Genomic DNA, 48,066 nt, shown 5'->3' on the forward strand with positions numbered 1-48,066 from the left:
TGGTGCGTCCGAGTGGACTCGAACCACCGACCCCCACCATGTCAAGGTGGTGCTCTAACCAACTGAGCTACGGACGCATCTTTTCCTGTCTGTCATGGCTGACAGCGGGGACGAATATTAACGAGCTACCCGCGTGCTGGCAAGGGGAAAAACGCAATTTTATTCGGTATTTCACGCGATTGCTGAGGTTGTGCGCAGACAGGCGTTTTTTTCCGCAACCCGCTGCCCGGCCGGGGAGAAAACCGGCCGGGAACGGACTCAGCGGGTAGAACGCTGCAGGATGACGGTGGTCGGCTGTTTCTGCAGCCAGCGCATGCGCAGCGCCATCATGATGGCGGCGAAGGTCAGGCCGATGATAAAGCCGATCCAGAAACCGCTCGGCCCCATCGCCGGCACCACCGCATCGGTCAGCGCCAGCAGATAGCCGCTCGGCAGGCCCAACACCCAGTAAGCGATGAAGGTGATGAAGAAGATCGCGCGAGTATCTTTATAACCGCGCAGCACGCCGCTGCCGATCACCTGGATTGAATCCGAGATTTGATACAGCGCCGCCAGCAGCATCAGCTGCGAGGCCATCGCCACCACCGCCGGGCTGTCGTTGTACAGCAGGGCGATCGGTTCGCGGAAGGTGGCGGTAAACAGCGCAGTGCAGACGGCCATGGTGATGCCGACGCCGATGGCGGAGTATGCGGCGACGCGCGCGCCTTCTACCGACCCTTCTCCCAGACGATAACCGACGCGAATGGTGGCGCCGACGCCCAGCGACAGCGGCAACACGAACATCAGCGCGCTGAAGTTAAGCGCGATCTGGTGGCCGGCGACCGCGACGATCCCGAGCGGCGACACCAGCAACGCCACCACGGCGAACAGGGTGACTTCGAAGAACAGCGCCAGCGCCACCGGCATACCGATGCCGATCAGGCGCTTCAGCGCCGCCCAGTCCGGGCCGCCGAGATCGCCTGTCTGGCGCTTGATGTCGCGCTGCGACGGCGCGCGCTTCACGTACCAGCGCATCATCAGGAACATGATCCAGTAGACGCTGCCGGTGGCGACGCCGCAGCCCACGCCGCCCAGTTCCGGCATGCCGAACTTGCCGTAGATAAAGATGTAGTTGATCGGGATATTCACCAGCAGGCCGAGGAAGCCGATCACCATGCCGGGCTTGGTTTTGGACAGCCCTTCGCACTGGTTGCGCATCACCTGGAAGAACAGATAGCCCGGCGCGCCCCACATGATGGCGTGCAGATAACCGACGGCTTTATCCGCCAGCTGCGGATCGATGTTGTGCATCATGTCGATGACGAATTTGCAGTTATACAGCACGACGATCAACAGTACGGAAACGCCGGAGGCCAGCCAGAAGCCCTGACGCACCTGATGGGCGATGCGATCGCGACGGCCGGCGCCGTTTAACTGGGCGATCACTGGGGTCAGCGCCAGCAGCAGGCCGTGACCGAACAGGATGGCCGGCAGCCAGATAGAGGTGCCGACCGCAACCGCCGCCATATCGGTGGCGCTGTAAGCGCCGGCCATGATGGTATCCACCACGCCCATGGCGGTTTGCGAGATTTGCGCGATGATCACCGGGATAGCGAGAGCCAATAAACTACGCGCTTCAATTAAGTACTTCTGCACGCATACACCTTTCTATTTTATATATGTGGGAGGGAGGGCTGCCGCGAGAGGACAACAATTAAAATAGCGGAATTTTGTCAAAAATATTGTACCTGCTCGGCGTCGTTAAGCAAACGCCGCAGATAAATAGTTATTAAATGCGCAGGGACGCGTTTTTTGCCGTCGCGGATTTGGTTTTCAGCGCCAACTGGGGCAAACTGCCGGAAGCGTTTTAATCTATTGAGTAAGAAGAGGCACATATGTTCACCGGTATCGTACAAGGCACCGCGCCGCTGGTCGCCATTGATGAGAAACCCAATTTCCGCACCCATGTGATCGAGATGCCTGCAGAACTGCTGCCGGGGCTGGAGCTGGGCGCGTCGGTGGCCCATAACGGCTGCTGCCTGACCGTCACCGCGGTGGAAGGCAACCGCGTCAGCTTCGATTTGATCAAGGAAACGTTGCGCCTGACCAACCTCGGTGATCTGGCGTTGGGCGACATCGTCAATATCGAGCGCGCGGCGAAATTCAATGATGAAATTGGCGGTCATTTGATGTCCGGCCATATTATCTGCACGGCGGAAGTGGCCAAAATTTATACCTCGGAAAATAACCGTCAGGTATGGCTGCGCATGCCGAATGCGGAATTGATGAAATATGTGCTGCACAAAGGTTTCATCGGCATCGACGGCATTAGCCTGACCATCGGCGAAGTGGTGAATAACCGTTTCTGCGTGCATCTGATCCCGGAAACCCTGGAGCGCACTACGCTGGGTAAAAAACGCCTGGGCGATAAGGTGAACATCGAGATCGATCCGCAGACGCAGGCGGTAGTGGACACCGTCGAACGCGTGCTGGCCAATCGGGAAGCGACGCTGGCGGCGGCGGTGGCGCCGGCGCACAAAGACTGACAGCGATTCGGGCGTTGCCGCCGGAGTCGAATCATAAGCAGAGAGGAGAAACGCGTGAAGTTTTATGGGAAAACGTTGTTGTTAACCGCGTTGCTGGCGCTGAGCGCCTGCAGCAGTTCACCTGAGCAGGGCGGCGGCGCGCAAGTGGCCGATGCGGACGATACCTGCGGCGCTTCGCAGTATCAAAACTACGTCGGCAAGCCGATGACGTCGCTGGAAGGCGTGCGGATCGAATCCAAGGTGCGCGCCATTCCGTACAACTCTGCCGTCACCATGGATTTCAACCTGCGCCGTCTGAACTTCCTCGGCGATAGCAACGATAAAATCATCCGCGTTTACTGCGGCTAAGCCGCCTGGTTCGAAAGAGCAAAAAAAGCCCCGGCGATGAGGTTGCCGGGGCTTTTTTTATTAGGGGAGCGTTCAGCGTGCGACGCGGATGCCGCCTTCAACGCCTTTCGGGCTGAACACCACCTGCCACAGCTGCAGATCGCGCGCCCGAAACGCGCCGGCGCAGGCGTTCAGGTAATAGCTGAACATCCGCTCGAAGCGCTCGGAATAACGTGGAGCAAGCTGCGGCCACGCCTGCTTGAAGCGCTCGAACCAGGCCATCAGCGTGCGATCGTAGTCGGCGCCGATGTTGTGCCAGTCTTCCATCACGAAATGGCCTTCGCTGGCCTCGGCGATATGCCTCACCGAGGGCAGGCAGCCGTTCGGGAAGATATATTTGTTGATCCACGGATCGACGTTCATGTCGGTCTTGTTGGAACCGATGGTGTGCAGCAGGAACAGGCCGTGCGGCGCCAGATTGCGCTCTACCACGTTGAAATAGGTGCGATAGTTTTTTGGCCCGACGTGCTCGAACATGCCGACCGAGACGATGCGATCGAACTGCTGATGCAGATCGCGGTAATCCTGCAGCAGGATCTGCACGTCCAGCCCGGCGCAGCGTGCCTGAGCCAGCTTCTGCTGCTCGGCGGAAATGGTCACGCCGACCACCGACACGCCGTAATTTTTCGCCGCATAGGCGGAGAGGCCGCCCCAGCCGCAGCCGATGTCCAGCAAGCGCATGCCCGGCTGCAGCTGCAGTTTTTCGCAGATCATCCGCAGTTTCGCTTCTTGCGCTTCCTCCAGCGTGGCGGCGTCTTTCCAGTAGCCGCAGGAGTACTGCATGTAAGGATCGAGCATCAGCGTAAACAGATCGTTGCCAAGATCGTAATGCTCTTTGCCGACGATCCAGGCGCGCTTTTTCGATTGCAGATTGGTCAGGCGCGCCGCGGCGATACGCAGGGTATCTTTCAGGTGGTGGGGGAGCTTCTTCTCCAGCCCGGCGCTGACCACGCGCTGGAAGAATATATCCAGCCGTTCGCACTCCCACCAACCATCCATATAGCTCTCGCCGAGACCCAGGGAGCCTTGCTGCAAAACGCGTTTAAAGAATTCGGGGTTTTTAACCTGAATATCGAAAGGGCGCGATCCGTTAATTTCGATACCGGCCAGACCGAGCATTTCGTGCGCGATACGGTACCACTGGTTATCCTGGATGCTCAGATCTTCTATACACGATGAACTCATAGCTTCTCCATCACCTTCTTCTGACTGATGACCCGTTAGGAAACAGCTTAGACAATTTCTGCGGGTGCATACGTATACCGACGGGAAATAAGCCCGCGGCGTCTGATATCCGACTATGAACAGAGGAAATTTAAAGAAGCGACCCGACGCAAACGGCGCAGGATAAACGCCTCTTCAAAAAAAGAGTGTGACGCAAGACGCGTACACAACAGCTAATTGAGATATAGAGATTATAAGGTGTTACTTTACAAGGTTGTTTTTGAGTATAGGCGCGCCGAGGCATTGACTCAACTGTAAATCGCACTCGGCACGCATATTCTTTAAGTGATTATTTAGCTTGGCAATTATGACGCTGAGTTAGCATGTTCGCGCGGCGTTTCTTGCGGCGCCTTGGCCGCTTTTCCCCGCTGCAGGAAATACCCCAGCGCGGCCAGTATCACCGTGGACACCATCACCGTCACCGTCGCCAACAGCGGCTGCGCAATAAACGTCGATACCAGCATGCTCGCCACGAAACACAGCCCCAGCTGCAGCGTATTTTGCAGCGCGGCGGCTTTGCCGCTGCTGTCCGGGAACGGCATCAGCGCGTTGGCCACCATGATCGGATAGCCGGCGCCGTTGACCAGCGCCATCACGCAGAACGGGATCAGGAGCGTGGTGAGCGTCGGATTGGTCAGGGTTGCCACCAGATACAGGGCCACCATGCTGACAGCATAAGCTACCAGCAGCCACGGCAGCAGGGTTTTGCCATTGATGCGCTTGAGCGCGGCGCGGCACCCGTAACCGCCCAGCAGGAAGGCCAGCGTCTGCGGCACATAGCTCAGGCCGATGTCGCTCGGGCCGTAGCCCATATCACCGAGGATAAACGGCGAGCCGGTCAGCCAGGCGAAGAAACCGGCCGAACAGGCGGCGTACATGGCGACATTGCCGCTGAATACCGGGGATTTCAATAATTGCCAAAAACTGACGCTGCTTTTTGGCGCGTCGACGGCGGGTTTTGGCCTGGCGTTCTCTTTGAGCAGCAGCGTCGGCAACAGCAACAAGGCGGTGATGGCCAGCAGCACGGCGAAGATCGCGCGCCAGCTGGCGTGGTTCAGCAGCCAGGCGCCCAGCAGCGGCGCCAGCGCCGGCGATAGCGCCACCAGCGGCATGATGGTGGCGAATACGCGGTTGGCCTGGCCTTCACGATAGCGGTCGACCACCAGCGCTTGCCAGATGGCGGCGGCGGAACAGACACCTACGGCCTGAATAAAGCGCAGTATCCAGAGCTGCGCGGCATTTTCCACCCACAGCATGCCCAGGCAGCCGAGCGCGAACAGCGTCAGGCCAATCAACAATACCGGTTTGCGTCCCAGACGGTCGGAGAGCGGCCCCCACAGCAGCTGCGCGAAGGCGAAGCCGGCCAAAAAGATGCTCAGGCTGGCGCTGACCGCGCCGGCGGAAATTTGCAGTTCCTCCCGCATGGCGCCGAAGGCGGGCAGGTACATATCGGTCGCCAGATAACCCAGCATGCTCAGGCCGGCGAGGTAGAACATAAAACCAAAGGAATTTCGCATGGTATTTCTCGTTAATATTTTAGTGTCGCAGGTTTTTAGCGCCGGCCAGTGTATCCGGCTGGATCTCTGCTTGTGAAACGGTAATATTTGCAAAGTGCTGTTAAAAAAATTGAAGGCAAAGCGATGTGGTCTGAATATTCTCTCGAGGTCGTTGATGCGGTGGCGCGCACCGGCAGTTTCAGCGCGGCGGCGCAGGAGCTGCACCGGGTGCCGTCGGCGGTAAGTTATACCGTGCGGCAGCTGGAGCAATGGCTGGCGGTGCCGCTGTTTGAGCGGCGTCACCGAGATGTGGAACTGACGCCGGCCGGCGCGCTGTTTATCAAGGATGCGCGAGCTGTTATCAAAAAAATGCTCGACACCCGCCGCCACTGTCAACAGGTGGCCAACGGTTGGCGCGGTCAGCTGAATATCGCGGTAGACATCATCGTCAAACCGCAGCGCAGCCGCCAGCTGGTGCTGGATTTCTACCGCCATTTCCCCGACGTCGAGTTGATGCTGCAACCCGAGGTGTTTAACGGCGTGTGGGATGCGTTGGTGGACGGCAGGGCGGACATGGCGATTGGCGCCACCCGCGCGGTGCCGGTCGGCGGCGGCTTCGCTTTCCGCGACATGGGGGATATGAACTGGCTGTGCGTAGTCAGCCCACAGCACCCGTTGGCGCAGCTGGCAGGGCCGTTGAATGACGATCGGTTGAGGCCGTACCCTGCGCTTTGTCTGGAAGACACCTCGCGCAATCTGCCCAAGCGCGTCACCTGGACGCTGGATAACCAGCGGCGGCTGGTGGTGCCGGACTGGACCTCGGCGCTCGACTGTTTGTGCGCCGGATTGTGCGTCGGCATGATGCCGGCGCATCTGGCGCTGCCGCGGGTGCAGCGCGGTGAGCTGAAGGCGTTGCAGTTGCAGCAGCCGTTTCCCGCCAGCCCCTGCTGCCTGACCTGGCAACAGGATAAACCGTCACCGGCGATGAGCTGGCTGCTGGCGTATTTGGGCGATGGCGAGACGCTGAATCAGGAGTGGCTGAGTGAGGCGGCACCGGAAGCCGCGCCGGCTTCCGGTAGGGAGGACGATCAGCGGCGGTAGTCGATGAACGGACCGTCGGCGACCGAACGGCGTTCGACCAGCTTCGGATGCACTTCGATCACCTGCGATTCTTCGCGCTTGCTGATGATGCGATCCAGCAGCATGGTGAAGGCCATTTCGCCCAGACGCTCTTTCGGCTGATGAATGGTGGTCAGCGCCGGGGTGAAGTAGCGGGCGTTGCGCACGTTGTCGTAGCCGATCACGGAAATATCCTGCGGCACCCGCAGCCCCAGTTCGTCGGCGGCGCAGATGGCGCCCATCGCCATGATGTCGCCGCCGCAGAATACTGCGGTCGGTCGCTGTTTTTGCGACAGAATTTGATGCATCGCCTTGTAACCGGACTCCGGCTCGAAGTCACCTTGGACTATCCACTCTTCGCGAATATCGATATGCGCTTCCTGCAGCGCCTTCATGAAGCCCTGATGCCGACCGCCGCCGGTGTTGCGCGACAGTTGGCCCGGGATAGCGCCGATATCGCGGTGGCCGCGTTCGATCAGATAACGCCCGGCCAGATAGCCGCCCTCGAACGCGTTATCGATGATGGTGTCGGTGAAGTCGCCGCGCGCGGCGCCCCAGTCCATTACCACCATCGGGATGTTGCGGTAGTCTTCCAGCATGCCCAGCAGCTGATCCGGGTATTCGGAACACATGACCAGCAGGCCGTCGACGCGCTTTTGCGCCAGCATCGCCAGGTAGGCGCGCTGTTTGTCCAGATTGTTGTGCGAGTTGCACAGGATCAGGGTATAGCCTTTGCTGTAGCAGCTGTTTTCCACCGCCTCGATCACTTCGGCAAAGTAGGGCGCTTCGCTCGAGGTGGCCAGCAGACCGATAGACTTGGTGTGATTGACTTTCAGGCTGCGCGCCACGGCGCTCGGCGAGTAGTGCAGCTCTTTGATGGCGGCCCACACGGCCGCTTTGGTCTCTTCGGCGACGAAACGAGTCTTATTGATGACGTGCGAAACGGTGGTGGTGGAAACGCCCGCGCGTTTGGCCACATCTTTAATCGTTGCCATGTAAGGAATGACTCCTGAACTCACATGTTTACAGCATGTAAGTGTGATGTTAATCGTTTGCCTGCGTAGATCCTTCTCCAGAGAAGCGAAAACTGAGTTTTTAGTGTTGAAGTCGTCAGCGCTTAATCAGGAGGGGCATGAATGCCGGTACGCAGTTGTGAACTGCGAATTTTGTCGCATATTGAACAAAAGTGGAAGAGGTAATCGAGATTATAAACCGGGAAATGATAACAAGATTTTATCGGCGAACTGTGGGAAAATGATTTGACGTACTAATTGTGCGCCTTTTATCCTTAGGAAAGCCCATTTTAAAGGAGTTGTCATGGATACCGATCTGAAGATGTCGCTGTTCACCACCGTTTGCGCATTGGCGATGATCATCGCTTTCAGCTTTGTCGCCGCGTTGAACTGATTTCCCGCCAGTTTTAAAAAAGGCGCAGCCAAGCTGCGCCTCATCACTTAGGCAAGGCCTGCGCTTACGCCAGGTTTTCCGCCGCGAAGGTCCAGTTGACCAACGCCCAGAAGTTTTCCAGGTATTTTGGACGCGCATTGCGGTAATCGATGTAATACGCGTGTTCCCACACGTCAACGGTCAGCAGCGGTTTGTCTTCGCCGGTCAGCGGGGTTGCCGCGTTGGAAGTGTTGACGATCGCCAGCGCGCCGTCCGGTTTTTTCACCAGCCAGGTCCAGCCGGCACCGAAGTTTTTCACGGCGGCATCGGTGAACTGCTCTTTGAACGCAGCGAAAGAGCCGAAGGATTTGACGATCGCCGCCGCCAGTTCGCCCTGCGGTTCACCGCCGCCCTGTGGCGACAGGCAGTGCCAGTAGAAGGTGTGGTTCCACACCTGCGCGGCATTGTTGAACACGCCGCCGTTAGAGGTATTGATGATCTCTTCGAGCGATTTGCCTTCGAACTCGCTGCCTTTCACCAGGTTGTTCAGGTTAACCACGTAGGTGTTGTGGTGTTTGCCGTAGTGGTATTCCAGGGTCTCGGCGGAGATGTGCGGCTCGAGCGCGTTTTTCTCATACGGTAATGCAGGTAATTCAAACGACATTGCTTCCTCCTTTACAGCGCCATTCAGCTTCTCGCCGGGGCGAACGCCGGATGGGCCGTTTTTTATTGTGGTCATTCAATCTTAACAATTTTCATCATAAAAAACAGGAGGAAAAGCGAGAAATGCGCGTGGGGGAGTGCGATGGGCGATAGCTTGAGCAGGCGGTTGCGGCCGAGGCCGCAACCGCGCAGAGCAGGGAATTAACGGATGGTTTTCGGCGTCACTACGCGGCGAGCGCCGATGTAGTGGTTCTGCCAATAGTCGTTATCAAGCTGGCTGATGCGGATCTCTTCGCCGGTGCGCGGCGACTGGATGAATTTGCCGTTGCCGAGGTAGACGCCGACATGATCCGCCACGCCGCGGTTGTTAATGCGGAAGAACACCAGATCGCCGCTTTCCAGTTCGCTTTTCTTGATCGGCGCCGCGTCGCGCAGGTGATACATTTCGTTGGCGGTGCGCGGCATCTTGATTTTCACCACGTCTTTATAGGCGTAATAGATGAGGCCGCTGCAGTCAAAGCCGGTGCGCGGCGAGCTGCCGCCCCAGCGGTAAGGCTTGCCCATCTGATCCATCAGCTTGGCCATCGCGGTCTGCTTGGCGTGCTGGTAACGCTTTTTGTGCGCTGGGCTGAGTTTCAATGGTTTTTCATCACGCGCCAGCTTGGCGGTGGCCATACCGGCTTCGCGGTGGCGGCCATAGCCTTTTTTGTAGCCCTTTTTCGGCGGGGTGACTTTAATTTTGGCGGTTTTCTGCGCTTTGACCTTGGGTTTGGCGCTGACGATCTTTTTCGCGCTTTTCTCGCTTTTGACCTTGGCGGTCTTGGTTTTTTTCTCGGGGGCCGTCACTTTGGCTTTTTTGGCGGCTTTATCCGCTTTCTTTTTTCTGCGGTCATCGGGCCGCGCTTCATTGGCATGGCTTTTACGCTGCTCGGCGGCAACACGCGCCTGTGGCGCAGCGTGCGCCAAATTGAAGAAGAGCTGCGTAAACAGCAGCGCAAAGAGCGTAAGAATTAAACGCATGTCGACGTCACCAACCTTGGCCCCGAAACGGATATCGAAAGAGTTACAGTATTCCCGAATTTCGCCATATAAAACAGCGAAGAACTCATAAATAATAATCCATATTGTGAGAAAACGTTAATGACATTTTTTTTGGTTTAAAATCAGCCTGTTGGTGTATAAAAAAGCGCCAGGCGGCGGTAGCGGATATAATTAAGCCGCGCCGTCATCGCGGCGCAATATATTAGTGAAATGGTCGGATTAAAAATGTTATTCTCAACGTATGTTTTGACCGGAATGACGTGGCCGGTGAAACGCGATCGGCGGCGGGCGAATATCCTTGCAAAAGATGGCGTTTTCTTGCGACTGTTCCAGCCGCTACAATAGCCCGCGTGATGCATGTTGTAGCCATGAAATGTGGCTTGAGGAAGCAATAAATGACGACGACACTTGAAAAAATTCAGCACCAGATCGCTGAAAACCCGATTCTGCTGTACATGAAGGGTTCGCCAAAGCTGCCGAGCTGCGGCTTCTCTGCGCAGGCTGTGCAAGCGCTGTCCGCCTGCGGCGAGCGTTTCGCCTATGTGGATATTCTGCAAAACCCGGACATCCGCGCCGAGTTGCCAAAATACGCCAACTGGCCGACTTTCCCGCAGCTGTGGGTAGACGGTGAGCTGGTCGGCGGTTGCGATATCATCATCGAAATGTATCAGCGCGGCGAATTGCAGCAGCTGATCAAAGAAACGGCAGAAAAGTATAAAGCGCAGGAAGACCAGCAGTCTTAATCGACAGACTTGCGGTTATCGCGTAACGGGCGGCGCCAGTGCAAACTGGGCCGCCTTTTTTATTGGGCCTATTCGGCGAGATCGCCGGCGGGCAGCGGCCAGCCGCCGAGACGCTTCCAGCGGTTAACCAGCTCACAAAACAGCAGGGCGGTTTGTTCGGTGTCGTACAGCGCGGAGTGCGCCTGGCTGCTGTCGAACGGCATGCCGGCGGCGATGCAGGCTTTGGCCAGCACCGTTTGCCCCAGCACCAGGCCGCTCAGCGCAGCGGTGTCGAAGGTGGCGAACGGATGGAACGGATTACGCTTCAAGCCGGCGCGTTCGGCCGCGGCCATCAGGAAGCTGTGATCGAAGTTGGCGTTGTGCGCGACGATAATGGCCCGGTTGCAACCGCGATCCTTGAGCCCTTTGCGCACCGCTTTGAAAATGGCGTGCAGCGCGTCGTATTCGCTGACCGCACCGCGCAGCGGGTTGTGCGGATCGATGCCGTTAAACGCCAGCGCTTCCGGTTGCAGGTTGGCGCCCTCGAAAGGCTCCACGTGGAAGTGCAGGGTTTCGTCGCGCTGCAGCCAGCCGTCTTCATCCATTTTCAGCGTCACGGCGGCGATTTCCAGCAGCGCATCGGTATTGGCGTTGAAGCCGGCGGTTTCAACATCTATTACTACGGGATAAAACCCACGAAAACGACCACTCAGGGCGTTAAGATCACTTTTTTCGGCCATCAGTTTCTTATCTTCATCGAATGCAGCGCGCATTATGGCAAATTTTGCGCCCGGTTGCAGGCGCTATCGCGCGGAGAATCAGCGGGGCGCAGGCGCGCCCCGAGAGAGGCTTAGTGGCCGAGGCCTTGGCCGGCGTGTTTGTTTTCGATCAGCTCGATTTTATAACCGTCCGGATCTTCGACGAACGCGATCACCGTGGTGCCGCCTTTCACTGGGCCGGCCTCACGGGTGACGTTGCCGCCGGCGCGGCGGATGTTGTCGCAGGTGGCGGCGACGTCGTCCACGCCCAGCGCCAGGTGGCCGAAGGCGGTGCCCATGTCGTAGCTGTCGGTGCCCCAGTTATAGGTCAGTTCGATAACCGCGCCTTCGCTCTCTTCCGTATAGCCGACAAAAGCCAGCGAGTATTTGTACTCCGGGTTTTCGCTGGTGCGCAGCAGGCGCATGCCTAATACCTTGGTGTAGAAGTCGATGGAGCGTTGCAGATCACCGACGCGGATCATGGTATGGAGTAAGCGCATAATTCCTCTGAATTGACTGTGCCGTGGCAGACGGCGGGTGGATTGAAGCACAAGCGAGTATAGCCTTGTCCCGCAAGGGAATTCAACGTGACGAGTTGGTGACGATGTCACTTTTTGCCCCCTCGCCATGGGTGTTTAAATATTGATCGAGTGTACCGATCGATACGAAGTAATTGATCTGCACAATCAATTATCAATTCCGCGCGTAACCGTGTAGAAATTGACCTGTAGCAGATAACAACACCAGGGAACGTCGGCCCGCCTTGTGCGGGCCTTTTTGCGTGCATAAAAAAACGGCCAGGCGGTTGCGTGGCCGTTTAGGGTCAGGACGGGTTACTTCGTCAGAAACGGATAGTCGGTATAACCTTCGGCGCCACCGCCGTAGAAGGTTTCCGGCTTAGGTTCGTTGAGCGGGGCGTGTTGACGGAAACGCTCGACCAAATCCGGATTGGCGATGTAGCTACGGCCAAAGGCCACCGCGTCGATGAAGCCTTTTTCGATCAACGCTTCGGCTTTTTCAGCGGTGTAGGCGCCGGCGCCGACGATCACCCCTTTAAAGTGGGCGCGCACCGAGTCACGGAAGGCGTCGGAATACGGTTTGCCGCCGGCCCAGTCCGGTTCGGAGATGTGCAGATAGGCGATGTTGCGTTTGTTCAGCTCTTCCACCAGGTACAGCGCCGCTTCTTCCTGATCTTCACCGTTGTCCAGGCCGTTGAACGGCCCCAGCGGCGAGATGCGGATGCCGATGTGCTCGGAGCCCCATTCTGCGATGGCGGCGTCGACCACTTCCAGCGTCAGGCGGGTGCGATTCTCGATGCTGCCGCCGTATTGATCGGTACGCTGGTTAGACGCCGGAGACATGAACTGGTGCAGCAGATAGCCGTGAGCCGCATGCAGCTCGATAAAGTCGAAGCCGGCTTCACGCGCGTTGGCGGTCGCCTGGCGGAAATCGTTGACGATGCCCGGGATCTCGCTGGTTTCCAGCGCGCGCGGCGTAGAGGTCGGTACGCGCACCCAGGCGCCGGTTTCGTCACGCACGGTGGTGCGGGTGTCTGCGTTGATCGCCGAAGGGGCGACCGGCGCTTGTCCGCCCGGCTGGAGGCTGGTGTGGGAGATGCGGCCTACGTGCCACAGCTGTACGGCGATGTGGCCGTTTTTGTCGTGTACCGCCTGCGTGATGTGTTTCCACGCGGCGATCTGTTCCGGGGTATGCAGGCCCGGCGCACCGGCGTAGCCTTTCGCCTGGAAGGATATCTGCGTCGCTTCGGTCACGATCAGACCGGCGCCGGCGCGCTGCGCATAATACTCCGCCATCAGCGGCGTGGGAATGTCGCCCGGTTCGATGCTGCGCAGACGCGTCAGCGGAGCCATAAACACGCGGTTGGGCAGGGTGACTGCGCCAACTTTCAGCGGAGAGAGCAATTTTTCAGTCTTCATAGTGCATCCTGTATTTAATAGACCGGTCGTCTAGTTATGGGCGATAAAAAAACACGAACTGCATTTTCACGAAAAAAGACGGTGGTGTTACGGCTGCGGCGGGCGCAGCAGCAACTCGATGCTTTCCAGCGCGCTGGTCAACGGGGCCAACGATCGCCGGATCTTGGCGCGCAGCGAGGCGCCGAGCCACAGGGCATACAGCGTCTCTGCAGTTGCCGCCGGGCTCATGGCTACCGACAGCGATCCCTCGGCGATGCCGCGCTCAATGGCCGCCTGCAGGTGGCCGATCACCCGGGCGGTCCCGGTTTCCAGCGCATGGCGCATCGGCTCCGACAGGTCGCTCACCTCGGCGGAGAGTTTCACCGCCAGACAGGCGTTATGACATTCGCTGCGGCAGTGGTAACTGATGGCCTGGGCGTAATACCCCAAGAGCTGGTGGCGGGCATCGGTGTGCTCGTCGGCAAACAGCTTTTGCATTTGCGCATCATAGTGCGCGAAATAGCGTTGCAGCATCGCTTCGCCGAAGGCTTCCTTCGAGCGGAAATAGTGGTAGAACGATCCTTTCGGCACGCCCGCCGTGGCCAGCAGTTCGCTCAGCCCCATGCCGGTAAAGCCCAGGCGCAGGCTGAGGGTTTCGCCGGTGGCGAGCAGATGTTCACGTGTATCCACGTTGCAATGCGTTGATTTGGTCATCATGGCGCCGAGCATAATAGACCGATTGGTCTAGGTCAATGGGAATAAAAAAACCGGCGCACAAAACGCCGGTTGGTCTCAGGCATTGTGCCTCAGCGGCACGCGTAAGTTAAGCGCTTACGCCGCGTTGCGGCAGCGTTGCAGAATATCCAACTGGGATTGATATTCACGCGTCTGCACATTCAGCATGCCCAGCAGGGTGTGGAACAGATTGTCCTGCGACACGTCGTCCTTTTCCGCCAGCGCGCTCAGGCACTGGCGATCGATGCCGAAATTGCGCTGATAGTCGGCCGACATCCACATCAGGAATGGCACGTGAGTTTGCTGGCTCGGCGCGAAGACATAAGGCGTGCCGTGCAGATACATGCCGTTTTCTCCCAGCGATTCGCCGTGATCGGACAGGTAGACCAGCGCGGTATTGAACCGGTCGTCATACTGCTGCAGCAGCTTGATGGTGGCATCGAGCATCGCGTCGGTATACAGGATCGAGTTGTCGTAGGTGTTCACCAGCTGTTCATGGCTGCAATCCTGGATCTGATTGCTGTTGCAGGTCGGCGAAAACGTCTGGAACTGCGGCGTGCTGCGGCGGTAATAAGCCGGGCCGTGGCTGCCCATCTGGTGCAACACGATCACGCCGTCGTCTTTCAGGCTATTGATGTAGTCGTTCAGTTCGTACAACAGCACATTGTCCATGCAAACTTCGCCGTCACAGTCCTGCGGCAGTTTCAGTTTGGTCATGTCGATGTGCGGCACCCGATCGCAGGCGCCTTTGCAGCCGCCGTCGTTATCACGCCACAGCACGTTGACGCCGGCATGCGCCAGCACGTCGAGCATGCCTTCCTGGTGCGTCGCCTGAGTTGCGTCGTACGCTTTGCGCGGCATATTGGAGAACATGCAGGGGACGGAGATCGCCGTTTCGGTGCCGCAAGAGCTGGCGTTCTTGAAATAGACCACGTTGTCCTGCTTGAGGCGCGGGTTGGTCTCGCGATCGTAGCCCCCGAGAGAGAAGTTTTCGGCGCGGGCGGTTTCGCCCACCACCAGGATCACCAGCGTTTTCTTGGCCTGTCCGGCGATCAGCGGCCCTTTGCGCGCGTCTTCACCGATCTTCACCAGCGGCAGATTGCGCGTGAAGTAGCGCTGCTCGGTAAACTTGATGGTGCCGGCGACGAAGTTGGAAGGCGTTAACATCTTCACCACGCTTTTATTGTTGCGGATCAGCGAAGCGTAGTCTTTGTAGAACAGCGCGGCGATGATCAGGATCACCACCAATGACAGCATGACGTTGGCGGCGCGCAGCCCAACCATGTACCACCAGGGGCGGGTCTGGCGAATATGGGTGAAGCAAACCGCCGCCGCCGGCAGGACGCCGAGCAGCGCCAGCCACAGCCCCATGCGCGGCGTCAGCAACGCCGTCGCTTCGTGGGTGTTGGTTTCAAAGGCGTTTTGCATCATGTTGCCGTCGATCACCACGCCATAGCTGTACATGAAATAGTTGGCTGCGGCGCTGCCGAGCAAGAAAAAGACGATCAGTGGTTTGCGCAGGTAGGGCACGGTCAACACGCTGAAGATAATATTCAGCGCACAGAAGATCACCACCGGCATGCTGGCGGCGAATATCACGCTGTGGACGCTATCGAAGGTGATATACGACCAGGCGCGATGCAGGAATAACGCGTTTTGGAACAGAGTGAAGAACAGGGCGGTGGCGAGGATAAAACCGAGGCTGTTGCACTGTAAGCGTTGACGTAACCACATTGCCAAATCTGGATCCTGAGAGTAGATAATGCCTTGAAATCTACCGGATGAAACTTAAGAAAACCTTAGAAATTCAGAATACTGGCGGCGGCGAACGCGGGAAAACGCCAGGCCGGTGGCCTGGCGGTGAGGGGAATTAGTAGGCGGCGGTGAATTGGGCGCGAATAAACTGAGGTTTTTCAATCTCATCGACGATAGCCACCGCCAGATCTTCCACCGAAATGCTGGCCGGCGCGTCGCCGTTCATCAGCAGCTGCGTGGTGCCGAGGCGGAACTGGCCGGTGCGTTTGCCCGGTTCCAGCAGGGCGGCCGGAGAGAGATAGGTCCAGTCGAGCGCTGATTCGTTGCGCAGTTTATTGCGCAGATCGCGCACCGCCTGCGCGCCGGGGCGGATATTTTCCGGGAATTGCGGCGTATCCACCAGTTCAACGCCCGGCGCCACTTCCAGGCTGCCTGCGCCGCCCACCACCAACAGGCGCTTGACGCCTGACTGCTCGACCGCGGTAAGGATCTGCTGGGCGCCGCGCGTAGTCTTCTCATACAGGTTGTCTTCGCCCCAGCCGGGATTGTAGGCGCTGATCACCGCATCCTGACCGTGCAATTGCCCCGCCAGCCAGGCGGTATCGGCGACGTCGCCCAGCGCGACGGTCAGATTGGCGTGGTCCGGCAAATCTTTTTTCTGACGGGCGATCGCCGTTACCTGAATGCCGCGAGCCAGCGCTTCATCCACCACACGGCGGCCAACAAAACCGGTTGCTCCAATAATGGCTACTTTCATCTGTATGCTCCTTCAGGGATGGGTCAGTATCGTAAGGCAGGCCGATGTGCCTGCTGCGTGGGATCTACTCTAGTCCTTAACAATAGCCGTGATTAGTGCCATATTCATGCTTTCTTGATTAAGTAAAACTTCATAATCGTGGATAAACTCAATCGAATGGCGGTGTTCGCCACCGTAGTGGCGGAGGGATCGTTGGCCGGTGCGGCGCGGCGGCTGGGCATGACGCCGTCGGCGGTCAGTCAGCATATGCGCTCGCTGGAGAAGGCGCTCGGGGTGCCGCTGTTGCACCGCTCCACCCGCCGTCTGGCGTTGACCGAGGCGGGGGCGGCGTTTTATCCCGGCTGCGAGGCGATGTTGCAACAGGCGCAGCAGGCGGAGCAGCGGCTGGCGGAACTGCGGGACACGCTGGTGGGCGAGCTGCGCATCGCCACTCCGGTTGGCATCGGCGGCCGCTCGTTGGCGGAGGCGCTGGCGCCGCTGTTGCAGGCGCATCCCAAGCTGACGCTGCGGGTGCTGGCAGACGATCGCATCGTCGACATGATAGAACAGCGGGTCGACATTGCGCTGCGCGCCAATCGTCAACTGGCGGACGCCAATATGATCGCTCACCCGCTGACGGCGTGGCCGATGGTGCTGTGCGCGGCGCCGCGTTACCTCAGCCAGCATGGGGTGCCGGAAAAGCCGCAGGATTTGGTGCAGCACCGCTGGATCTCCAGCGGCTACAGCGGGGCCCATCTGGATTTGCTGCATCAATCCGGCCAGCAGGTCAAGCTGCGGCTGGCGGAGGGGCAGATCGTCAGCGAGAGCATGAACGTGATGCGCGCCTTTACCCGCGCCGGTCTGGGCATTTCCGTTCAGCCGCTGTATGAAATTGGCGACGAGCTGCAGCGCGGCGAGCTGTTGCTGCTGTTGCCGGAGTGGCGGCCGGCGCCGCTGCGGCTGCACGCGCTGACGCTGGAACGCACTATGCCGGAGAAAAGCCGCCAGGCGCTGCGCTATTTGCGCGACTATTTTCGCCGCAATGGCGAAAAGGGACTTGCCAGCGGCGGCGATGACGTCTTCAATTAGCAGGAGAATGCAGGAGGGCCCGTGGCACAGCAGCTTGAGTTTTTCGACATCCCCAGCCCGTGTCGCGGCATTTGCCAGGCCGACGCTCGCGGTTTCTGCCGTGGCTGCCTGCGCAGCCGCGAGGAGCGGTTCGGCTGGATGAGCATGAGCGACGCGCAAAAGCGCGAAGTGCTGCGTCTGTGTCGCCAACGTTTCCTGCGCCTGCAGCGCGCCAACAAAGCCCCCGACGAGCCGCTGCCGGAACAGCCTTCGCTGTTTTGACCCTTTCCTGATCTGCCGCACGTTCATGCGCCTTTGCGCTTCCCTGCGCCTCACCGGCTTGTGTATGCTGGCTGACAACTAATGTCATGAGGTTTTCGCAATGGTAGAACGCATTCGTCTCGCGCCGCAGGGGCCTGAATTTTCCCGCATGATTTGCGGTTACTGGCGGTTGATGGAGTGGGGCATGTCGCCGCAGCAGCTGCTGACGTTTATCGAACAGCACGTCGAACTGGGCGTCACCACCGTCGATCACGCAGATATCTATGGTGGTTATGCCTGCGAGCAGGCATTCGGCGACGCGCTGCGCCTGAAGCCCGCGTTGCGGCAGTCGCTGGAGCTGGTGAGCAAGTGCGGCATCGCCACCACCGCCAAGCCCGGCAACCCGATCGGCCACTACATCACCGATCGCGATCATATCGTACAGAGCGCGGAACACTCGCTGCGCCATCTGCATACCGACTACCTCGACCTGTTGCTGATCCACCGCCCGGATCCGTTGATGGACGCTGACGACGTGGCCGAAGCCTTTGTCGCGCTGCACAAAAGCGGCAAGGTGCGCCATTTCGGCGTCTCTAACTTTACGCCCGCGCAGTTCCAACTGCTGCAGTCGCGTCTGCCGTTCTCTCTGGTCACCAATCAGGTGGAAATTTCGCCGATTCACCAACCGGCGATCCTGGACGGCACGCTCGACCAGTGCCAGCAGCTGCGCATCAAACCGATGGCCTGGTCCTGCCTGGGTGGCGGCCGCTTGTTCAACGACGCCGAGTTCCAGCCGCTGCGCGACGAGCTGCTGCGGGTGGCGCAAGAGATCGGCGCCGAGACCATTGAACAGGTGGTTTATGCCTGGGTGATGCGCCTGCCGTCTTCGCCGCTGCCGATTATCGGCTCCGGCAAGATCGAGCGGGTGCGTTCGGCATTGAAGGCGCAGAAACTGGCGCTGAACCGCCAGCAGTGGTTCCGCATTCGCAAGGCGGCGTTGGGGTATGACGTGCCCTGAGACGGGGTAGAAAGAGGAAAGCCGGGCGGCGAAAGCGCCCGGCTTTTTTTACGTTGGTCTTTAGGCCAACACCACCTGATCGGGGTTGAAATGATCGAGCGAGACGCCGATCAGCGTGACCTGGCTGTGGCCGAAGGCCAGCACCAGATCGTCGTTTTGCTGCGTGGCATAGTCGCGGATATTCCCGCTGGCGCCCTCGGTGCCGATAAATACCAGTTTGTCGGTGGCGTTGAAGCCATACAGCTGGTCGCGGCCGAAATCGCCGCTGAACAGGAAGGTATTGCCGTTGCCGACCCCCTTCAGGATGTCATCGCCGCTGCCGCCGACGAAGGTCAGGTTGCCGCCGGCATGGCCGATCAGCGTATCGTTGCCGGCGTTGCCGAACAGCCAGGCGTCGTGGCTGCGAGCCTGCAGGACGTCATCGCCGTCGCCGCCGGTGGTGGCGGCCGCATAGGCTTTGAGGCCCGAATCCGATTTCAATCCGGCGGCGGTCACCTGATGATCCACCTCTTTGCTGAAAATCAGCCAGGAGGTTTCTTTGCTGCGCAGGGTGCTGATGTCGTCCGCCAGCGTAATGCCGCCTTTGGCGTCGCGCAGGTAAAGCGTATTGCCGTCGTAGGCGACCTCGGTGTTTTTCAACGCCTGCTGGGTATCGAAGATATTGTGGCCTTTGCCGCCGGCGATCAGGTTATAGCCGCCGGCGTCGCGGAAGATATCGTCACCGTCGCGGCCCTCGAGATAGTCGTTGCCTTTGCCGCCCTTGATCAAATCATTGCCGTCGCTGCCGATGATAAACGTCGGCCCGCTGTGCGTTTCCGCGTTGCGGTTCAGATCTTCCACCCAGGTACTGCCGCGCGTGACGTTCGACAGGTTGGAGACGATGATGGTCGAGTCTTTGTCGGTCAGCGAATAAAACTCGGAGTTCAGCACCCGCATCAGACCATCCTGATAGAAGAACGGCAGGTGGGATAGCCAGGTCGGAATGTTGAGAATGGAGAACGGCAACAGATTCCAGGCGTCCGACGCGTAGTGGTCGTTGAAGTTGACGATATTGTTGGTGGCGGAGGTATGCGGCGCATCGTGAACGCCCAATGACGGCAGGGTCAGCGAGGTGCCGTCGAGCGCGCGAAACACCGGATCGTTCTCATAGCCGATGTTGATCACCTTGCCGCCGGCTTCGTACTGGGTCGGCGAGGCGAAGGCGACATAGTTGGACTGCGCGTAGAAGCCGCCCCAGTTGGCGTCGCTCTGCGCCGCCATGCTGTTGACCGCCAGCCCGCCGAGGCTGTGGCCGCTGATCACCACGTCTTCGCCGCTCAGCCCGTGGGCCTGCGCGAATTTCGCCACGTCCCCCAGCAAATTGCCGAAGGCCTTCAGCGTATAGCCGTCGGCATAGCCTTTCGGCCCGAACCCGGCCAACAGATCGTTAATCACATCGCCGATGGTATCGCCGATCAGCGACTCGCGCGGGCCGCTGGTACCGCGAAATGAGATGCCAATGGCGGTGAGATTGCCTTCGCTGTCATATTTGCCCAGCACCTCGGCCTGAGCAGTGGTGTAACCGGCGGTTTCGCCGTAGTAGGTGCCGCGCGCATCGGTTTTGCCGGCGTAACCCAACTGCGCGGCGTCGATCACTGACCAGCCGGCATTGTTCACTGCGTCCTGCGCGGCCTGTTCGGAGTCGGGGTTCCAGGGAAGACCGGGCAGGCCGCCCTGCGACTGGGTGCTGCCGATGAGCGCCGTGATCAGCGTCAGCGGCAGACCGAGGCCGAAACCGGTCTGGTGATAGCCTTCATCGAAGCCGTTATCGATATTGTGGTAAGCGTAGGTAGAGATGGCCAAGGCGTCGGAAAACAGCGCCTTTGACGCGTTTTCGTCCAGATCCTTATAGCTAAAGATGCCCATATCAGTTCCTTATGAAGTATGCCGCCTGGCCGGGAAGTGAACTCTCGCGCGTCGGCGGTGGAAACAGGGAAACAACGTTAGCCGAACGACAGCTGGTCAGAGGACCAACATCGGTAGAATTATTATTGGTGCTAAATATTAGGCCCGCGAATCAAATTGGCGAGATTGTGCGTTGGTTAACAGTGCTGGCGCTGGCTCTCCTATACTGATAACTCGATAGAGTCATTAAGGAGACTGATTGATGAAACGTTATTGGTATGCGGCGCTTGGCCTGATGGCCTGCGGGGCCGCTCAGGCGGCGACGGTCGACGTTGAGATGAACTTGGTGACCGGGCAGGGCATCGGTCAGGATATCGGCAAAGTGGCCATCAGCGAAACGCCTTACGGCTTACTGTTCACGCCGAGCCTGAAAGCCTTGCCGGCCGGGGTGCACGGTTTCCATGTGCATGAGAAAGGCAGCTGCGAGCCGGGCATGAAGGACGGTAAGGCGGTGGCGGCGCTGGCGGCCGGCGGGCATTTTGATCCGCAAAAAACCGGGAAACACCTCGGGCCGTATGCCGACGGGCATCTGGGCGATTTGCCGGCCATCTATGTGACCGCCGACGGCATGGCGAACGACCCGGTGTTGGCGCCGCGGCTGAAAAAAATCAGTGAAATTGAGGGCAAGGCGCTGATGGTGCACGCCGGCGGCGATAATCACTCGGATCATCCGCTGCCGCTCGGCGGCGGCGGTGAGCGCTTCGCCTGCGGCGTGATCAAGTGATCATCCGCCGCTGACGGCCGCAGTGGCGGCGGGCTGGCCAATGGCCTGTTGCAATTGTTGCAGCGAGCAGTAGAGCCGCCAAATAAGGCCGGCCAGATCGCGCGCCGCCTGTTCCGGGTGGTGCGCCAGGGCGTTGCTCATGCGCAGCAGTTCTTGCAGCGTGGCGTCCAGCGAACTGTGCTGCACGCCTTTCTCCGTCATGATGCCGCGCAGGCAGTGGATACAGACGTTGCGCACCGCCGACAGCGGATCTGAGCGGGTTTGCCAGTCGCGCAGCTGCCAGACGATATGGCTGCAGTTGAGCAGCACCACGCCCCAGCGCAGCAACCAGGTGCGCGCCTCCTGATCCTGACTTTGATTGAGCTGGCTGATGCGATGGTAGATCAGCGATTCAAACTGGCTTTCGCTCTGCTGCGGCTTTTTGCTCAACTGATCGATAAAGTCGCGGCGCAGCGCGCGGATAATACGGCGGCTCTTTCGCTTGTCCGAGCTGGGGCGCAGGATCTGAAACGCCAGCCCGGCCAGCAGCACACCGACAATTTTACCGATGTTGTCATTGATAAAGGACTGGTAGTCATAGCTCGGCGGATTGCTGACGGTCAGAAATGAGCCCATAAAGACGATCAGCTGCCCCCAAAGCGCGGCATAAGGCGGATTCTGCAGTTTGAGCATCTGCATGGTCACCAGGATCGGGAACAGGAAGGCGCAGAACACCCAGAAATCATCAATCTGGATCATCAAACCGAATTTCACCACGAAGCAGGCGACCGAGAGCAGCAGCACCGCCTTGAGCAAGGTGCTTACGCTGTTGATCGGCGAAGGCGTGGAGGAGTAGAGCACGCAGCTGATGGCGGTGAGCGTCAGTGCCGCGCTGCCGGCGTCCCACTGCGTGTTGATCCAGTAGGCGCAGCCGATCACGATGCATAAAAAGGTACGCAGGCCGTTATAGGCGGCTTCGTAGCTGTCGGTATGGCGCGCCAGCGAGGTGACGCGCGGCGGCTGGAGATCGCTGACCGCCGTGGCGCTTTCCAATCGCTGCAGCCAGCGGTTGCAGCGCAGATAAAGCCAGCAGAAATCACGCAAACGCAGCCAGAAGGCGCGATGGCGGTAGTCCGCTGCATCTTGCGGGGCGATCTGCTGGAGCAGGCGCGCCAAGCGATATTTATCGGTGGCGGGATCGCGCAATTCATCCAGCAGTTGCCTCAGCACCGGCATCAGATTGGCGGGACGATCCGGCCAGTTCAGCAGCATGCGGCGCAGGCTGGAAATGACGCTGGTAATGCGCAGCTGCTGGTGCAGCAGATAGTTGAGCAGGTTATTTTGCCGCCGCAGGCGGTAGTGGCTCCAAAACGCCTGAATGCGCAGCAGGTTCATGGTCAGGATCTGGCCGATAACCCCTTCGTGCGAGGTGCGCATCTGTGCGGTGACCTCCGGCTGCCACAGCATGGCGGCGTGCTCCAGCAGCCGCTGCTGCATGCGCCGCAGCGAAGTCAGCAAGGCTTCGCCGTCGGAGGTGCTGGGCAGGATCATCATCATCAGCCCGCCGCACAGAATGCCGGTGATCACTTCGCAAACCCGCGCCTGCGCGATATCGAAGATCTGCTGGGTATCGGTGACGTTGACCGTACCGAAGGCGATGATGGCGGCGGTATAGCCTGCCAGCGCGAACGCGTAGGAAACGTTGTTTTGATAATGGTTGGAGATATAGGTGCATAGCCCGATCCAGGCGGCGATGAACAGCGTGAACAGCCAGGGATCGTTCAGGCAGTGGCCGGCGATCGCCACCGAGGCGGCGGCGCCCACCAGGCTGCCGAAGATGCGGCCGATGCTTTTGCTGATCACGCCGCCGATGGTGGGGAAGCTGACCACCGCGGCGGAGGTGAGCGCCCAATAAGGTTCGTCGAGCTCGAGCACGAACGCCACCCACAGCGCCAGACACATCGCCAGCGAGTTGCGCAGCGCATAGCGCCATTGGCCGCCGGTCGCTTTACCCCAGGGGGTACGGCTCCACTCCAGAAAGGGCAGGTTCACACTTTAGTTCCGCTGATGAATCGAAATGGTGCAGGTGGTGCCGGCAACCAGCGTCAAATCGGCGGGCACGTTGAGCAATTTTATCCGCACCGGCACGCGCTGAGCCAAACGCACCCAGGGAACATTGGGCTTAACATCCATTAATAGATCGTTGTTGCTGTCAACGCTCTGATCGTAAATGGCGCGGCCGATACTCTCTACTTCCCCCTGCAACGGGGTGTTGCCGTTATATAAGACAATATCGGCTTTATTGCCTTCTTTTATATGTTTCAGCTTGGTTTCTTCGAAATAACCGAGTACATAAAACGAATGGACATCCACCAGCGCGACCAAAGGCGTGCCGGCGTTGGCGTAGTTCCCGACCCGCGCCTGCAGATTGGTGATATAACCGTCGGTCGGCGCGTAAATTTTAGTTTTGCTCAAATTCCATTTGGCCTGTTCCAGGTTGGCCAGGGCGGCTTTATAGGCGGCCTTCATTGCCTGAGCGGCTAAATTGGACTCATCCAAATCTTCAGCGGAAATAACGTTGCGCGGCAACCCGCGGCGTCGGGCGGCTTCGTGGTCCGCCTTGGCCAGATCCGATTGCGCTTTTGCCACCGCGGCCTCGGCATTGTCCAGCGCGATCTGATAAGGCACCGCGTCGAGGGTAAAAATCAGACTTCCCGCAGGTACGAATTGATTGTCATTCGCACTTATTTTCTCTAATCTTCCAGAAACCTCAGGGGTGATATTGACGAGTTCTGCGCGCACTTTTCCGTCACGGGTCCATGGGGATTGCATATAATAATTCCAGAGCCACCAACCGGCGCAGACGGCAATGGCGCAGACGATCACCGTAGAAAAGTATTTTAATGTTTTATGCTGCATGGGTTACCAACTCGCTAAAATCCATAAGGAACCGCTGACGGTCAGGACGAAAATGGACAGGTCCATCAACATGGGGTGCCAGATTTCACCGGAATACATCCAGTCCCTGAGCAGCTGATGAATCAGCAACCATAAGACCAGTCCTAGCAAAAAAGCTTTAAATATGGGTGGAAAATAAAGCGATGCCCCCAGGACCAAATCGGGTAAGGGCGATGAGGCGTGTAACCATGATGTATTCACATTAACAATCCCTACGGGTGAATATGTTGAATATTTGCATAACGATTAAACAATAGCGGCTAAAAATAGTGGTTATTTCCACAATATACATTATATACATTTGTGTTTTTAATGTGAGTTACCCAAAATAGTCTAAGCTCTGGGAGGTAATGTTAGCATGCTAATTATAAGGAGGGGTAAGTGGAGTCAACATTAGGTTCAGATTTAGCACGATTGGTTCGTGTTTGGCGAGCGCTCATCGATCATCGGCTCAAGCCGTTGGAGCTGACCCAAACGCATTGGGTTACGTTGCACAATATCAATCGCTTGCCGCCGGAGCAGTCGCAAATCCAGCTGGCCAAGGCGATCGGTATCGAGCAACCGTCACTGGTTCGCACGCTGGACCAACTGGAGGAGAAGGGGCTTATCACGCGTCACACCTGTGCCAACGATCGCCGCGCGAAGCGCATCAAGCTGACCGAAGCGGCCGATCCGATCATCAGGGAAGTCGACAGTGTGATCACATCTACGCGCAGTGAGATTTTAAGCGGCATTACCGCCGACGAAGTGCATCTGTTGGTAGGGCTGATTGGCAAGTTAGAACAAAATATCACCGAACTGCAGAACAAATAATAATATTCTTATTTTCTACGATTACAGTTTCACAGCATCAGAAATAAAACCGGAGGCGATTGCCTCCGGTTTGCCGTGTGCCGCCTGCTGACTTACAGCGGAGAGACGGTGATGGTGTCGCCCATGCGCGCCATGCGCACGCGCTGACCCGGGCTGAACTTGGTGTCGCCTGCTTTCTGCACCACGACGATGTTCTCTTTCTGGTCGGTTTTGATTTCCAGCTCGTAGCCTGAGGTACGACCGGCCACTTCACCGATGCTGTTGCCCGCCGCGCCGCCGGCGATAGCGCCCGCCGCGGTAGCCAGCGTACGGCCGGTGCCGCCGCCAACGGTGTTGCCCAACAGCCCACCAATTACCGCGCCGCCGATCATCCCCAAGGCGTTGGAGCCTTCGCCGCCCTGAATTTTAACCGGACGCACGGAAACCAGCGTCCCGTAAGTGACGTTCTGCACCTGCTTGGCCTGCGAGGACGAGTAGACATCGCCGGACATGGATTCATTGGCACACCCAGCCAACGTAACGGCGGCGACGGCAACGACGAGAAGACGCTTGATCATATAAAACTCCTGATGGTAGTAGTCCATAACCTGGCAATGCTCACCAGGCAAGATTCAGTGAAAATGATAGACAAAGTATGGCTGAAAGTTGATACAGCGCCATGCCTCATCGCTGCACGCAGCTTAACTTTTCTCTGTTCAACCAATAATAAACCGCGGTTTACCTTTATGACAGCCTCACCGACATTCCGTTGCCGGTTAACGCACGGTTTAACACATAAAATGTGCCACAGCGACGCACCTGGCTCACGGCGCGTAAAAAAAGCATCATAATTCATGGCGTTAATTCGTCAATTCTGGTTTATTTGTCAGGATAAAATTTGCTTACCGTGCGGGTTAGAGGATGTTGCTATGAAGTCAGGCCGCTATATAGGCGTCATGTCCGGCACCAGTCTGGACGGAATCGATGTGGTATTGGCCGCGATTGACGATCGCATGGTGGCGCAGCAGGCCAGCTATAGCCATCCGATGCCGATCGCGCTGAAAAAAGAGATCCTGGGGATGTGCCAGGGGCAGCAAACCACGCTGGCCGCGGTCGGCCGGTTGGACGCACAGCTGGGCACGCTGTTTGGCGAGGCGGTGCTCGGCCTGCTGAAGCAAACCGGTATCGACGCGGATCATATCACCGCCATCGGCTGCCACGGCCAGACGGTATGGCACGAACCGGAAGGCGACGCGCGTTTCTCCATGCAGCTCGGCGACAACAACCGCATCGCCGCACTGACCAATATCACCACCGTCGGCGATTTCCGCCGGCGCGACATGGCTTACGGCGGGCAGGGCGCGCCGCTGGTGCCGGCGTTTCATCAGGCGCTGCTGGGGCATCCCGTCGAGCGGCGTATGGTGCTGAACATCGGCGGCATCGCCAACCTCTCTCTGCTGTTGCCCGGTGCGCCGGTGCGCGGTTTTGACACCGGGCCAGGCAACATGCTGATGGACGCCTGGATCTGGCGCCACCGCGCGCAACCTTACGATCAGAACGGCGGCTGGGCTATGCAGGGGCGCGTCTGTTTGCCGCTGTTGCAGCAGATGCTGGCGGACCCTTACTTCGCGCTGCCTGCGCCGAAAAGCACCGGCCGCGAGTATTTCAACATCGCCTGGCTGGAGCGTCAGCTGGCCGGATTACCGGCGATTGCGCCGGTCGACGTGCAGGCCACGCTGACGGAGCTGACCGCCGTCAGCATCAGCGAACAGGTGTTGCTGGCCGGCGGGTGCGAGCGTTTGCTGGTGTGCGGCGGCGGGGCGCGCAACACGCTGCTGATGGCGCGTCTGTCTGCGCTGCTGCCGGGGACGGAAGTTGGGCTGACCGACGATTTCGGCGTCAGCGGCGACGATATGGAGGCCTTGGCCTTTGCCTGGCTGGCGTTTCGCACGCTGTCCGGCCAGGCCGGCAACCTGCCTTCGGTGACCGGCGCCAGCCGTGAAACGGTGCTGGGTGGGATTTATCCGGTTTTGCCATTCGGGGGGCGCTAGCTCTGTTAGGATAGCCTGTGAAGGATTTTTCTAAGGAGCAACAGCATGAAAAAAGTCATTTTCGTCGCCGGCGCGCTGGCGCTGTCCGGCTGCAGCTACATCCTGCCGCAGAGCAGCCAGACGATGCACTACCAGTGCGGCACCACGCCGTTGACGGTGGCGCTCGACGGCAAGGCGAGCGAAGTCAGCCTGCTGATGGATGGCGAACAGCTGCATCTCAAGCAGGTGCTGGCGTTGACCGGCGCTAAATACAGCGACGGCAAATACACTTTTTGGTCGAAAGACCGCAATGCCTATCTTGAGCGCAACGGCAAGGTAGTCATGAGCGACTGCGTGTTGACGGAGTGACGGTCAGCGGTGGCGTCGGAGCGATTGAGTTCCTGGCGCCGCAGGCGCAGAATGTAACGACGGATTTTTCAGTTGGTCGATAACCCAGATGATTGAAAAGAATGAGTTTGATGTTGCGGACCTGCGCCGTGAATATACCCGAGGCGGCCTGTGCCGCAACGATCTGACCGCCAATCCGCTCGAGCTGTTCGAGCGTTGGCTGAAACAGGCCTGCGACGCGCGCCTGGCCGATCCGACCGCCATGTGCGTCGCCACCGTCGACGAACGCGGCCAGCCGTATCAGCGCATCGTGCTGCTCAAGCATTTCGATGAGCAGGGGTTGGTGTTCTACACCAACCTCGGCAGCCGCAAGGCGCAGCAGCTGGCGCAAAACCCGCATATCAGCCTGCTGTTCCCCTGGCACATGCTCGATCGTCAGGTGATTTTCCTCGGTCAGGCGGAGCGCCTGTCGACCCTCGAAGTGCTGAAGTATTTCCATAGCCGGCCGAAGGACAGCCAAATCGGCGCCTGGGTGTCGCAGCAGTCGTCACGCATTTCCGCGCGCGGCGTGCTGGAAAGCAAATTCCTCGAGCTGAAGCAGAAGTTCCAGCAGGGCGAGGTGCCGTTGCCGAGTTTCTGGGGCGGATTCCGCGTGAAATTTGACTCCGTCGAGTTCTGGCAGGGCGGCGCCCACCGCCTGCATGACCGTTTCCTGTATCAGCGGGACGGGAATGACTGGAAAATTGACCGACTGGCACCTTGAAGACGTAAAATCCCCCTCTAAGCGCTGGTGCTGACGCCGCCGGCGCTTTATTCTATGCGCTACCCTGAATTTTTATTTCGCCACTGGGCGAAAGGCCGTGTACCGGCAAAGGTGCATTCGTTTATACATGGAGTCATTGATGGCAAGCAGCAACTTGATTAAACAACTGCAAGAGCGGGGCCTCGTTGCCCAGGTTACGGATGAGGAAGCGTTAGCGGAGCGACTGGCGCAAGGGCCAATTGCACTGTATTGCGGTTTCGATCCGACCGCTGACAGCTTGCATTTGGGCCATCTGGTTCCTCTGTTGTGCCTGAAGCGCTTCCAGCTGGCCGGCCACAAACCGGTAGCGCTGGTGGGCGGCGCCACTGGCCTCATCGGCGATCCGAGCTTCAAAGCGGCGGAGCGCAAGCTGAACACCACCGATACGGTGAACGAGTGGGTGGAGAAGATCCGTAAACAGGTTTCCCCGTTCCTCGATTTCGACTGCGGCAGCAACAGCGCTATCGCGGCCAACAACTACGACTGGTTCGGCGGCATGAACGTGCTGACCTTCCTGCGTGATATCGGCAAGCACTTCTCCGTCAACCAGATGATCAACAAGGAAGCGGTCAAGCAGCGCCTGAATCGCGACGACTCCGGCATCTCCTTCACCGAGTTCTCCTACAACCTGCTGCAGGGCTTCGATTTCTCCGAGCTGTACAACCGCCACCAGGTGGAACTGCAGATCGGCGGTTCCGATCAGTGGGGCAACATCACCTCGGGTATCGATCTGACGCGTCGTCAGCATCAGAAGCAGGTGTTCGGCCTGACCGTGCCATTGATCACCAAGGCAGACGGCACCAAGTTCGGTAAAACCGAAGGCGGCGCGGTCTGGCTGGCGCCGGAAAAAACCAGCCCGTACAAGTTCTACCAGTTCTGGATCAACACCGCCGACGCCGACGTTTACCGCTTCCTGAAGTTCTTCACCTTCATGAGCCTGGAAGAGATCAACGCGCTGGAAGAAGAAGACAAGAACAGCGGCAAGGCGCCGCGCGCCCAGTACGTGCTGGCGGAAGAAGTGACCGGCATGGTGCACGGTGCGGAAGGCCTGGCGGCTGCCAAGCGCATCACCCAGAGCCTGTTCTCCGGCGCGCTGCATGACATGACCGAAGCGGACTTCGCCCAGCTGGCGCAGGACGGCATGCCGACCATCAAACTTGAGCGCGACGCCGATCTGCAGCAGGCGCTGGTGAATGCTGAACTGGTGCCGTCACGTGGCCAGGCGCGCACCATGATCGGTTCCAACGCGGTGACCATCAACGGCGAGAAACAGTCGGATGCCGAATACCGCTTCAGCGATGCGGACCGTCTGTTTGGCCGTTACACGCTGCTGCGCCGCGGCAAGAAACACTACTGCCTGGTGGACTGGCAGTAAGCGTATAATGATGGTAAGGGGCCCAGGCGGCCCCTTTCTTTTTGGGCAGCCGCCAGGCTGGCTGCCGCATTCCCAACGAGTTCTGTCGATGAAAAACATTCTTTCTATCCAGTCGCACGTGGTGTTTGGTCACGCCGGCAACAGTGCGGCGGAGTTTCCGATGCGTCGCATGGGCGTCAACGTCTGGCCGCTGAACACGGTGCAGTTCTCCAACCATACGCAATACGGTCAGTGGACCGGCTGCGTCATGCCGGCCAGCCACCTGAGCGAGATCGCGCAGGGCATCGCCAATATCGATCAACTGAAACGCTGTGATGCGGTGCTGAGCGGTTATATCGGTTCGCCGGAGCAGGGTGACCATATTCTGGCGATCGTGCGTCAGGTTAAGCAGGCGAATCCGAACGCCTGGTATTTCTGCGATCCGGTGATGGGACATCCTGAAAAGGGCTGCATCGTGGCGCCGGGGGTGGCCGAGTTTCACTGCCGTCAGGCGTTGCCGTGCAGCGACATGGTGGCGCCGAACCTGCTGGAGCTGGAAATGCTGAGCCAGATGGCCGTCGCCAACGTGGACGACGCGGTGCAGGCCGCTCGATCGCTGATCGCCAAGGGGCCGCGATTGGTGCTGGTCAAGCACCTGGCCCGTGCCGGCTATCACACCGACTGTTTCGAAATGCTGCTGGTGACGGCGGACGAAGCCTGGCACATCAGCCGGCCGCTGGTGGACTTCGGGGCGCGTCAGCCGGTCGGCGTCGGCGATTTGACCAGTGGTCTGCTGCTGGTGGATCTGCTGAAGGGCGAGGCGCTGGATAAAGCGCTGGAGCACGTGACCGCCGCCGTGTATGAGGTGATGCTGACCACGCAGGCGATGGGCGAGTATGAATTGCAGGTGGTGGCGGCACAGGATCGGATCGTGCAGCCGCGCAGCGAGTTCAGTGCGGTAAAACTGTAAGCGGCATCGGGCCCCGGCGAGAGCCGCCGGGGCTGAACCTTACTTCAATCCTTCGGCGTTCAGCGCCGCATCTACCGCCGGGCGCGCCGCAACGCGATCGAACCAGGCCGCCAGATGGGCGTGCTTGCGCACATCGAACTGCAGGGCGAATGCCCAGCGCAGCACGGTGAACAGGTAGGCGTCGGCCACGCTGAAACGGCTTCCCAACAGGAAGTGCTGCTTCGCCAGTACCGAATCCAGATAGCTGAACTGCTGCTCCAGCCTGGCGCGCGCGATGGCTTTATATTCCTCGGGCGTCTTCGGGTTGAACAGCGGGCTGAACCCTTTGTGCAGCTCGGTGGCGATGTAGTTCAGCCATTCGATCGCGTGGTAGCGCGACAGGGTGCCCGCCGCCGGGATCAGGTTACGGTCCGGCACGCGGTCCGCCAGGTATTGCACGATCGCCACGCCTTCGGTCAGCAGGCTGCCGTCATCCAGCAGCAGCGCCGGTACCTGTCCCTTGGGGTTGATGGCGAGGTAATCGGCGCCGCTCTCGGTTTTCTTCTGCGCCAGATCGACCTTCTCCGCCGTAAAATCCAGCCCTGCCTCACGCAGCACGATATGCGGGGACAGCGAACAGGCGCCGGCTTTATAGAACAGTTTCATCGGAAGCTCCTTGTTGATGACGAATGACGGGCATGCTTAACCTCTCATCGTAGTCCCACAGCGCCAAAATTACAGCGGCTTAGCTAACAAATTTAACCGACTATCGCCTCGGCGGGCTGCAGCTGCGCCAGCGTCGCGGCGATCTGCTGCTGCAGCGCCTGCGGCGCCACCTGCATCGGCGAGCGCAGTTCGTTAGCGATCAGCCCCTGTTGGGCCAGCACGGTCTTGACCGGCGCCGGATTCGGGAAGCTGAACATCTGGTGGATCATCGGCAACAGCTCATAGAAGTTGCTGCGCGCCGCGGCCAGATCGCCGGCGGCGACTTGCTGCACCAGCTGGACGAAACGTTCCGGGTGAACATGCGCGGCGGCGGAGATGGCGCCGGTGCCGCCGAGGCACAGCGTGGTGAGGATCAGATTGTCTTCCCCGGTCATCACATCGATTTCGCCGTCGGCGATCAGCGCCATGGTGGCGTCAGGGTTGCCGCCGCAATCCTTGATGGCGGTGATGCGCGGGTGACGTGCGAGCCGGCGCAGCGTGGCCAGCTCCATGGCGATGCCGGTGCGCTGCGGAATGTTGTACAGGATCACCGGCACGGTGGAGGCGTCGGCCAACTGGGTGAAATAGTCTATCAGGCCGCATTGCGAAGGGCGGATGTAGTAAGGCGCCGGGATAAGCACGCCGGCGATGTCGCGCAGTTGAATGGCTTGCTGCATCTGCAGCGTGGCGGCCATGTTATTGCCGGAAAGGCCCATCACCACCTGATGGGCGGGCGCCACCTCCAGAACGGCGTCGAGCACCGCCAGCTGTTCTTCCTTGCTCAGCGCGGCGGCTTCACCGGTAGAGCCGCAGACCACCAGGCCGTCGATGCCGGCGTCGAGCAGGTGCCGCGCCAGGCGTTTAACCGCCGGCAGATCGACGGCATCTTGATTGAAAGGGGTAACCATCGCCACCCAAATACCCGAAAATGAGGCCATAAAATATTCCTTCTGTGTGACCGACAGAGAAGCCAGATGAGAAAATTGAAGGCGGGGCGTTGCAGGCCATCCAGTCAGCTCATCTGACGGGACAGCTCGCCCCGGTCAAATGAGCGTCTGTTTCTTCGATGTAACCGCCGCCAAACCGCCAACGGGCAACGCCGGGAGAATCGGTGTATTAACGTTGCGCGGATAGGCCATGGCAGTCTCGTGAAAAGAGGATGTGGAGGTGATAATGAATATTCTTCATCAGGCTGTCAATTTACAACAGATTGATAACATTGTTATTCATGATGGGTGAGGGCAGATGAGTTTGGCTAATAAACGACAATCCCCGCGGCGGCGGGGATTGTTTGGCTGATTCAGCGCGGCGGGCGGGTACCGATGGTGGCGGACCAGCTGAAGGTGTCGCCGCTTGGCCGGTAGCGGTTGGCCTTGCGTTCCGCGCGCTCTGCCTTGGCGAGCTTCGCTCTGGCGGCCATGATGCGCGCCACCACTTCATCTTTGACCTTGTGCTGTTCGGCGTTGGTCAGCGGCCGGCCGTGGCTTTTACGCGCTTTGTCCAGCTCGGTTTTGACTTCTCGTTGCTCGCTTTCCGTCATCTCTTTCAACGTCAACTTTTTCATCTTTGCCGCCCGTTCGGTGAAGTTGGCTTTCAGTTTAACGGTGTTATGTGACCGAAAATGTTATGGGCATAACGAAAATGCCCCGTAAGCCCAGGTTACACCTCTTCCAGCAGATCGTCGACAAAGCGCCGCATCCGTTCGGTGCGCTGCTCGGCCATCTGTCGCCCGGCGGCGGTCTGGAAGCCGTCTTGCAGCTTGAAGAGCTTGGTTTCGAAGTGATCCAGGCTGAAACGCTTGTCATCGTATTGACGATGTTCGGCCCGCGGATCCGCAGCGTCATACAGCGCGCTGCGCATGCGGCCGCCGATATAGAAGCAGCGGGCTACGCCAATCAGGCCAATGGCGTCGAGACGATCGGCGTCCTGCAGGATCTTCGCTTCCAGCGTTTGCGGGGGGATGCCGGCGGAAAAACTGTGTGCTTCGATAGCGTGGGCCACCGCCGCGATGTCCGCCGGCGACCATTCGAGCCGGGTCAGCGTCAGCGTGGCTTGCTGCGCCGCCATGCGCGAAGCCAGGTGACGCTGCGGCGAATTCTTTTCCACCGCCACGGCGTCATGCAGCAGCACCGCCGCGCAGAGAATGCGCCGGTCGCCGCCTTCCAGCTTGCTGATGCGGCGGCAGTTCTTCCAGACTCGGTGCAGGTGCGCCACATCGTGCGAGCCATCGTCCGATTCGAGGGTGAGCGGCAGCAGCGTTTGCGCCAGCGTCTGGTAGGGGGAAAACGGTTGTAACAGCTCTTGCGTCAGCGGGGGTAAAGACACGTTCAGCTCCTGTTGGGGGAAATCGGGCAATCAGCATAGTCGCGTCGGAGGTCGAGGGAATGACAGAAGACGACTATTGTTTACTAAAGTGCAACCTACTATTGTCACAACTGCGGTTTTTGCAGCGAAACAAGCAACCTAGAATAGCCGCATTCCGCCGTCTCCGCCTGGTGAGAGCCTGTGTCCGCGGAGATGGTCGGAATATCCTTATCAGCCATGGGAGAAGAGACATGCCAACCCCTCTTGAGATAGTGCGCGCGACTTACGAAGGCAGTTCCGAAGAAAACGGCCGTAATCTGCTGGCGGCGCTGGCCCCCGATGCCGAGTGGACCGAAGCCGCCGGTTTCCCTTACGCCGGTACCTATATCGGCCCGGAGAATATCATCAAGAACGTGCATCAGCGTTTGGGCAGCGAATGGCAAGGTTACCGCGCCGATGTCGATCACTTTTACGACGCCGGCGACAACGTGATTGCTCAGGGTTTTTATCACGGCACTTACCGGGCCACCGGCAAAGCATTCAGCGCCTCCTTTGCGCATATTTATACGGTGCGCGCCGGCAAGATCGTGAAGTTCGTGCAGATTGTCGACAGCGCTAAAGTGCTGGAAGCGATGCAGCCTTAATCGCCGCTGTGCTTGCCGAATTTGCGGTCAAACTCGCGCCGGTAACCCCGAGCCTTGTTGCGATCGCGGATCCACAAATAGCCGCACACCAGCGCAACCGCTCCCGAGAAGGTGACGTTGCGCATATCCCGGTCATACCAAAACACCAACAGCGCATCCAGCGCAGCAATCAGCGCGATCCATTTGTACATATGGGATTGGCGCCGCGTGGCGGCGTTGAGTCGTTTTAACTGTCTGGCTTCGTCCAACACCGGTTTTTGCTGCATAGCGTTTCGTTATCATCAGGCTGTTCACGCTAAATTAGCAGAATCCTCCCAACTGCCGCAAAGATTAACGCACGCCGTCAGGCGGTTTTCAGCGTTCCCCGGAGTACGCGGAAAATTTATGCGCGGACGCTGGTATTGTTTATCGGGTGTGATAGGTTATTTATTCGCTATTTTCGTGTTTTTATTCAATTAGCGCTGTATCATCAAGCCGTAGCACTGGGCGGTTAACGTGATGGGTTCGACGCATGCGGCGGTTAACTTCGGCAGGAGAACATGATGAACGATAAGACGGCACGCCCGGAGGATGTGGTTCAACAACAGCTTGACGCCTATAACGCCCGCGATATCGAGGCCTTTATGGCCTGTTGGGCGGATGACGCGCAGTATTACGAACACCCCGACACGCTGCTGGCCAGCGGCAAGGCGGCGATCCGCGAACGGCATCTGGCGCGCTTTCGCGAGCCGAGCCTGTACGGCGAACGAATAAAACGCATGGCGGTGGGGAATATGGTGGTCGATCAGGAGGTGGTGACGCGTAACTTCCCGCAGGGGCGCGGCAAAATGGATGTCATCGCCATTTACGAAGTGGAACAGGGGCGGATCGCCAAAGCCTGGTTCAAGATCGGCCCCTGCGTGCCGGACGAAGGCGCGCTCTAGCCGCGCCTTATTGCAACGCCATCACCGCCTCTATCTCTACGCACACTGCGGGTGAGAACAACGCGCTGACCGCCATCAAAGAACAGGCCGGCAGCGCGCCGTCGAAATAGTCAAACAGCACCGGGCGCACGCTCGCCAGATCGGCGATGTCGGTCAGGAACACGCTGATTTTAATCAATGCCTTGAGATTGACGCCTTCGCTGGCGGCGATGGTCGCCAATTGCTCAAGGATCTCCTGCGTTTGCTGCGGCGCGCTCAAGCCCTGCGCGTCGGTGGCGAAGGCCGTCAAGCCAGATACGTACAGGCGATCGCTGTGGCGCACGGCGTGCACATAAGGGCCACCCGGCGTAGGCAATTGCGGATAATTAATGCGTTTTAATGATGTCATGGTCAAACCCCGCGCAAGACCGGTTAATAAAATCGACAAACTTGGTTAGGATACTGGAGAAAACGCGGCAAAGCGCCGCACGCCGATGATATCTGAGAGAATCATCCCCCTTTATGTTATACGCCGTCTCTCACGCGAATGTGACAGTGCGGCGCAGATCGGCAACAAGGACGCAGAGACGATGAACCCGCTTTTTACGCCTTACCTGCAGCGCTGGCGGCTGGAGCAGGACGGCAAAGCCTTCGAAACCCACAGCAGTCTATTGATGCCGGTGCGTTACCGGGGCGCGGCGGCCATGCTGAAGATCGCCCGCGAGCAGGAGGAGCGCTTCGGCGGGCAGCTGATGTGCTGGTGGCGTGGAGAAGGCGCCGCGCAGGTGCTGGCGTGGCACGACGACGGCATTTTGCTGGAGCGCGCGCAGGGCGAAGGGTCGTTGGCGCAGCTGGTGCGTGACGGCGACGATGAACAAGCCACGCAGATCCTGTGCCGGGCGATCGCCGCCTTGCATGCGCCGCGGGCGGCGCCGTTGCCTGAGCTTATCCCGTTGCAGGAGTGGTTCAGCTCGCTGTGGCCAGCGGCCCAGGCGCACGGCGGCATGCTGCGTCTCAGCGCCACGGCGGCGGCGGAGCTGTTGAGCAGCCCGCGAGAAGAAAGCGTGTTGCACGGGGATATCCACCATGACAATGTGCTGGACTTTGGCGCACGCGGTTGGCTGGCGATCGATCCCAAGCGTTTGTACGGTGAACGGGGCTTCGATTACGCCAACATCTTCTGCAATCCTAACTACGGCGTCGCCACCGATCCGGCCATTTTCCATCGCCGCGTGGAACAGGTGTGCCGGTTGGCCGGGCTGGATCGCCGGCGTCTGCTGCAATGGATCCTGGCCTGGTCGGGGCTTTCCGCCGCCTGGTTTATGGAAGACGGGCAGGCGGCGGACATTGATTTTCGCGTCGCTGAACTGGCGGCGCGCGCGCTGGATCTCACGTTGCCGGACGGCGATTCAGGGTTCATCCTGCCAGTAATCGAGCGAGGCTGAAGGGCGCTGCAGATAACGCACCTGCTCGCCGTCATTGCCGCGCGCCATCGCCTGGTATTTGCCTGAGTCCGGATACATCACCACTTCCGGCTGTTCGCGCGTGCTGACGGACAGATACTTCAGCGGCGCGTCGGAGGTGTTGATGATCTGGTGCGGGTATTCCGGGCCAGGCGGAATGAAAATGACATCTCCGCTGACGATCGGCAGCATTTCTCCGGCTACCCGCAGCGTTCCGCTGCCTTCCAGAATGATGAACATTTCCTCCTGAGCGTAGTGAAAATGATAGGGGCAGGAACGCATGCCTGGCGCCACACAATCGAAGGAGGCGCCCAGCTTGTCGGCGGCGGTGCCGGTGCCGAGACGAGCGCCGACGCTGTCATACAGCGGCGGCCGCCGGTCATGCTTCATCTCTACCTGTTCGACATTGCGTATCAAGCGCTGGGCTAACAGCGCGGCTTTCTCGGTCATAAGCTTCCTTGGTGACGGCGTCACTTATTATGTGAATTGACATTCAGACGACAGAGAAAGTGAAGGCGCCACGGCGCCGCTTGTCAATGTAGACCGCCCGTTACGTCACGGTGGTTCGCCGCGGCAGCGACAGCAGCAGATGCGCGATGGCGCCGCCGACAATGCCCCAGAATGCCGAACCGATGCCGAGCAACGTGACGCCGGAGGCGGTGATGAGGAAGGCGATCAGCGCCGCGTCGCGCTGTTTTTCATCATGCAGCGCGCGTTGCAGGCTGCCGCCGATGGTGCCGAGCAGCGCCAGCCCGGCGATGGTGTGGATCAAGGCGACCGGCAACGCGCTGAACAGCAGGCCGATGGCGCCGCCGAACAACCCGGCCAACAAATAGAAGCCGCCGGCGGCCACCGCGCCCATATAGCGCCGCTGTGGATCGGGATGCACGTCCGGCCCCATGCAAATGGCGGCGGTAATGGCGGCGATGCACACCGAGAAACCGCCGAATGGCGCCAGCAGCAGCGCGGTCAGCGCCGTCCAGGCGATCAGCGGTGAGGTGGGGACACGGTAGCCCGCCGCCTGCAGCGTAGCGATCCCGGGGGCGTTCTGTGAAGCCATGGTGACCACGAAGAAGGGCACGCCGATGCCGAGCAGCGTCGGCCAGCTGAAATGCGGCGCGATAAATTCCGGCACGGCGACCGCCGGCGCCTGTTGCGCCAGATGGATATCGCCCTGTAGCGCGGCGATCGCCAGCCCAATCGCCAGCGTCAGTACGATGGCGTAGCGCGGCAGGTAACGGCGGCTGAGCAGATAGGCCAGGCCCATACCGGCGCTGAGGAGGAAATTGAGCTGCAGCGAAGCGAAGGCGTCCAGCCCGAAACGCAGCAGGATCCCCGCCAACATCGCGGCAGAAATCGCCTGCGGAATATAATCCATCAGGCGGGCGAACAGCCCGGTGACGCCGCACAGCAGGATCAGGCCCGACGCGAAGATGAACACTCCGATCGCCTCATTGATCGGCGTGCCGGGCAGGCTGGTGACCAGCAGCGCTGCGCCGGGCGTCGACCAAGCGGTGAGGATCGGGGTGCGGTAGTAAAGCGACAGTCCCAGCGAGGTGACGCCCATCGCGATCCCCAGCGCGCTCAGCCAGCCGCCGATCTGCGCCGGCGTGGCGCCTGCGGCGGCGGCGGCCTGGAAAATGATGGCGGCAGAGCTGGTGTAGCCGACCAGAACGGCGACAAAGCCGGCCATGACGGCGGGCAGGGTCAGATGGCGCAAGGAGAGGGCTGGGCGCATGAGGAGCTCCAATCGGTGAGTGTGCGTTATAACGCACGGTAAGAAATCAGCATAGCACCGTGCGCTATAGCGCACAAGCGGGTATAATCGAGCGCGATACGCAGAGGAGAACAGGATGCAGGAACTTGCCGGCCATTTGGCGCACACCCTTCGCACGCTGCGCGCGCAGCGCGGCTGGAGCCTGACGCAGGCGGCGGAATACACCGGCGTCAGCAAGGCGATGCTTGGGCAGATTGAGCGCGGCGAATCCAGCCCGACGGTGGCGACGCTGTGGAAGATCGCTACCGGTTTCAACGTGGCGTTCTCCGCCTTTCTTGAGGCGTCGCCCGCGCAGCAGCAGGCGACGCTGCACCGCTACGGCGAACTGCCGGTGTACGATCAGGACAACGCCGATATGCGCGTGGTGCCGCTGTTTCCCTACGATCGCCAGCTGGGTTTCGACATGTTCGTCATCGATCTCGCGCCGGGCGCGCTCAGCGAATCGTCGCCGCATGAGCCGGGCGTGATTGAGCATGTGATCGTGATCAGCGGCCGGTTGGAATTGGCGATAGACGGCGAGTGGCACAGCCTGGCGGCCGGCGAGGCGATGCGCTTTCAGGCCGATCGGCCGCATGCCTACCGCAACGCCGGTTCACACACGGTGCGTATCCACGATCTGATCCACTATCCTCAATCCTGACTCAACGCGGCGGCCGCGGGCTTTGACTCCGCGCCGCCAAACGCCTACCTTGTTGAAAATGACTCTTATTTCACAGGCTGTCGCCCATGACGGGGCGGCGTTGCAGCCGACTCAAAAGGAGCTTGATTTTGCCGGTCACCAATCGACGTCAGTTTATTAAACTCAGTGCGCAAACCGCAGGAGCCGTATTCGCGATGACTTCATTACCCAACAGTATCCGCCTGGCGATGGCGGCGGAGGGCGGCGCGGCCGCCGGCGATGAATTCCTGTGGCTGGAAGAGCTGCAGGGTAAAAAAGCGCTGCAATGGGTGCAGCAGGAAAATCAGCGCACCGTGGCACGTTTCGGCCAGGGCGAAGACTTTCAGCGCATTGAGCGCGAAGTCCTGGATATCCTCAATAAAGACACCCAGATCCCGTGGGTGAGCAAACGCGGCGAGTACTATTACAACTTCTGGCAGGATCAGGCCAACCCGCGTGGCCTGCTGCGACGCGCCACGCTGGACGAGTACCGCAAGGCCAAACCGGCCTGGGAGACGGTGCTGGATATCGATGCGCTGGGCAAGGCGGAGGGCAAGGATTGGGTTTATCAGGGCTCGCAGCCGCTGGCGCCGGAATACCGTTATTGCCTGATGCAGCTGTCGCCGGACGGCGGTGACGCCACCGAAATCCGCGAATTCGATCTGGTGGCCAAACGCTTCGTCAAAGAGGGTTTCAACGTGCCGGTGGCGAAAAGCCGGGTTTCCTGGGTCGATCGGGACACGCTGTTCATCGCCACCGATTTCGGCCCCGGCTCGATGACCCAGTCCGGCTACGCGCGCATCGCCAAACGCTGGCGGCGCGGCACGCCGCTGAGCGCCGCCGAAACGCTGTACGAAGCGCAGCCCGAGGACATGGCGGTCTTCGCCTATCACGACCGCACGCCGGGCTTTGAGCGCGATTTCGTCGGCCGCAGCCTGGACTTCTACCGCCGCGACTATTTCTTGCTGACTCAGGACGGCCGGCAGAAAAAAATCGACATCCCCGCCGACGCCGAGCTGGATACGCATCGGGAATGGCTGCTGATCAAGCCGAGCAGCGATTGGGACGTGGGCGGCAAGCGCTATCCGTCCGGCTCGCTGTTGGCGGCCAATTTCGACGACTATCTGGCGGGCAAGCGCGAGCTGCAGCCGCTGTTTACCCCGACGGCGGAGCAGGCGCTGAGCGGCTACAGCGGCACTCGCGATCACCTGATCCTCAGCATCATGGATAACGTGGTCAACCGACTGGAAGTGCTGACGCCGCAGGGCGGCAGCTGGCAACGTCGCCCGCTGGGCAACCCCGGCGCCATCAGCACCCTTTCCGCCGGCGGCATCGACGACGAGAGCAACGCCTATTTCCTGACGGTCAGCGGGTTCCTGCAGCCGACCTCGCTGTATATGGGCAACCTCGACGGCGGGGAAGCGACGCTGCTGAAACAGGCGCCGCAGGACTTTGACGCCGCCGGCTATCAGGTCAGCCAGCATTACGCGCGCTCCAAGGACGGCACCCGCGTGCCGTATTTCCAGATCGCCGCCAAAGATCTCAAGCTGGACGGCAGCACGCCGACGCTGCTGTACGGCTACGGCGGGTTTGAAGTGCCGCTGCTGCCGGGCTATCTGGGCGGCAAGGCGCCGGCCTGGCTGGAGCGCGGCGGGGTATACGTGGTGGCCAACATTCGGGGCGGCGGTGAATATGGTCCGGCCTGGCATCAGGCGGCGCTCAAGCAGAATCGTCATCGCGCCTATGAGGATTTCGCCGCCGTGGCCGAAGACCTGTTCGCTCGCAAGGTGACTTCCGCGCCGCATCTCGGCGCGCGCGGCGGCAGCAACGGCGGCCTGCTGGTAGGCAATATGCTGACGCTGTATCCGCAGCTGTTCGGCTGCATCGTCTGCGAAGTGCCGCTGTTGGACATGCAGCGCTATACCCAACTCTCTGCCGGCGCGTCGTGGATCGCGGAATACGGCGATCCGAGCAAGCCGGAGCAGTGGGCCTATATCAAAACCTTCTCGCCGTACCACAATATTCAGGCGAAAACGGCCTATCCGCCGGTGCTGTTCTATACCGCCACCAGCGACGATCGGGTCAACCCGGCCCACGCGCGCAAAATGGCGGCGCGCATGCAGGCGATGGGGTATCAGCAGGCTTACTTCTACGAAAATACCGAGGGTGGGCACAGTGCCGCCGCCGACAAGCAACAGGCGGCGTTCCACAGCGCGCTGGTGAGCGAATTCATGTGGGCTAACCTGAGCGGCAAGCGCAAGCCAGCGTAAACACGTTTCTTGCGGGCATAAAAAAACGCCGGGGGTTAACCCCGGCGTTTCTATTTACGCTCAATCCGCCGGCGATCAGTGGGCCGCCGTGGCTTCCTGCGCTTTCTGATTCAGGTCTTCGCTGGTGTCCAGCGTCATGCGGTACAGTTTCGGCGCGGTCAGCATCATCAGGATGGCGATGACGGCGGTGGCGATGCCGATTTGCATAAACACATGGCTGTAGATGGCCAGTGAAGCGTGCGCGTCGTTGATATCGCTAGGGACGGCGGTCAGACCGGCGACTTTACCGGCGATCAGCGCCGCGGCGGCGGTGGTCAGGAACCAGGAACCCATGATGAAGCCCATCAGACGCTGCGGCACCAGCTGCGCCACCATCGCCAGACCCAGACCGGAAATCATCAGCTCGCCGATGCTCTGCAGCGCGTAGCTCAGGATCAGCCAGTTGACCGACACGATGCCCTGTTCGTTGGCGAAGCTGGCGCCCCATGGCAGCACCAGGAAGGCGCAGGAACACAGGATCATGCCGAAAGCGAACTTGTGCGGCATCGGCAGGCGATCGCCCATCTTGTTATACAACGCGGCCAGAATCGGGCTGGCGAGCATGATCCAGAACGGGTTCAGCGCCTGGTACTGCTCCGGCTCGAAGGCGACGCCGAAGATGCTGTGCTCCACGTTGTGGATGGCGAAGAAGTTCAGCGAGGTCGGCATCTGGCTGTACAGCACGAAGAATACCACCGCTTCCAGCATCAGCAGGAAGGCGACGATCATTTTGCGGCGTGCGGCGCCATGCAGGGCGAAGGCTTCCTTGGCGAACACGATCACGATCCCGGCAGAGATGAAGGCCAGCGCCCAGCGCGCGATCACCTGGTTGTGCAGCAGCCAGCTGGACACGGCGACCAGCGCCACGATGCCGACCAGCACCATCAGCAGTTTCGGCAGATGCAGCGGCTTGAAGTCAGGCCTGGAGCCGTTTTTCTTCACCCACTTGTGGCACATCATAAAGTTGACCAGGGTGATCAGCATGCCGACCACGCTCAGGGAGAACGCCACGCTCCAGCCGTACTTCGCCGCCAGCCACGGGGTAGCCAGCATGGAGAAGAAGGAACCGATGTTCACCGACATGTAGTACATGGTGAAGGCGCCGTCGATACGCGGGTCGTCTTTCTCATAGCAGGTGGAGAGCAGGGAGGACGGGTTGGCCTTGAACAGGCCGCTGCCCACGGCGATGGTCGCCATGCCCAGGTAGACCCAGAAGATGTCGTGGCCGGAGTAGGCCACCATGGCGTAACCGGCGGCCAGCACCAGCGCGCCGAGCACGATCACGCGTTTGGCGCCCAGCACCTTGTCGCCCAGCCAGCCGCCAATGGCGACGAAGCCGTATACCAGGGCGCTGAAAGAAGAGAACAGGGTGATGGAGTCGGCTTCGCTCAGACCGAGCATCTTGACCAGATAAACCGCCATGATGCCTTGCAGGCCGTAATAGCCGAAGCGCTCCCACAGTTCGATCGAGAAGATCAGATAGAATGCTTTCGGTTGTTTGAACGCGTTAAGGCTCACGCTCTCCTGGTGTTGGTTGTTTGCTGTTGACACGGGTACCTCTGTTTTTTCGCAGCCCGTCTTTAGGGGACGGGAAAGTACAAAAGTTGATGCGGAACGGCATCCTTTTGCGTTGTTATAGGATGGGGACGGCGGTTAATGTTCACTATCTTTGTCAACGTGGCAAGCAGTTTGTCATATTCGGTTACATTTAACGCCGGCAGGATTATGCCGCGATGTTGCAAATGTTATGCAGTATTAACTTTGGGCTTTTAGTGGTTTATCGATTTTTTGTTTTGATTAAAAGCTATACGAATTTTAAACAGGGATATATTCTGCTGAATTGCTATTTTTTAGCGCATCAGTGTGCGTGAGGTTATTAATCCGTTGGAATATTGTGTATATGGCGCGATTTGTAAAATTATAGAAATTTAGGAAAACGGGGCTGGCATTTGTGAACGCCTTGTGATCTCGAAAGCGTGACGTTCACCGCAATTTTCGACTAATTTTTTGCTTGAAAATAACGCAGCGATGGGTTTCTTACTGAAAACCGTGATAACGCCGGGGTTACTGCTGCGCGATATCACATTTTTGATAAAAAAGCGGCGTTGGCGAGGGAAGAGGACGCGGCGGGTGCGGTTTGCCGCACCCAACTGACTCAGGATTCCGGATAAACCTTTTCTTTATATTCGCACAGGTCTTCGATGATGCAGGAGCCGCAGCGCGGTTTGCGCGCGATGCAGGTGTAGCGTCCGTGCAGGATCAACCAGTGATGGCAATCGACCTTGAATTCGGCGGGCACCACCTTCAACAGTTTCTCCTCCACCTGATCGACGTTCTTGCCCGGCGCAAAGTGGGTGCGGTTGCACACCCGGAAGATATGGGTGTCCACGGCGATGGTCGCCCAGCCGAAGGCGGTGTTGAGCACCACGTTAGCGGTTTTGCGGCCAACGCCCGGCAGCGCCTCCAGCGCGGCGCGATCTTCCGGCACTTCGCCGCCGTGCAGCTCCAGCAGCATGCGGCAGGTCTTGATCACGTTTTCGGCCTTGCTGTTGAACAGACCGATGGTCTTGATGTACTCCTTGACGCCATCAACCCCCAGCGCCAGCATGGCGGCGGGGGTGTTGGCGACCGGATAGAGTTTGGCGGTCGCCTTGTTGACGCTCACGTCGGTGGCCTGCGCAGACAGCAATACCGCGATCAGCAGCTCAAATGGCGTGGTGTACACCAGCTCGGTGGTCGGATGCGGATTGTTGTCGCGCAGCCGGGTCAGAATTTCCAGTCGCTTCTGCTTGTTCATCAGGCCTTCTCAGCACGTCCTTGTTCCAGCAGCGGTTCCGCCGCCACGGCGCGGGCTTTGCGCGCCTTCATTCTTTCGTCGATCAGATACTTGACCGCCAACAGCAGGCCCAGGCCGATAAAGGCGCCTGGCGGCAGCATGGCCAGCAGGAACGGGCTGTCGAAGTGCACCACTTCGATGCGCAGCGATTTGGCCCAGCCGCCCAGCAGTTGATCGGCGCCGTCGAACAGCGTGCCGTTGCCCAGCAGCTCGCGCATTGAACCCAGCGTCACCATGACGCCGGTGGCGCCGAGGCCGATGGCCATGCCGTCCAGCGCCGAGAGGCCGACCGGTTTCTTGGCGGCCACCGCTTCGGCGCGGCCCACGACGATGCAGTTGGTCACGATCAACGGAATAAAAATGCCGAGCGACTGATACAGACCGAAGGCATAGGCGTTGATCAGCATCTGCACGATGCTCACCACCGCGGCGATGATCATGACGTAGATCGGAATACGCACTTCGCTTGGCACCCAGCGGCGCACCGCGGAGATGGAGGCGTTGGTGAGCGTCAGCACCAGCGTGGTGGCCAGCCCCAGGCCCAGCGCGTTGGTGACGGTGGAGGTCACCGCCAGCAGCGGGCACATGCCCAGCAGCTGCACCAGGGCGGAGTTGTTCTTCCACAACCCCTGGACGATCAATTCTTTGGCTTCACTCATTCGCTGGCTCCACACGCAGGTAAGCTTTCAAGTTTAGGCGGCAGCGTTTCCATATACAACGCCGTGCGGCGCACCGCATTGACCACCGCACGCGGGGTGATGGTGGCGCCGGTGAATTGGTCGAACATGCCGCCGTCTTTCTTCACCGCCCAGCGTTTGTCGTCCGGGCCTTCGATTTTCTTGCCGCTGAAGAAGGAAATCCAGTCGGAAATGCGCAGTTCGATCTTGTCGCCCAGCCCCGGGGTTTCATGGTGTTCAATCACCCGGGTGCCGAGTACCGTGCCGTTGAAATCGGCGCCGACCAGCAGCTTGATGGCGCCGGAGTAGCCGTCCGGCGCGGTGGTTTCCAGCGCGGCGGCGGTCGGTTGCCCGTTTTTGCGCGCCAGGTATAAACGGTGTGGCGCGCCGTCGCCCAGCGCCGGATCGCTGACCAGGAAGCATTCGTTCTGCATGACGTTGTCGTAATTTTCCGGCGGCACCACCTGATCGAGCAGGGCTTTTTGCTGCAGCGCCGCCTGATGCGCGATGGTGGTTTTCGTCAGGGCGTAGACCACGGCGGTGAGGCCGGTGGTGACCGCCGCAAACACCGCCAGCGTGGTGCCGTGCTTTCTCATGGAATTCAGCATGGCGGCTCCTTAGCGATGGCCGTACACGCGCGGCTGCGTGTAGTGGTCGATTAACGGGACGGTGATGTTGGCGAGCAGCACAGCAAAGGCCACGCCGTCAGGGTAGCCGCCATAAACGCGGATCAGCCAGACCAGCACGCCGATCAGCGCGCCGTAGATTAAACGGCCCTTCGGCGTGGTGGAGGCGCTGACCGGGTCGGTGGCGATAAAGAACGCGCCCAGCATGCTGGCGCCGGAGAACAGGTGGATCAGCGGCGAAGCCTGATGCGCCGGATCGAGCCACCAGGCCAGACCGGAGCAGAAGGCGATGGCGGCCAACATGCTGAAGGGGATCTGCCAGTGGATCAGGCGGCGCGCCAGCATAAACAGGCCGCCGGCCAGAAAGCCGAGGTTGACCCACTGCCAGCCGATGCCCGCCAGCGCGCCGCCGAACAGCGGCTGCTGCAACACTTGTTCAACGCTGTGGCCGCTGCGCAAACCGGTTTTGAAGCCGTCGAGCGGTGTAGCCTGGCTGATGCCGTCAACGCCCATCTGCAATTCGTGCAGCGTCGCGCCCTGAGCGGTATGGCCGCTGAAAATCGCCAGCAGCGTGTCGTGGAACGACAGTGCGGTGGCGCGTAGCTCATCCGGCGGCAACCAGCTGGTCATCTGCACCGGGAAGGAGATCAGCAGCACCACGTAACCGACCATCGCCGGATTGAACGGGTTCTGCCCAAGGCCGCCGTACAGCTGTTTGGCGATGACGATGGCGAAGAAGGTGCCGATGACGATCATCCACCACGGGGCCAGCGGCGGCAGGCTGATGCCGAGCAGCAGCGCGGTCAGCAGGGCGGAGTTGTCCGCCAGCCGGCTGCGCACCGGCAGCTTGCGCAGCCTGAGGATCGCGCCTTCTGCGGCCAGCGCGACGATCGCCGCCAGCGCCACCTGAATCAGCACGCCATAACCGAAGAACCAAATCTGTGCTGCGATGCCGGGAATGCAGGCCAACATCACCCACAGCATAATGCGGCTGGTGCTTTGCTGGTTGTGGGTGAACGGCGAGCTGGCGATGTGTAAGCCTTTGGCGGCTGTGGGTGATACCGGCCTGAACTTCATAGAGTAACGATACCTTCTGCGCCGCGCCTGCGGCAGTTTCGATGCGCCGAATTGCGGGCGCGGCAAAAATAATAGCCGAGCATTCTACCTGATTCGATGCGAGGGTAATACGCCTTAATGATAGGGGTATTCGGCTTTTCGCACCCGTTGAGATCGGCGTGGCGCGATTTGATTTTTTTTTGGCCGGAAAATGGGCTAACGTGAGGAATTGTCTGTGGAACTTGTGCCGCCATCGCCCCTGGGAAATGGGGTAACCGTATGAATGAAATATCATTTTTGTCCAGATTTCCGCACAAAATAACAACTTTCACATAATACGTGTAGGTTACTATCGCGAACATTATTGAGTCAGTGAATCCATAATAATGACAAATGAAGACATTTTTTTTATTGAAGAGCTAATTGAGTGGGTGGAGATACATCTGGAGAAACGGCCAAACCTGGATGAAGTTGCGCGTATTTCGGGCTATTCCAAGTGGCATCTGCAGCGTAAATTCAAGCGTATTACCGGCATTCAACTCGCCACCTATATCCGTTCGCGCATCCTGACGCGCGCCGCGGTGGCGCTGCGCATCACCCGTCGCTCCATCATCGACATCTCCGATGAGCTGGGCTTCGACTCGCAGCAGACCTTTACTCGCATGTTCAAGCAGCGCTTCGGCACCACGCCCAATCGCTACCGCTCAATGGAGCACTGGGACGTGAAAAACCTGATGCCGCGCTTTAACTTCGAAGCCAGCTACGGCGCGGGATATTATCCGGAAGTGAAGCGGCTGACGCTGCCCGAGATGCAGCTGGTCGGCTTCTCGCGCCGGCTGGATTTCGCCTCCGAACAAGAGCTGGAGTACGCGTCCTGCATGGCGATGAAGGACGAGATTTTCAATGACTTCTTCAAGGGGTTACACGTCGACTGCCGGCGAATTTACAGCATCTATTGCCCGCAGGCCGGGGAAGGCGACGAGCTGTCGTCCACGCTGGTGATGGCGGTCGATCCTGAACATAAAAAGGACATTCTTTCCAATCATCAGATAGACACCATCCATCTGCCGAGCCGCGAGTTTATCTCCATCAACCATAAGGGCACGGCGAAGGAGTGTCTGCAGTTTTTCGGTTATCTGGTGTCGCATGTGATGCCGGGGCTGAAGGATAAGGTGCGCGGCAGTATGGAAATGGAGATCATTCAAACCAAAGAGTGGAACCCGGAGTCCAAACTGCGTCAGATTGAAGTGGACTACACCTATCTGATCTCTATCGATTAAACGGCGCCCGGCGTAGGCCAGGCGCCGCCGTCATCATTTGTCTTCCGTTTCCGCCGCCAGCGATTCTCTGGCGGTTTTTTTGGCTTTGGCGCGGGCGATAGCCGCCGCGACCGCCGCCTTGCGCGGATCTTCTTCGGCG

The 48,066-nt window shown here is 59.5% G+C and carries 51 protein-coding genes and 1 tRNA gene; 21 read left to right on the plus strand and 31 right to left on the minus strand.

Annotation, left to right across the window (positions count from 1 at the left end; genetic code table 11):
• Together HWW83_RS24455 and HWW83_RS24460 are read right to left on the minus strand one after the other, a co-directional pair.
• Window positions 1–77: transfer RNA gene (locus HWW83_RS24455), tRNA-Val, on the minus strand.
• A 181-nt stretch (window positions 78–258) separates the two neighbouring features.
• Window positions 259–1,635, minus strand: a complete 1,377-nt coding sequence (locus HWW83_RS24460) for an MATE family efflux transporter (RefSeq protein WP_033642911.1) — start codon at window positions 1,633–1,635, stop codon at window positions 259–261.
• Between the two features lie 239 nt (window positions 1,636–1,874).
• On the opposite strand from HWW83_RS24460, the gene HWW83_RS24465 reads away from it, so the two are divergent.
• Both HWW83_RS24465 and HWW83_RS24470 read left to right on the plus strand, forming a co-directional pair.
• Window positions 1,875–2,525 (plus strand): riboflavin synthase, encoded by a 651-nt coding sequence (locus HWW83_RS24465; RefSeq protein ID WP_033642912.1) that lies wholly within the window; start codon window positions 1,875–1,877, stop codon window positions 2,523–2,525.
• 54 nt (window positions 2,526–2,579) lie between these two features.
• Complete coding sequence (locus HWW83_RS24470; protein WP_033642913.1) at window positions 2,580–2,873, plus strand: I78 family peptidase inhibitor; 294 nt, start codon at window positions 2,580–2,582, stop codon at window positions 2,871–2,873.
• A gap of 72 nt (window positions 2,874–2,945) precedes the next feature.
• Here the strand turns inward: HWW83_RS24470 and cfa are convergent, their stop codons facing one another.
• Window positions 2,946–4,097, minus strand: coding sequence for a cyclopropane fatty acyl phospholipid synthase (cfa, locus tag HWW83_RS24475; RefSeq protein WP_033642914.1), 1,152 nt, complete (start codon window positions 4,095–4,097; stop codon window positions 2,946–2,948).
• Window positions 4,098–4,441: 344 nt separating this feature from the next.
• Window positions 4,442–5,653 (minus strand): purine nucleoside transporter PunC, encoded by a 1,212-nt coding sequence (gene punC, locus HWW83_RS24480; protein ID WP_042784368.1) that lies wholly within the window; start codon window positions 5,651–5,653, stop codon window positions 4,442–4,444.
• A 123-nt stretch (window positions 5,654–5,776) separates the two neighbouring features.
• On the opposite strand from punC, the gene punR reads away from it, so the two are divergent.
• On the plus strand, window positions 5,777–6,733 hold the full coding sequence (punR, locus tag HWW83_RS24485) for a DNA-binding transcriptional activator PunR (RefSeq protein WP_033642916.1): 957 nt from the start codon (window positions 5,777–5,779) through the stop codon (window positions 6,731–6,733).
• Here the strand turns inward: punR and purR are convergent.
• Window positions 6,721–7,746: an HTH-type transcriptional repressor PurR gene (purR, locus tag HWW83_RS24490; RefSeq protein ID WP_004931336.1), complete on the minus strand. Its 1,026-nt coding sequence runs from the start codon at window positions 7,744–7,746 to the stop codon at window positions 6,721–6,723. The genes punR and purR overlap by 13 nt on opposite strands.
• Before the next feature lie 322 nt (window positions 7,747–8,068).
• Here purR and cydH point away from each other — a divergent pair, with 322 nt between their 5' ends.
• Window positions 8,069–8,158 (plus strand): cytochrome bd-I oxidase subunit CydH, encoded by a 90-nt coding sequence (gene cydH, locus HWW83_RS24495; RefSeq protein WP_094143265.1) that lies wholly within the window; start codon window positions 8,069–8,071, stop codon window positions 8,156–8,158.
• Between the two features lie 64 nt (window positions 8,159–8,222).
• On the opposite strand, the gene sodB is transcribed toward cydH, so the two are convergent.
• Together sodB and HWW83_RS24505 are read right to left on the minus strand one after the other, a co-directional pair.
• Window positions 8,223–8,801: a superoxide dismutase [Fe] gene (gene sodB, locus HWW83_RS24500; RefSeq protein WP_176589682.1), complete on the minus strand. Its 579-nt coding sequence runs from the start codon at window positions 8,799–8,801 to the stop codon at window positions 8,223–8,225.
• A 200-nt stretch (window positions 8,802–9,001) separates the two neighbouring features.
• Window positions 9,002–9,820 carry a C40 family peptidase gene (locus tag HWW83_RS24505; RefSeq protein ID WP_046686964.1) on the minus strand — a complete coding sequence of 273 codons (819 nt, stop codon included), beginning with the start codon at window positions 9,818–9,820 and terminating at the stop codon, window positions 9,002–9,004.
• 416 nt (window positions 9,821–10,236) lie between these two features.
• Between HWW83_RS24505 and HWW83_RS24510 the strand changes: the two genes are divergently transcribed.
• Window positions 10,237–10,584 carry a Grx4 family monothiol glutaredoxin gene (locus tag HWW83_RS24510; RefSeq protein WP_004931329.1) on the plus strand — a complete coding sequence of 116 codons (348 nt, stop codon included), beginning with the start codon at window positions 10,237–10,239 and terminating at the stop codon, window positions 10,582–10,584.
• Between the two features lie 68 nt (window positions 10,585–10,652).
• Here HWW83_RS24510 and rnt read toward each other — a convergent pair whose 3' ends face one another.
• The 6 genes from rnt to HWW83_RS24540 form a co-directional block, all read right to left on the minus strand.
• Window positions 10,653–11,336 (minus strand): ribonuclease T, encoded by a 684-nt coding sequence (gene rnt, locus HWW83_RS24515; protein ID WP_016927925.1) that lies wholly within the window; start codon window positions 11,334–11,336, stop codon window positions 10,653–10,655.
• Between the two features lie 77 nt (window positions 11,337–11,413).
• Entirely contained in the window at window positions 11,414–11,821 is a 408-nt protein-coding gene (gene gloA, locus HWW83_RS24520) for a lactoylglutathione lyase (protein WP_033652600.1), read from the minus strand.
• 333 nt (window positions 11,822–12,154) lie between these two features.
• On the minus strand, window positions 12,155–13,258 hold the full coding sequence (locus tag HWW83_RS24525; protein ID WP_033642920.1) for an alkene reductase: 1,104 nt from the start codon (window positions 13,256–13,258) through the stop codon (window positions 12,155–12,157).
• Window positions 13,259–13,345: 87 nt separating this feature from the next.
• Window positions 13,346–13,966: a TetR/AcrR family transcriptional regulator gene (locus tag HWW83_RS24530; protein WP_033642921.1), complete on the minus strand. Its 621-nt coding sequence runs from the start codon at window positions 13,964–13,966 to the stop codon at window positions 13,346–13,348.
• Between the two features lie 102 nt (window positions 13,967–14,068).
• Window positions 14,069–15,706: a phosphoethanolamine transferase EptA gene (gene eptA, locus HWW83_RS24535; RefSeq protein ID WP_096242198.1), complete on the minus strand. Its 1,638-nt coding sequence runs from the start codon at window positions 15,704–15,706 to the stop codon at window positions 14,069–14,071.
• A gap of 136 nt (window positions 15,707–15,842) precedes the next feature.
• Window positions 15,843–16,484 carry an NAD(P)-dependent oxidoreductase gene (locus HWW83_RS24540; protein WP_033642923.1) on the minus strand — a complete coding sequence of 214 codons (642 nt, stop codon included), beginning with the start codon at window positions 16,482–16,484 and terminating at the stop codon, window positions 15,843–15,845.
• A 138-nt stretch (window positions 16,485–16,622) separates the two neighbouring features.
• On the opposite strand from HWW83_RS24540, the gene HWW83_RS24545 reads away from it, so the two are divergent.
• From HWW83_RS24545 to HWW83_RS24555, 3 genes are all read left to right on the plus strand, one after another.
• Entirely contained in the window at window positions 16,623–17,552 is a 930-nt protein-coding gene (locus HWW83_RS24545) for a LysR substrate-binding domain-containing protein (protein ID WP_187174031.1), read from the plus strand.
• A gap of 21 nt (window positions 17,553–17,573) precedes the next feature.
• On the plus strand, window positions 17,574–17,813 hold the full coding sequence (locus HWW83_RS24550) for a DUF1289 domain-containing protein (protein ID WP_060660774.1): 240 nt from the start codon (window positions 17,574–17,576) through the stop codon (window positions 17,811–17,813).
• Between the two features lie 100 nt (window positions 17,814–17,913).
• Window positions 17,914–18,810 (plus strand): aldo/keto reductase, encoded by an 897-nt coding sequence (locus HWW83_RS24555; RefSeq protein WP_047575987.1) that lies wholly within the window; start codon window positions 17,914–17,916, stop codon window positions 18,808–18,810.
• Window positions 18,811–18,870: 60 nt separating this feature from the next.
• Here HWW83_RS24555 and HWW83_RS24560 read toward each other — a convergent pair whose 3' ends face one another.
• Window positions 18,871–20,715 (minus strand): polyurethane esterase, encoded by a 1,845-nt coding sequence (locus tag HWW83_RS24560; protein ID WP_033652595.1) that lies wholly within the window; start codon window positions 20,713–20,715, stop codon window positions 18,871–18,873.
• A 241-nt stretch (window positions 20,716–20,956) separates the two neighbouring features.
• Between HWW83_RS24560 and sodC the strand changes: the two genes are divergently transcribed.
• Window positions 20,957–21,478, plus strand: a complete 522-nt coding sequence (gene sodC, locus HWW83_RS24565) for a superoxide dismutase family protein (RefSeq protein ID WP_033642927.1) — start codon at window positions 20,957–20,959, stop codon at window positions 21,476–21,478.
• On the opposite strand, the gene HWW83_RS24570 is transcribed toward sodC, so the two are convergent.
• Genes HWW83_RS24570 through HWW83_RS24580 form a run of 3 tightly spaced genes read right to left on the minus strand, consistent with a single transcriptional unit; the run spans window position 21,479 to window position 24,616 of the window.
• Window positions 21,479–23,509, minus strand: a complete 2,031-nt coding sequence (locus HWW83_RS24570) for an FUSC family protein (RefSeq protein WP_176589683.1) — start codon at window positions 23,507–23,509, stop codon at window positions 21,479–21,481. It abuts the gene before it with no gap.
• A gap of 3 nt (window positions 23,510–23,512) precedes the next feature.
• Window positions 23,513–24,376, minus strand: a complete 864-nt coding sequence (locus HWW83_RS24575; protein ID WP_176589684.1) for an efflux RND transporter periplasmic adaptor subunit — start codon at window positions 24,374–24,376, stop codon at window positions 23,513–23,515.
• A gap of 3 nt (window positions 24,377–24,379) precedes the next feature.
• Window positions 24,380–24,616, minus strand: coding sequence for a DUF1656 domain-containing protein (locus HWW83_RS24580; RefSeq protein ID WP_025159708.1), 237 nt, complete (start codon window positions 24,614–24,616; stop codon window positions 24,380–24,382).
• Between the two features lie 180 nt (window positions 24,617–24,796).
• On the opposite strand from HWW83_RS24580, the gene slyA reads away from it, so the two are divergent.
• Window positions 24,797–25,228 (plus strand): transcriptional regulator SlyA, encoded by a 432-nt coding sequence (gene slyA / locus HWW83_RS24585; RefSeq protein ID WP_004931301.1) that lies wholly within the window; start codon window positions 24,797–24,799, stop codon window positions 25,226–25,228.
• 92 nt (window positions 25,229–25,320) lie between these two features.
• Here slyA and HWW83_RS24590 read toward each other — a convergent pair whose 3' ends face one another.
• A complete protein-coding gene (locus tag HWW83_RS24590) occupies window positions 25,321–25,785 on the minus strand; it encodes an outer membrane lipoprotein (protein ID WP_025159710.1) in 465 nt (154 codons plus the stop codon).
• A gap of 351 nt (window positions 25,786–26,136) precedes the next feature.
• On the opposite strand from HWW83_RS24590, the gene anmK reads away from it, so the two are divergent.
• From anmK to pdxY, 5 genes are all read left to right on the plus strand, one after another.
• Complete coding sequence (gene anmK / locus HWW83_RS24595) at window positions 26,137–27,258, plus strand: anhydro-N-acetylmuramic acid kinase (protein ID WP_160204253.1); 1,122 nt, start codon at window positions 26,137–26,139, stop codon at window positions 27,256–27,258.
• Between the two features lie 45 nt (window positions 27,259–27,303).
• Window positions 27,304–27,606: an MliC family protein gene (locus HWW83_RS24600; RefSeq protein WP_004931294.1), complete on the plus strand. Its 303-nt coding sequence runs from the start codon at window positions 27,304–27,306 to the stop codon at window positions 27,604–27,606.
• Window positions 27,607–27,694: 88 nt separating this feature from the next.
• Entirely contained in the window at window positions 27,695–28,348 is a 654-nt protein-coding gene (gene pdxH / locus HWW83_RS24605; protein WP_176589685.1) for a pyridoxamine 5'-phosphate oxidase, read from the plus strand.
• A gap of 139 nt (window positions 28,349–28,487) precedes the next feature.
• Window positions 28,488–29,762, plus strand: coding sequence for a tyrosine--tRNA ligase (gene tyrS / locus HWW83_RS24610; protein WP_033642931.1), 1,275 nt, complete (start codon window positions 28,488–28,490; stop codon window positions 29,760–29,762).
• Window positions 29,763–29,850: 88 nt separating this feature from the next.
• Window positions 29,851–30,711 carry a pyridoxal kinase PdxY gene (pdxY, locus tag HWW83_RS24615; protein ID WP_033652591.1) on the plus strand — a complete coding sequence of 287 codons (861 nt, stop codon included), beginning with the start codon at window positions 29,851–29,853 and terminating at the stop codon, window positions 30,709–30,711.
• A 39-nt stretch (window positions 30,712–30,750) separates the two neighbouring features.
• Here pdxY and gstA read toward each other — a convergent pair whose 3' ends face one another.
• From gstA to HWW83_RS24635, 4 genes are all read right to left on the minus strand, one after another.
• On the minus strand, window positions 30,751–31,356 hold the full coding sequence (gene gstA / locus HWW83_RS24620) for a glutathione transferase GstA (RefSeq protein ID WP_033642933.1): 606 nt from the start codon (window positions 31,354–31,356) through the stop codon (window positions 30,751–30,753).
• A 92-nt stretch (window positions 31,357–31,448) separates the two neighbouring features.
• Entirely contained in the window at window positions 31,449–32,333 is an 885-nt protein-coding gene (gene dapA / locus HWW83_RS24625; protein ID WP_042784387.1) for a 4-hydroxy-tetrahydrodipicolinate synthase, read from the minus strand.
• A 362-nt stretch (window positions 32,334–32,695) separates the two neighbouring features.
• A complete protein-coding gene (locus HWW83_RS24630) occupies window positions 32,696–32,959 on the minus strand; it encodes a YjbD family protein (protein ID WP_033642935.1) in 264 nt (87 codons plus the stop codon).
• Between the two features lie 95 nt (window positions 32,960–33,054).
• Window positions 33,055–33,750 (minus strand): HD domain-containing protein, encoded by a 696-nt coding sequence (locus HWW83_RS24635; protein ID WP_080280894.1) that lies wholly within the window; start codon window positions 33,748–33,750, stop codon window positions 33,055–33,057.
• A 200-nt stretch (window positions 33,751–33,950) separates the two neighbouring features.
• Here HWW83_RS24635 and HWW83_RS24640 point away from each other — a divergent pair, with 200 nt between their 5' ends.
• On the plus strand, window positions 33,951–34,343 hold the full coding sequence (locus tag HWW83_RS24640) for a nuclear transport factor 2 family protein (RefSeq protein ID WP_033642937.1): 393 nt from the start codon (window positions 33,951–33,953) through the stop codon (window positions 34,341–34,343).
• On the opposite strand, the gene HWW83_RS24645 is transcribed toward HWW83_RS24640, so the two are convergent.
• On the minus strand, window positions 34,340–34,609 hold the full coding sequence (locus HWW83_RS24645) for a hypothetical protein (protein WP_033642938.1): 270 nt from the start codon (window positions 34,607–34,609) through the stop codon (window positions 34,340–34,342). The genes HWW83_RS24640 and HWW83_RS24645 overlap by 4 nt on opposite strands.
• A 276-nt stretch (window positions 34,610–34,885) precedes the next feature.
• Here HWW83_RS24645 and HWW83_RS24650 point away from each other — a divergent pair, with 276 nt between their 5' ends.
• Window positions 34,886–35,266: a nuclear transport factor 2 family protein gene (locus HWW83_RS24650; protein WP_101453063.1), complete on the plus strand. Its 381-nt coding sequence runs from the start codon at window positions 34,886–34,888 to the stop codon at window positions 35,264–35,266.
• A 7-nt stretch (window positions 35,267–35,273) separates the two neighbouring features.
• Here HWW83_RS24650 and HWW83_RS24655 read toward each other — a convergent pair whose 3' ends face one another.
• A complete protein-coding gene (locus tag HWW83_RS24655) occupies window positions 35,274–35,654 on the minus strand; it encodes a RidA family protein (protein WP_163965199.1) in 381 nt (126 codons plus the stop codon).
• A gap of 181 nt (window positions 35,655–35,835) precedes the next feature.
• Here HWW83_RS24655 and HWW83_RS24660 point away from each other — a divergent pair, with 181 nt between their 5' ends.
• Window positions 35,836–36,690 (plus strand): aminoglycoside phosphotransferase family protein, encoded by an 855-nt coding sequence (locus HWW83_RS24660; protein ID WP_033642940.1) that lies wholly within the window; start codon window positions 35,836–35,838, stop codon window positions 36,688–36,690.
• On the opposite strand, the gene HWW83_RS24665 is transcribed toward HWW83_RS24660, so the two are convergent.
• Together HWW83_RS24665 and HWW83_RS24670 are read right to left on the minus strand one after the other, a co-directional pair.
• A complete protein-coding gene (locus HWW83_RS24665) occupies window positions 36,655–37,158 on the minus strand; it encodes a cupin domain-containing protein (RefSeq protein ID WP_033652588.1) in 504 nt (167 codons plus the stop codon). The two genes, HWW83_RS24660 and HWW83_RS24665, sit on opposite strands and share 36 nt — an antisense overlap.
• Before the next feature lie 100 nt (window positions 37,159–37,258).
• Complete coding sequence (locus HWW83_RS24670; protein WP_163965202.1) at window positions 37,259–38,446, minus strand: benzoate/H(+) symporter BenE family transporter; 1,188 nt, start codon at window positions 38,444–38,446, stop codon at window positions 37,259–37,261.
• Between the two features lie 115 nt (window positions 38,447–38,561).
• Between HWW83_RS24670 and HWW83_RS24675 the strand changes: the two genes are divergently transcribed.
• Window positions 38,562–39,125: a helix-turn-helix domain-containing protein gene (locus HWW83_RS24675; protein WP_033642943.1), complete on the plus strand. Its 564-nt coding sequence runs from the start codon at window positions 38,562–38,564 to the stop codon at window positions 39,123–39,125.
• A gap of 194 nt (window positions 39,126–39,319) precedes the next feature.
• Window positions 39,320–41,413, plus strand: a complete 2,094-nt coding sequence (locus HWW83_RS24680) for a prolyl oligopeptidase family serine peptidase (protein WP_096242201.1) — start codon at window positions 39,320–39,322, stop codon at window positions 41,411–41,413.
• A 75-nt stretch (window positions 41,414–41,488) separates the two neighbouring features.
• Here HWW83_RS24680 and dtpA read toward each other — a convergent pair whose 3' ends face one another.
• The 5 genes from dtpA to rsxD all read right to left on the minus strand — a co-directional run bounded on the left by dtpA (window position 41,489) and on the right by rsxD (window position 46,668).
• Complete coding sequence (gene dtpA, locus HWW83_RS24685) at window positions 41,489–43,003, minus strand: dipeptide/tripeptide permease DtpA (RefSeq protein WP_033642946.1); 1,515 nt, start codon at window positions 43,001–43,003, stop codon at window positions 41,489–41,491.
• Between the two features lie 604 nt (window positions 43,004–43,607).
• Entirely contained in the window at window positions 43,608–44,249 is a 642-nt protein-coding gene (gene nth / locus HWW83_RS24690; RefSeq protein ID WP_019455952.1) for an endonuclease III, read from the minus strand.
• Window positions 44,249–44,947 carry an electron transport complex subunit E gene (locus tag HWW83_RS24695; RefSeq protein WP_033642947.1) on the minus strand — a complete coding sequence of 233 codons (699 nt, stop codon included), beginning with the start codon at window positions 44,945–44,947 and terminating at the stop codon, window positions 44,249–44,251. The genes nth and HWW83_RS24695 overlap by 1 nt, the downstream gene beginning before the upstream one ends.
• A complete protein-coding gene (gene rsxG / locus HWW83_RS24700; RefSeq protein ID WP_033652583.1) occupies window positions 44,944–45,573 on the minus strand; it encodes an electron transport complex subunit RsxG in 630 nt (209 codons plus the stop codon). Before rsxG ends, HWW83_RS24695 begins: the two co-directional genes overlap by 4 nt.
• A 9-nt stretch (window positions 45,574–45,582) precedes the next feature.
• Window positions 45,583–46,668, minus strand: a complete 1,086-nt coding sequence (gene rsxD / locus HWW83_RS24705; protein ID WP_033652582.1) for an electron transport complex subunit RsxD — start codon at window positions 46,666–46,668, stop codon at window positions 45,583–45,585.
• A gap of 365 nt (window positions 46,669–47,033) precedes the next feature.
• Between rsxD and HWW83_RS24710 the strand changes: the two genes are divergently transcribed.
• A complete protein-coding gene (locus HWW83_RS24710; RefSeq protein WP_033642950.1) occupies window positions 47,034–47,927 on the plus strand; it encodes a helix-turn-helix domain-containing protein in 894 nt (297 codons plus the stop codon).
• Window positions 47,928–48,066 lie beyond the last annotated feature (139 nt).

It is taken from the genome of Serratia ureilytica, from assembly GCF_013375155.1.
Classification (GTDB): Bacteria; Pseudomonadota; Gammaproteobacteria; order Enterobacterales; family Enterobacteriaceae; genus Serratia; species Serratia ureilytica.

What these genes read in the sequence shown, in the direction of transcription:
- HWW83_RS24465 (WP_033642912.1), top strand. Translation starts at nt 1,875, where the DNA reads ATGTTCACCGGTATCGTACAAGGCACCGCGCCGCTGGTCGCCATTGAT.
- cfa (WP_033642914.1), bottom strand. Translation starts at nt 4,097, where the DNA reads ATGAGTTCATCGTGTATAGAAGATCTGAGCATCCAGGATAACCAGTGG.
- punC (WP_042784368.1), bottom strand. Translation starts at nt 5,653, where the DNA reads ATGCGAAATTCCTTTGGTTTTATGTTCTACCTCGCCGGCCTGAGCATG.
- punR (WP_033642916.1), top strand. Translation starts at nt 5,777, where the DNA reads ATGTGGTCTGAATATTCTCTCGAGGTCGTTGATGCGGTGGCGCGCACC.
- purR (WP_004931336.1), bottom strand. Translation starts at nt 7,746, where the DNA reads ATGGCAACGATTAAAGATGTGGCCAAACGCGCGGGCGTTTCCACCACC.
- cydH (WP_094143265.1), top strand. Translation starts at nt 8,069, where the DNA reads ATGGATACCGATCTGAAGATGTCGCTGTTCACCACCGTTTGCGCATTG.
- sodB (WP_176589682.1), bottom strand. Translation starts at nt 8,801, where the DNA reads ATGTCGTTTGAATTACCTGCATTACCGTATGAGAAAAACGCGCTCGAG.
- HWW83_RS24505 (WP_046686964.1), bottom strand. Translation starts at nt 9,820, where the DNA reads ATGCGTTTAATTCTTACGCTCTTTGCGCTGCTGTTTACGCAGCTCTTC.
- HWW83_RS24510 (WP_004931329.1), top strand. Translation starts at nt 10,237, where the DNA reads ATGACGACGACACTTGAAAAAATTCAGCACCAGATCGCTGAAAACCCG.
- rnt (WP_016927925.1), bottom strand. Translation starts at nt 11,336, where the DNA reads ATGCGCGCTGCATTCGATGAAGATAAGAAACTGATGGCCGAAAAAAGT.
- gloA (WP_033652600.1), bottom strand. Translation starts at nt 11,821, where the DNA reads ATGCGCTTACTCCATACCATGATCCGCGTCGGTGATCTGCAACGCTCC.
- HWW83_RS24525 (WP_033642920.1), bottom strand. Translation starts at nt 13,258, where the DNA reads ATGAAGACTGAAAAATTGCTCTCTCCGCTGAAAGTTGGCGCAGTCACC.
- HWW83_RS24530 (WP_033642921.1), bottom strand. Translation starts at nt 13,966, where the DNA reads ATGCTCGGCGCCATGATGACCAAATCAACGCATTGCAACGTGGATACA.
- eptA (WP_096242198.1), bottom strand. Translation starts at nt 15,706, where the DNA reads ATGTGGTTACGTCAACGCTTACAGTGCAACAGCCTCGGTTTTATCCTC.
- HWW83_RS24540 (WP_033642923.1), bottom strand. Translation starts at nt 16,484, where the DNA reads ATGAAAGTAGCCATTATTGGAGCAACCGGTTTTGTTGGCCGCCGTGTG.
- HWW83_RS24555 (WP_047575987.1), top strand. Translation starts at nt 17,914, where the DNA reads ATGGTAGAACGCATTCGTCTCGCGCCGCAGGGGCCTGAATTTTCCCGC.
- HWW83_RS24560 (WP_033652595.1), bottom strand. Translation starts at nt 20,715, where the DNA reads ATGGGCATCTTTAGCTATAAGGATCTGGACGAAAACGCGTCAAAGGCG.
- sodC (WP_033642927.1), top strand. Translation starts at nt 20,957, where the DNA reads ATGAAACGTTATTGGTATGCGGCGCTTGGCCTGATGGCCTGCGGGGCC.
- HWW83_RS24575 (WP_176589684.1), bottom strand. Translation starts at nt 24,376, where the DNA reads ATGCAGCATAAAACATTAAAATACTTTTCTACGGTGATCGTCTGCGCC.
- HWW83_RS24590 (WP_025159710.1), bottom strand. Translation starts at nt 25,785, where the DNA reads ATGATCAAGCGTCTTCTCGTCGTTGCCGTCGCCGCCGTTACGTTGGCT.
- anmK (WP_160204253.1), top strand. Translation starts at nt 26,137, where the DNA reads ATGAAGTCAGGCCGCTATATAGGCGTCATGTCCGGCACCAGTCTGGAC.
- HWW83_RS24600 (WP_004931294.1), top strand. Translation starts at nt 27,304, where the DNA reads ATGAAAAAAGTCATTTTCGTCGCCGGCGCGCTGGCGCTGTCCGGCTGC.
- pdxH (WP_176589685.1), top strand. Translation starts at nt 27,695, where the DNA reads ATGATTGAAAAGAATGAGTTTGATGTTGCGGACCTGCGCCGTGAATAT.
- tyrS (WP_033642931.1), top strand. Translation starts at nt 28,488, where the DNA reads ATGGCAAGCAGCAACTTGATTAAACAACTGCAAGAGCGGGGCCTCGTT.
- pdxY (WP_033652591.1), top strand. Translation starts at nt 29,851, where the DNA reads ATGAAAAACATTCTTTCTATCCAGTCGCACGTGGTGTTTGGTCACGCC.
- gstA (WP_033642933.1), bottom strand. Translation starts at nt 31,356, where the DNA reads ATGAAACTGTTCTATAAAGCCGGCGCCTGTTCGCTGTCCCCGCATATC.
- dapA (WP_042784387.1), bottom strand. Translation starts at nt 32,333, where the DNA reads ATGGCCTCATTTTCGGGTATTTGGGTGGCGATGGTTACCCCTTTCAAT.
- HWW83_RS24630 (WP_033642935.1), bottom strand. Translation starts at nt 32,959, where the DNA reads ATGAAAAAGTTGACGTTGAAAGAGATGACGGAAAGCGAGCAACGAGAA.
- HWW83_RS24640 (WP_033642937.1), top strand. Translation starts at nt 33,951, where the DNA reads ATGCCAACCCCTCTTGAGATAGTGCGCGCGACTTACGAAGGCAGTTCC.
- HWW83_RS24645 (WP_033642938.1), bottom strand. Translation starts at nt 34,609, where the DNA reads ATGCAGCAAAAACCGGTGTTGGACGAAGCCAGACAGTTAAAACGACTC.
- HWW83_RS24650 (WP_101453063.1), top strand. Translation starts at nt 34,886, where the DNA reads ATGAACGATAAGACGGCACGCCCGGAGGATGTGGTTCAACAACAGCTT.
- HWW83_RS24655 (WP_163965199.1), bottom strand. Translation starts at nt 35,654, where the DNA reads ATGACATCATTAAAACGCATTAATTATCCGCAATTGCCTACGCCGGGT.
- HWW83_RS24660 (WP_033642940.1), top strand. Translation starts at nt 35,836, where the DNA reads ATGAACCCGCTTTTTACGCCTTACCTGCAGCGCTGGCGGCTGGAGCAG.
- HWW83_RS24665 (WP_033652588.1), bottom strand. Translation starts at nt 37,158, where the DNA reads ATGACCGAGAAAGCCGCGCTGTTAGCCCAGCGCTTGATACGCAATGTC.
- HWW83_RS24670 (WP_163965202.1), bottom strand. Translation starts at nt 38,446, where the DNA reads ATGCGCCCAGCCCTCTCCTTGCGCCATCTGACCCTGCCCGCCGTCATG.
- HWW83_RS24675 (WP_033642943.1), top strand. Translation starts at nt 38,562, where the DNA reads ATGCAGGAACTTGCCGGCCATTTGGCGCACACCCTTCGCACGCTGCGC.
- HWW83_RS24680 (WP_096242201.1), top strand. Translation starts at nt 39,320, where the DNA reads ATGACTTCATTACCCAACAGTATCCGCCTGGCGATGGCGGCGGAGGGC.
- nth (WP_019455952.1), bottom strand. Translation starts at nt 44,249, where the DNA reads ATGAACAAGCAGAAGCGACTGGAAATTCTGACCCGGCTGCGCGACAAC.
- HWW83_RS24695 (WP_033642947.1), bottom strand. Translation starts at nt 44,947, where the DNA reads ATGAGTGAAGCCAAAGAATTGATCGTCCAGGGGTTGTGGAAGAACAAC.
- rsxG (WP_033652583.1), bottom strand. Translation starts at nt 45,573, where the DNA reads ATGCTGAATTCCATGAGAAAGCACGGCACCACGCTGGCGGTGTTTGCG.
- rsxD (WP_033652582.1), bottom strand. Translation starts at nt 46,668, where the DNA reads ATGAAGTTCAGGCCGGTATCACCCACAGCCGCCAAAGGCTTACACATC.
- HWW83_RS24710 (WP_033642950.1), top strand. Translation starts at nt 47,034, where the DNA reads ATGACAAATGAAGACATTTTTTTTATTGAAGAGCTAATTGAGTGGGTG.